Genomic DNA, 57,671 nt, shown 5'->3' with positions numbered 1-57,671 from the left:
TCTCCCGCGCGGCCGAGGAACTGAATCTCACCCAGAGCGCCGTTTCGCGGCAAATCCAGCAGCTTGAGGATTCGCTCGGCGTTTCTCTTTTCAGCCGCTCCCGCCAGCGCGTGGTGCTTACCGATGTGGGCCGCCTTTACGCCTCGCAGGTGCGCGGAACCCTGACGGAGCTGTCGGACGCCACCCATCAGGCGATAGCCCTGTCGGGCACAAGCGGCGTCCTGAACCTCGCGACCCTGCCGACGTTCGGCACCCGCTGGCTCATTCCGCGCATTCCGCATTTCATGACCAGGCATCCCGGCGCGACGGTGAATTTCGGCGTTCGCCTCGTCCCCTTCGATTTCACCGCCGAGCCTTTCGATGCTGCGATCCATTTCGGCGAGCCGCATTGGCCCGGCGCGATCTGTGAATTGCTGCGGCGGGAAGAGGCCGTGCCTGTGTGCAGTCCGGCCTATCGTGAGCGCGAAAAGATCAAGGCGCCGGAAGATCTCGCTCGCGCCACCCTGCTCCAGCAGAGCACGCGCCCGACCGCCTGGGCGGAATGGTTCGCGACCGTGAACGTGGATGCCGGAAACCCCATGCGCGGCCCGCGCTTCGAGCAATTCGCCATGGTGGCGCAGGCCGCCGCCGCAGGCCTCGGCGTTGGCCTCATTCCGCACTTCCTGATTGCGGACGAGCTCGCCACGGGGCGCCTGGAGATCCTTTTCCCGCACAGCATCCTGAGTGTTGGCGCCTATTACCTCGTCTATCCCGAGCACAAGGCGGAAGCGCCTCTGGTGCGCTCATTCCGCGATTGGATTCTGGCCGAGTCCCATCAGGGATAGACACGTCTCGCCTTCAAGGTCCGCATGCTCAAGGCGAAGGCCATCCAGCCGCAGAACATGATGCAGCCGACCATCGACAGGGACGTTCCGTTGTAGAGCACGCTCGTCAGCGCAATCATCACGGCGCCCGTGCTGAGCTGCAGCGTGCCCATGAGCGCGGAAGCCGTACCGGCAATCGTTCCATGCTCCTCCAATGCCAGCACGGCTGTCGAGGGGATGACATAGCCGAGGCAGCCGAAGGAGAGGAACAGAAGCCCCCAGAGAAGGTAGGCGTTATCGACCCCTGCGAGGGTCAGGATGAACAACAGACTGACAAGGGCGACGAAGCCGGAAATAGCCGTGCGCACGAGTTTCTCCGCACCGAAGCGTCGCATGAAGACGCTGTTGAACTGCGCGCTGCCGATGAAGGCGATCGCGTTCGACGCGAAGATCATGCTGTAATGCGACGGCGACAGTCCGTAATGTTCGATGAAGATCACGGACGAGCCCGCCAGATAGGCAAAGAAGCTCGCCTGGCTAAAACCGCCGGTGAAGGTGACTCCAAGAAAACGGCGATCCTTCAGAAGCGTTCTGTAGGTGGAGAAAGCCTGGAGAATGCCCCTCTTACCCGCCTCCTCTGGCCGCGTCTCGGGCAGCAGAAACAGAAGCACGGCCAAGCCGCCGATGCCGATGGCCGCAATGGTCCAGAAGATGACACGCCAGCTGAAGAATTCGGTGAGCGTGCTGCCTGCGAGCGGCGCCAGAATGGGCGAGACGCTGAAGACCAGCATCATGGTCGCCATGAGGCGCGCGGCCTCGTGGCCCGTATGCAGATCGCGAATGATGGCCCTGGGAATGACCATGGCCGCACAGGAGCCTACGCCCTGCAGGAAGCGGAAAGCGATGAGCGCCTCCACATTCGGGGCATAGCTGCAGCCGATGCTGCCGAGGACGAACAGCGTGAGGCCCGCATAGAGGGGCGGCTTGCGGCCATAGCGGTCCGACAACGGTCCATAGGCCAGCTGGCAGATGGCCACCGCCAGGAAGAAGCTCATCAGACTCATCTGCACCGCGCTCACATCAACCCGGAACTCGCGGGCGATGGCCGGGAAAGCCGGCAGGTACATGTCGATGGCGAACGGCCCGATGGCGGACAGCATTCCAAGGACGAGCGCGTTGCGCAAAAAGGCGGACTTCATGAAAAAGACTTTCGAAAAGGCGTCTTTGGTCCCACTCCAGCAAGTGGGATGGATAAAACGTCCGGCACGGCAATGTCGGGCGATGGCAGCGACTGGAAGGCGAGCCTGGGCCGGCGGTCAGAGGCCGCGCGGCGGAGGACGCGAGCCCTGCTTTTATGCTCCATAGCCCCTGCGTCAAGCACGGCCGTTCAAGTTTGAAGGGACAATAATCCCTAATCGGGGCCGATGGTTACCCTTCGTTAACTATGTTTGGCCATGTCTGGTTAAAGATTCACCGGATGCGTCGGCCCTTGGGCACTTGCCCCTTCGGGACGTCCCTCATCCCAGCGGACCCGCCGGCCGCAGGAGTTGACCCTGCCCATGCTGTTTTCCTTCTCTCCCAATCGGACCGGATTCGGCGCCTCGGCGCCCGAGACGCGCTCTGATTCGAGGGGGCGGCTCGGCAAACCCGCCACGGCAGCGCTTCTTGCGGTGTCGCTCCTGACCACGGCCTGCACGACGAGATCCGAGCTGGGTTTTGCCACGCTCATGAACGAGGTTCCGGCAACCCGGGCGATCATCGTGCCGCCGCCGGGCGGCCCCTCCATCGTGGCCGTGCTGGAGCGCAAGTACCAGAACGGGGTCTCTCAGGAGATTGCCCTCTCGACAGCCTCACTCACCCCTGGCCAGAACGCCTTCTATGTAAGCCTGGCCACCGGGGGAGCGCCGCCGCAATCCCAGGTGGACGATGTGCTGAGCCTCCCCTCCTCGGTCATGATGCAGGAACGCGTCCAGGAGGAGATGGAGGAGCGCCTCCCCGGCATCGACATGCAGACCTCGCTCGTCTACGTGCAGAACAAGTACGGGCCCTTCGGTTTCGCCACGGGCCGCTCTGCGAGCGGCGACGTCTGCCTTTACGCCTGGCAGCGGATCGAGCCCAACAAACCGGCCGTGTTCGTGCCGGGCGGGGTAATCTCCATCCGCCTGCGTCTGTGCGATGCGGCTGCGACACAGCAGCAACTCCTGCGCACCATGTATGCCTTCACAATCTCGGCCTATTACATGTCCGGGTCCTGGAATCCCTATGGGGATCCGCCCCGGGTGCCCGCCCATCTGGGCGAGATCGATGCGCCGATCTATCCGCTCGGCATCAATGATGCCCCCGCGACCGTTGTGCGTGAGCGCCGCGTCCGGGTGCAGGCCGAGCCTTCCACCCGCCTCATCGACAAGGATACGGTCATTCCAGCGGCTCCCGTCCAGCCGACGACCCCAACATATCAGCAGCCGACCGCTTCTCCGCAAACCGGCTATCCAGTCGTTCCTCCGCCACCTTCGCAGTAAACCTCAAGAAACGGTCTCGATATTAGATAACATTACAACATGTATTGTTTACTAGAGCGACAAAAAATCCCAACACGCCAGGAACAATATTGTATCCAGCCCGATAGACCTCAAGCAACTCTTAGCTTATGCGTGAGGTTTAACGTATAACAACCTTGACTGAGAACATTCGCCGATGCGTAGGGGTGCACTCGTAGCCTTATGGGCGGTGGCGGCGATGCTCATCGTCCTGCTGGTCGCCCTTCCCATTAGCCTTCAGACTCACTTGGTGGCCGGCCTCGTCGTTGTGGCCTGCATGATTGTGCTGAAGTTTTTCCGCGCGCAAGGGGTATGGCGGATCATTGCCCTCTCGCTCGGCACGGCCATCGTTCTGCGCTACGTGTTCTGGCGTACCACGAGCACAATTCCCCCGATCACGGAGATCGCGAGCTTTATCCCTGCCATCTTGTTGTACATCGCCGAGATGTACAGCGTGATGATGCTCTTCTTGAGCCTCTTCGTGGTGTCGAGCCCGATGCCGTCGCGCAAGCCGCCCAAAATCGACCCGCATAACCTGCCGACCGTCGACGTGTTCGTGCCGAGCTACAACGAAGACGCGAGCCTTCTGGCCACCACTCTCGCGGCGGCCAAGGCCATGAACTATCCGGACGGCAAGTTTACAGTCTGGCTGCTCGACGACGGCGGAACAGATGAGAAATGCAACTCGGCGAATCCGCACGCGGCCGAAGCGGCCCGCGCCCGCCGCGCCGAACTTCAGACCCTCTGCGCGGCACTCGACGTCAAGTATCTCACCCGCGCCCGCAACCTGCATGCCAAGGCCGGCAACCTCAACAACGGGCTTGAAAATTCAACCGGCGATCTCGTGGCCGTGTTCGACGCAGACCACGCGCCAACACGCAGCTTCCTGGAAGAAACCGTGGGCTTCTTCAGCGCAGACAAGAACCTGTTTCTTGTCCAGACGCCCCATTTCTTCATCAATCCCGACCCGCTCGAGCGCAATCTCGGAACCTTCCAGACGATGCCGTCGGAGAACGAGATGTTCTACGGCGTCATTCAGCGCGGTCTCGACAAGTGGGATGCCGCGTTCTTCTGCGGTTCGGCTGCCGTGCTCCGGCGCGAAGCCTTGCAGGAAACGAATGGGTTCAGCGGCCTGAGCATTACAGAGGATTGCGAAACGGCGCTTGAGCTTCACTCCCGCGGGTGGAGCAGCGTGTACGTGGACAAGCCGCTGATCGCAGGCCTTCAGCCCGATACCTTCGCGAGCTTCATCGGCCAGCGCTCGCGCTGGGCGCAGGGCATGATGCAGATCCTGAGCTTCCGCTTTCCTCCCTTGAAACGCGGGCTGAAGCTCACCCAGCGCCTGGCCTACATGTCGAGCACCCTGTTCTGGCTCTTCCCGTTCTCGCGCTTCGCCTTCCTGCTCTCGCCGCTCTGCTATCTGTTCTTCTCGCTGGAGATCTTTACCGCATCGGGCGGCGAGTTCCTGGCCTATACGTTCACTTATATGATGGTGAACTTCATGATGCAGAACTATCTGTACGGCCGTTACCGCTGGCCTTGGATCTCGGATCTCTACGAGTACATTCAGACGATCTATCTGCTTCCCGCCATCATATCGGTGATCGCCAATCCCAGGAAGCCGACCTTCAAGGTCACGTCCAAGGGCGAATCCATGCTCGAGAGCCGGGTCTCGGAACTCGGAATGCCCTATTTCATCATTTTCGGCATCCTGCTCCTGGGCGTTGTCGCCACCGGCGTGCGCGTATGGCTGGAGCCCTACAAGGCCGATCTGACGCTGGTGACGGGCGCATGGAACGTGCTCAACCTCATCATCGCAGGCTGCGCGCTGGGCGTCGTATCAGAGCGCGCCTCGCGACGCATGAGCCATCGCGTGCGCACGGATCGCGTCTGCCGCTTCCTGTTTGGCGATGAAGTCATCGAGGCTTCGGTGCGCGACATCTCGGTAGGCGGCGCGAGGTTGCATGTGGCGCCCTCCAACGAGCCCACTCTCAAGAAGGGCGCGCTCGGCACCCTTGAGTTCATGCCCCACGCCGATCTGCCTGTGCAGACGATGCCGGTCGAGATCCGCAAGGTGGGCATGGATGACAATGGACTGCTCCTGGGTTGCCGCTTCCTGATCGACAAGCCTGAACACCACAGGCTCGTGGCCGATCTCGTGTTCGCAGATGCCGATCAGTGGAGCGCATTCCAGAAGCGCCGCCATCAAGATATCGGCGTGCTGCGCGGCACATTGTGGTTCTTCATGGTCTCCCTCTACCAGACGGGACGAGGCCTTTCCTATCTCTTCGGCCTGCAACGGATCGGCACGTCCAAATCGCCGGTTCCGTCGATTGCATCGGCTGCTAAATAGAGGCCTGCCGTGCGCTCCCTTCTGATCCCCTTCCTCATCGCTTTCGAACTGCTGGGAGCACGGATGGCAGCGGCGCAACCCGCGCCATTCAACATGGGAACGACCCCGGACGCACCGCCTGCAGGCGCACGACCGTCGGTGCAGCCTCAGCCCTCGCAGCCTGATGCTGCGCCTCCCGCAGCCTTCGACATGCGCGGGAGTTCCCCTGCAGGGCCCCAGAGCGCACCACGCCCAGCTCCTTCCCCTGGCAATGCGCAGGCGCCTGCCGCGCCGTTCCAGATCACGCCGGGCGGCACTCCGAGTCCCGCGCCGCGGACGGCTCCCAGGCCTGCCGTTGTCACGACACCGAACCGTCCGGTTCTTGCACGCATCGAACGGCCGGTTTTGCCTTTCGAGACCATGCGCCTCTCCGGCGAGACGGACGCGCAATCCTGGACCTTCCATCTGACGCAGGATGAGGCATCGAGCGGCGCCTCCATCTCTGTTGGATACAAGAACGCCGTCGTGGTGATGCCGGAGGCCTCCCGCCTCAGGATCGTGATCAACGGCGAGACAGTGACCGACACGCCGATCCAATCGTCCGAGAACATCAAGAGCGTAACCGCTTCGATCCGCCCCGGCCTTCTTCGCGCGGGATCGAACTTCATCCGCATGGAAGCCTTCCAGCGCCATCGTACGGATTGCACCATCAACGCTACCTATGAGCTCTGGACCGATGTGGATTCGGCTTCCACGAAGCTCGTCTTCGCGGAAGGCGCTACCAAGACCCTGCGCAGCCTTGAGGACCTTCCCGCTATCGGCGTGGACTTCAAAGGCGTTACGACGATCCGTGTCGTTGCCCCGAAGGTCTATCGTCCCGAGATCCGGGATCGTCTGCTGCGTCTTGTGCAGTTGATCGCCCTGCGCGGGCGCTTTGCCCGCCCCGTGATCCAGGTGGTGGAATCCGATCCGGGCCCCTCCCCCGTCGGCACGATCAAGGTGGTCATGGGCCTTGCCGGAGAATTGCGCGGGCTTCTTCCGGGCGTGCCCGATTCCGCTCTGACACAGCCGCTCACCATGATGATGCAGGAAGTCGGCTCCACCGGCTCGACGCTCGTCGTGTCCGGTCCGGGCTGGAACGATCTCGACACTGCCATCGCCCTTATCGGCTCGCAGGTCACGAATTCCGCGAGCGTGGAGCGCGGCGTCGTCGATACGGCATCCTGGCACTGGCCGGAGGTGAACACAGCCTTCGGACGTCACTCGTTCCGCTTTGCGGATCTCGGCATCACGACGCAGGAATTCTCGGGCCGCCGCTTGAGAACCCGCTTCATGCTGAATCTCCCGCCTGATTTCTATGCGACGGAATACGGCGAAGCGCTGGTCTATCTCGATGCGGCCTATACCACAGCGGTGAAGCCCGGTAGCCATGTGAACATCTTCGTCAATGACAAGATCAGCACGCAGCTCGTGATCACCGCGCAAGGCGACGTCGTGAGGCGTCACACGATCCGGCTGCCATTGAAGAACTTCAAGTCCGGCTTGAATACCGTCTCGGTGGAAATCGGCCTCCTGACCGATGCGGACGATCGCTGTGCACCGGGAGAGACGCTCTCGGAAACCAATCGCTTCGTTCTGTTCGATACGAGCAGCCTCGAATTTCCGCAATTTGGACGCATCGGGCGGGAACCCGATCTCGGTGTGCTCAGCGCGGGCCATTTCCCGAACGAGGACATGCCCACGACGGTGGTGCTCGCCCGTCCCAATCCGCTGAACATATCCGCCGCCGGCACGTTTCTGGCCCGCATGGCGCGCAGCGCCGGCAGGCCGATGCGCACGCAATTCTCCAACGCCGCCTCAGCCGACGACGCATCCGTTGTGTTCATCGGCGCCGTCGATCAGATTCCTGCGGGTCTTCTCAACCGCGTGCGCGTTTCCGAGCATCTGCGCATGGTCTGGCCCGCAACGCCGCTCCAACCCGATCCGTCGTCTCAGCAGGTTGCCAGCACGGATTTCAGCATGAACGTGCAGCAGAACGCGGCGGACCGCAACGGCACGGCATCCACGGACGAGGTGCGCAAGCGCTGGTCGGAGTCCTTCCGCAGGCAAGGCATCCTGCAACAGACATTCGGCTCGATCCAGGACTGGATGGAAGAGACCTTCAGCCTGTCCGTCTCCTCTCTGTCGCTGAAGCAGCGCATGGATAGCCCTTACGAGCCGCCGCAGCGCTCGACCCTTCTCATCGCTCAGAACCGCACTCCCGAAGCAGGCGTCTGGACTCTCGTGACGGCCCGTACGGAAGAGGCTCTGGCCGAAGAAATGGCCCGCCTCGCGGATCCGCTCCTGTGGGCGCGGGTTTCGGGCCGAGCCGTCGCGCTCGATCCGCGTGAGTTCAAGCTCCAGGTCGAGCCGATCCAGGATTACGACTTCGTTCAGACGCAGCCTTTCTCGATCTGGAATCTGCGTCTCGTCGCAGCCAACTGGATGTCCGCCAACATTCTCCAATATGCCCTCATCATGGTGGTGCTCTGTCTCTTCCTCGGGACGGGAACATACCTGCTCCTGAAACACTTGGGGCGCCCTTCATGAGGATCTTCGCGAAACGCGGCTTACTGCTGCCTTGTCTTCTCGCAGGTCTGCTCTCGATCGCATCGTCGATGTCGTCAGCCCAGAATTTGAGCGTGCAGCCCTTGAACGTGGCTGGAACCCTCTCCTCCGGCGAATGGGAGGCCTACCGCTCCAAGTTCATTGAGGACAATGGCCGTGTCGTCGACAACGCCAACGGCAATATCAGCCACAGCGAAGGACAGGGCTATGGCCTTCTCCTGGCACTGGCTGCCAATGACCGCGCCAGTTTCGAAAAGATCTGGAACTTTGTTTTTACCGAACTTCTGATCCGGGACGATGGGCTCATCGCCTGGAAATGGGACCCCGGCGCCAAACCGCGGGTCTCCGATCGCAACAACGCGACCGACGGCGACATCCTCATCGCCTATGCGCTGGCAAAGGCAGGCACTGCCTGGAACGAGCCCCGCTATACGACAGCCGCCCAGAAGCTCGCGGCTTCCATCGGCAAGCACACTTTCGGCCGCAACGGCGGCATCGTCTTTCTCCTGCCGGGTGCGGAGGGTTTCAATGCCGGAGACCGCCCGGACGGCCCGGTCATCAATATCTCCTATTGGGTGTTCGAGGCCTTTCCGGTCCTCGCAGGCCTCGCACCGCAATACGAGTGGAACCGTGTCTGGAAGGAGGGGGTCACTCTGCTTCAGCAGGCCACCTCGGGCCGGGTCCGCCTCCCCGCGGACTGGCTTTCTATCCAGAGCAGAATGCAGACCAAGCCCGCCGACGGATTCCCTCCGGAATTCGGTTACAACTCCTTAAGGATACCGCTTTACCTTCTCAGGGCAGGAATGACCGATTTGGAGTGGTTGCGAGCGCTGAAGCTGCGCTGGTCTGCCGAGAATGAAGGGGTTGCCGTCGTCAATGTCGTGACCGGAAACGTCCGGGAGCGCCTCACCGATCAAGGCTATGCCATCCTCTCGGCCGCACTGGCCTGTGCGTTGGACGGAACGCCCGTTCCGGACACGCTGAAAACCTTCGACCCGCAGCTCTATTATCCGTCGACCCTGTATCTGATGACGAAGTCTTGGCTCGGTGAAAAACATCCGCAATGCGTCTAGCTAGCAGCGCCATAACGATTGCGGTCCTGGTACTGGGCTTCGCGGCAATCGCGCAACAAGTTGGGCCCGGCAGCGACCAGCCTCCCTCTTCTGCGCCCAATCCGCCTCCGAGCACGCCCCCATCCGCCAATCAGCCTCAGGTGGATGAATCGGCCCTGCGCTATTTCGCGTCGCAGGGCGACACGCGCCGCGTGAACGCCGAGATCGCCCGGTTGCGCGCGCTCTATCCCAACTGGACCCCTCCGAGCGACCTGTCGCAGTTGTCGTCCGGCCCGGCCGTCGCGGTCGATCCCATCATCGAGCGGCTGTGGAATCTCTACAAGGAAGACCGGATCGCCGAAGTGCGCGCGGCCATCGCGGAGCGCCAGTCCACGGATCCGAACTGGAAGCCGCCGGAGGAGCTGGTCACGGCGCTCGACACCGTCGAGGCCCGCCGCCGGCTGACCAACGCATCCGATTCCAGCCAGTGGCGCACGGTTCTCACCGTCGCCACGGAGAACCCGAATCTTCTGACCTGCGTGAATGTGGACGTGCTCTGGCGTGTGGCCGAGGCTTTCGCCAAGACCGATCAGACCAGCCGCTCGCGGGACGTTTATACCTATCTCCTCACCAATTGCGGCAATCCGGGCGAGCGCCTTGCGACCTTGCAGAAGGCGCTGACGATACTTCCCGAAAACCAAGTCGCGGATCTTCTCCAGTTCGAGCGCAAGACAGGCGAGACGCCCGACAATTTCGACTCGATCCGCGAGGAACTGGCGCGCCGCCGCGTGGAGCGCGCCTCGAACGACGACAAGACGACCGCGACCGCGGAAGACCTTGCCGTTGTCGAGCGCATGATCCGCAACACGAACGAGCCCGGTCCGGTGCTGGTTCTGGCCTGGTACAACTATCACCACGGCAATCCAGCGCGGGGGCTCGAGTTGTTCAAGACCGCCCTTGACCGCAATGGCGGCAACAAGGCTGCGGAAGGATATGCCATGTCCCTGCGCGCTCTGGAGCGCATCGCAGAGGCTGAGGCCTTCGCCTATGACTGGCGCGATAAGGCCCCGGAGAACATGAAGGTCTACCTCGACGTGGCGACCGCCCTGCTGACCCAGGACCCGCCGCCTCGTCTCGAAACCCGCGTCGTATCGCGGATCGTTCCCGTGGTGTCGAGCCAGCGCTTCCCGGACGGTGCGCAGGCTCTCGGCTGGTACTCCTACAACACGAGCCAGTTCCAGACGGCACGGGAGTGGTTCCGCCTGGCTTTGGAATGGAGGCCTGAGGACGAGCCTTCGGCCTACGGCCTTGCCCTTTCCACTCAACGCCTGAACGATCGGGCCGGCTTCAACGCCGTCGTCGCGCAGTGGCGGGATCGCTCCGAGCGCATCGCGGATCTTGCCGACGGCGCCACTCCTGCCCGGCCGGGCCAGCCCCGTGCCCAGGTGGTGCAGCCCGCGCAAACCGTTCCGCAGGCTCCCATGCGCTCCGTCCCTGTCCAGGCTGAAGCGCCTCGCGTGGTGGTCGAGCGCAGCGCCGTTGAGGTGGAGCCGACAATGCGCGTCGCAACCGCTGCGACCGGCAGTACGAGCGGACGCCGCAACTGCATCATGACCCGAAGCGCGGACGGCATGGCTCCCGATGCGGCGCTGACTCTCGGCTGGTGCCTGATGGACGCCAACCGCCCCATGGAAGCCGTGAATGCCTTCGATCAGGCTATCCGGCGCGGCAGCAGCCGCATCCGGGAGGAGGCTGCCTACGGCAAATCCCTCGCCTATCTGCGCAAGAACCTGACTTCTGAGGCCGCCGTCGCCGCCGCGCAGGCCCCGCAGACGAGCCAACGCCGGGTCGAATTGAGCGCCTCCATTCTCGGCCAGCGGGCGCTGGCTGCCTATCGCGACGGCCGCTATGTGGAGACGATCCTCGCCTTGAGCGAACGCGCCCGGATCGTGCCGGAACAGAACGACCTCATGCTGATCCGCGGCTGGTCGTACTATAAACTCGGCCGCTATAAGGACGCCGAGCGGATTTTCCGCGCCGTTCAGCGCACCGGTTTTTCAGAGGAAGCCTCTGTTGGTCTGAATGCCGTTCTGGAAGCCAGCATTCCCAACCGTCAGTAACGACAGCCTCGATCTGAACCGTTTTGGAATCGCAGCTCTGCGGCAATCTTGACCTTGCCGGAAGGGCAATTTCGTCGGAAATGACGTCGTTCCGGGCCGGCTGTGGATGGATTGTGGCGATGCTGCCGCCAAACCCCATGAAATCTCGGAAAATTGAAACGGCCCAGTTTTTGAAAAAAACTGCGCGAAACGACACGAAATGGTAAATTTCTTCTAAAAATTAGCCAAGGTTGTCGGGACAGATTGACATTATTGAGGCTTCGCACCTTAACTTCGTCACAGAACGGCCATGTAGGCCGTCTCAGAGGACCTAGATAAATGAAGAAATCAGCCCTTTTCGCAGCCATCTGCGTTCCGGCTTTCCTGGCCGCCGCCCCGCTGGCTGCCAAAACCCTCGTGTACTGCTCCGAGGGCAGCCCCGAGAACTTCTATCCCGGCATCAACACCACCGGCACCTCGTTCGACGTGGCCGAGCACATCTACGACAACATCGTGGACTTCGAGCGCGGCGGCACGCAGGTCACTCCCGGCCTCGCCGAGAAGTGGGACATCTCCGCTGACGGCCTCACCTACACCTTCCACATCCGCAAGGGCGTGAAGTTCCACTCCACCAACAAGAACTTCAAGCCGACCCGCGACCTGAACGCCGACGACATCATGTTCATGATCGAGCGTCAGTGGAAGAAGGACCATCCGTACTTCAACGTGACCAGCGCCGACCACTCCTACTTCGACAGCATGGGCATGCCTGCCCTGTTGAAGTCGGTCGAGAAGGTTGACGACTACACCGTCCGCTTCACGCTCAACAAGCCGGAAGCTCCGTTCCTGTCGAACCTCGCCATGCAGTGGGCTGGCGTCCAGTCGAAGGAATACGCCGACGCCATGCTGAAGGCCGGCACCCCTGAGAAGATCGACCAAGAGCCGATTGGCTCGGGCCCGTTCTACCTCGTCCAGTACCAGAAGGACGCCATCGTCCGCTTCAAGGCTTTCCCCGAGTACTGGGGCGGCAAGGCCAAGATCGACGATCTCGTGTTCGCCATCACCCCTGACGCTTCCGTCCGCTGGGCGAAGCTGCAGAAGGGCGAGTGCCACGTGATGCCGTATCCGAACCCGGCAGACCTCGACGCCATGAAGAAGGATCCGAACGTCACGATCCTGGAGCAGCCCGGTCTGAACGTCGGCTACCTCTCGTACAACACCGAGAAGAAGCCCTTCAACGACGTTCGCGTCCGTAAGGCGCTGAACATGGCCATCAACAAGAAGGCCATCGTCGACACCGTGTACCTCTCCACCGGCGTCCCGGCTACGAACCCGATCCCGCCGACCATGTGGTCGTACAACAACAGCGTGAAGGACGACGCTTACGACGTGGAAGCTGCCAAGAAGCTCCTCGCCGAGGCTGGCTACCCGAACGGCTTCGAGACGGATCTGTGGGCCATGCCGGTTCAGCGTCCGTATAACCCGAACGCAAAGCGCATCGCCGAGCTCATGCAGGCCGATCTCGCCAAGGTTGGCGTGAAGGCCGAGATCAAGAGCTACGAGTGGGGTGAATACCGCAAGCGCATGCAGGCTGGCGATCACCAGATGGGCATGCTCGGCTGGACGGGCGACAACGGCGACCCGGACAACTTCCTCCACACGCTTCTCGGCTGCGACGCCGTGAAGAGCGGCTCGAACAACGCCCGCTGGTGCCACAAGCCGTTCGACGACCTCGTCGTGAAGGCGAAGGCCGTGTCGGATCAGAAGCAGCGTTCCGAGCTCTACTCGCAGGCTCAGGTGATCTTCAAGGAGCAGGCTCCCTGGTTCACGATCGCCCACGCCGTGCAGCTGAAGCCGGTCCGCAAGGAAGTCGTTGACTTCAAGCTCTCGCCGTTCGGTCGCCATAGCTTCTATGGCGTGGACATCAAGGGCAAGTAAGTCTCTCTCCCATTAACCTGGCGGAGCGGCCTTTCCCGGCCGCTCCGCCTTTTTTCCATTCTGGGCCATGCTTAGATTTTTCCTCACACGCGTCAGCCTCGTGATCCCGACCTTCATCGGCATCACCCTGCTGGTCTTCTGTCTGATCCGGCTCGTTCCGGGCGACCCCATCGAAACCATGGCTGGCGAGCGCGGCATCGATCCCGCGCGCCACGCGGAACTGCGCGCGCAATACGGCTTCGACAAGCCGGTTATGGTGCAGTACGGCCTCTACATATGGCGCGTTCTGCAAGGCGATCTCGGGCAATCCGTGGTCACGCGCGAATCGGTTCTGACAGAATTCCTCACCCTTTTCCCCGCGACGATCGAGCTGGCTCTTTGCGCCATCATTTTCGCGCTCGTCATCGGCATCCCGGCTGGCATCATTGCTGCCGTCCGGCGAAACTCCGTGTTCGATCATGGCGTCATGGGCATCTCGCTGACGGGATATTCCATGCCGATCTTCTGGTGGGGCCTGATCCTCATCCTGCTGTGCTCGGTTCAGCTAGGTCTCACCCCCGTCTCGGGCCGCATCGACGTGCTCTATTACATCGAGCCGGTTACAGGCTTCCTCCTGATCGACTCGCTGCTGTCGGACGATGAAGGCGCCTTCTGGTCCACCGTTCGGCACTTGATCCTCCCGACCATCGTGCTCGGCACCGTGCCGCTCGCGGTGATCGCCCGCATGACCCGCTCGGCCATGCTGGAGGTTCTGGGCGAGGATTACATCCGCACCGCCAAGGCCAAGGGCCTGCCCCGGTTCCGGATCATCGCGCTCCACGCCCTGCGCAACGCCCTGATCCCGGTTGTCACCGTGATCGGCCTGCAGGTCGGCGTGCTCTTCACCGGCGCGATCATGACGGAAACCATCTTCTCCTGGCCCGGCGTCGGCAAGTGGCTCATCGAGGCGATCTTCCGCCGCGATTACCCGGTACTACAGGGCGGCGCACTGCTGCTCGGCATCCTCGTGATGACCGTGAACCTTCTCGTCGATCTTGCCTACGGCCTCATCAATCCTCGCATCAGGCACACGCGATGACCGCAGAAACCATGGAAACTCCCGCCGTCGCCGCGTCGACGGCAACCCCGCCCCATCGATTCAAGGAATTCTGGGGCTATTTCAGCGCCAACCACGGCGCTGTCGCCGGATTGTTCATCATCCTCGGCGTGGTGCTGGTTGCATTGCTGGCTGATGTGCTCGCGCCCCATTCGCCGTATCTGACCAACCCGTCCAACGCCCTGAAGCCTCCATTCTGGCAGGAGGGCGGCTCGATCGCCTATCCGCTCGGTACGGACCCGATCGGCCGCGACATGCTCTCGCGTCTCATTTTCGGCGCGCGGCTGTCGCTCCTCATCGGCATCGTGGTCGTGACGATCTCCATCGTCATCGGCACGGTTCTCGGCCTCGTCGCCGGGTTCTTCCGCGGCCTGACCGAGATCTTCATCATGCGTCTGATGGACATCATCCTGACGATGCCGAGCCTTCTGCTCGCCATCGTGATCGTGGCCGTGCTCGGCCCCGGTATGATGAACTCCATGCTGGCCGTGGCTCTGGTCATCCTGCCCCATTACGTGCGCCTCGCCCGTGCCGCGGTGATCACGGAGACCTCCAAGGACTACGTGATGGCGGCCCGCGTGAGCGGCGCCGGCACCGCTCGCCTGATGTTCAAGGAAGTGCTGCCGAACTGCACTGCCCCGCTCATCGTGCAGGCCTCGCTCGGCATCTCGACCGCCATCCTCGACGCCGCTGCGCTCGGGTTCCTGGGCCTCGGCGCGCAACCGCCGTCGCCGGAATGGGGCACCATGCTGGCCGATGCCCGTGAGTTCGTGCTCCGCGCCTGGTGGGTCGTGACCTTCCCCGGCCTGGCGATCCTCATCACGGTGCTGGCGTTCAACCTTCTGGGCGACGGTCTTCGTGACGCCCTCGATCCCAAGCTGAAGAGGTCCTGATATGGCACTTCTTGAAATCGAGAATCTCGTCGTCGAGTTCCAGACCACCACCGGCATGTTCCGGGCGGTCGACGGCGTGTCTCTGAAAGTTCACGAGCGCGAGGTTCTCGCCATCGTGGGTGAATCCGGCTCGGGCAAGTCCGTGTCGATGCTCGCCGTGATGGGCCTTCTGCCGTGGACTGCGAAGGTGACCGCCGACAAGATGACCTTCAACGGCCGCGATCTTCTCAAATTGTCCGATGCCGAGCGCCGCAAGATCGTCGGCAAGGACATCGCGATGATCTTCCAGGAGCCGATCGCGAGCCTCAACCCGTGCTACACGGTCGGTTTTCAGATCGAGGAAGTTCTGCGCTTCCACCTGGGCATGGGTCGTTCGCAGCGGCGCGCACGCGCCATCGAGCTTCTGAAAGCGGTCGGCATCCCCAACCCCGCCGAGCGCCTGGATTCGTTCCCGCATCAGATGTCCGGCGGTCAGTGCCAGCGCGTGATGATCGCCATGGCCATCGCCTGCAACCCGAAGCTCCTGATCGCCGACGAGCCGACGACCGCTCTCGACGTCACGATCCAGAAGCAGATCCTCGATCTTCTCGTGAAGCTCCAGGATGAGCACGGGATGGGCATGATCATGATCACCCACAACATGGGCGTGGTCGCTGAAACCGCCGACCGTGTGGTGGTTCAGTACAAGGGCCGCAAGATGGAGGAGGCCGACGTCCTGTCGCTGTTCGAAAATCCGCGCAGCAACTACACGAAGGCCCTCCTCTCCGCGCTGCCCGACAATGCGACGGGTGACCGCCTGCCTACCATCGCGGATTATTTCAAGGACGGAAGCGAGATCGCGGGAGCCGCCGTATCATGAGTGTTGTTCTCGAAGCCAGAAACATCGTCCGGGACTACCACCTGCCCGGCGGCCTCTTTTCCAAAGGCGGCGTCGTTCATGCCGTGAAAGGCGTGAGCTTCTCGGTCGAGCGGGGAAAGACCCTTGCCATCGTCGGCGAGAGCGGCTGCGGCAAGTCCACGCTCGCACGCATTCTCACGCTGATCGACCCTGCTACCTCGGGCGACCTCTTCATCCGGGGAAAGAAGGTCGACATCGCGAAGGGCGACCTCACGAAGGAACTGCGTCGCGAGGTGCAGATCGTTTTCCAGAATCCTTACGGCTCGCTCAACCCGCGCCAGAAGATCGGCGATGCGCTCACCGCGCCGCTGGTGATTCAGGGCAATGTGCCTGCAGACGAGCGCCGCGAGCGCGCCATGTCGATGCTGAAGAAGGTCGGCCTCGGCGAGGAGCACTACAACCGCTATCCGCATATGTTCTCCGGCGGCCAGCGCCAGCGCATCGCCATCGCCCGCGCTCTGATGCTCAATCCGAGCCTGCTGGTTCTCGACGAGCCTGTATCCGCGCTCGATCTGTCGGTCCAGGCTCAGGTCCTGAACCTGCTGGCGGACCTGCAGGACGAGTTCAACCTCACCTACGTCTTCATCAGCCACGACCTGTCGGTGGTGCGCTACATCGCCGACGAGGTGATGGTGATGTATTTTGGCGAGGCGGTGGAATACGGCACCCGCGACGAGGTGTTCTCCGATCCGAAGCACGACTACACCAAGACGCTCTTCGCAGCGACGCCGCGTGCGGACCCCGAGAGCATCAAGGCGCGTCTGGCCCGCAAGAAAGCAGCCTGACAGCGCTCCTGAACAGGCATCCCGGACTGCGCAACAGAACCCGGGATCGCTCGAAGAACTCTTCACATCATGGCCGGGCTTGTCCCGGCCATTTTTATTGTGAAATCCTCTTCCCTCATCATGAAGAGACGTATGCCCGTCTCGGGATGAGGCGAGAGTAAATCGAAACGGACACCTTTATGCCGGCAGCGGCAGGCGCTTTCCTGCTTCAGACTCGTTGGCAGCCTGCTTCGTGGTGACCGTCTGCGGCAAATCCTCTTCGCCGGTGGCGACCTTCAGGCACTGCACCACCGCGTCGCGCATGGATGAGACGTAGTAATCCGCACCCAGGGTCGACCGCATCGTCTCGCTTTTCAGCACCGCATCTTCCGCTGGCCAAAGGCCAACCACGATGGGGGCCTTGGGTGCCTGTTTTCTCAGACGTCGCAGCAGATAGCGCAGATGGGCGGGCGTGCCGCTGATCTCCAGATAGCTGATGCAGATCATCTGCACGCCGCTCATGTCGAGATTGAAGATCGCCGAGCGCGAGACCGCCTCATGGGGAACGAGGCGGCTTCCAAGTCCATGCTTGTTCAGCAACTGCGCCAGCATCTCGGAAGCGGCCTCGTCCAGGGGGCCGCGCCCCGCGATGCACATGACGGCGCCGTCCGTCCTCCATGCTTCCGAAATCTTGTCCTCGTGCGGCATCTCTCCGACGACCGCAGGTTCCTTGATGTCCGGCTTCTCGCTTTTCGGAGGCGCTACGGGATCATCTTTCGTCTCATGAGGCGGCGGCTCCACATCGTCATGCGAGCCGAGATCCGCCACGAGCGCCTTAATCACGTCACGCACCTGATCGAGTTGGCGATGGGTGAGCACGCCGCGGGTGGCGTCGTTGGCGGCCAGCTGCAGGCCCTTGAGCGCGACCTCGTCATAATAGGAGGTGAGCGAGCGCTCCTTCAGCAGAACCTCCGCCGAGTCCAAAGCTTCGTCCGGATCACCGGCCAGCATGCGCTGATAGAGATTTTCCGCCGGCGTCAGCGCGGGTCTGTCGCCAAGCAGCACGTCGAGAAATTCGAGCCGCTCCACATGGCGCCCGAGCACCACAAGGCAGAGCGTGAGCGGCGTGGCGATGAGCAGGCCCACCGGTCCCCAGATCCATGTCCAAAAGATGGCCGAGATCACGACGGCGAAGGGCGACAGGCCCGTGCTCTGTCCATACACGATGGGCTCGACCACATGGCCCATCAACGGCTCGCCGATAGCGAACAGGGCAAAAGCCATGAGGGCCATGGACCAGCCGGGATCCACCGCCGCGGCCAGCAGGATGGGCGGAGCAGCGGCGAGGAAAGAGCCGATATAGGGAACGAAGCGCATGAGCGCCGCGAAGACGCCCCACAGGGCCGGACTCGGCACCCCGATAGCCCATAGACCGATGCCGGCCACAAGGCCGAACGAGGCGTTCAGCGCAAGCTGAGTGAGGAAGTAGCGGCTCAGCCGCCGCGCCGCATCGTCCATGGCCGCGGTCGTGCGATGCAGATCGCTGGAGCCGAACAGGCGGATCATGCGGTCCCGCAGATCCTCCCGCTGCATGAGGATGAAGATGAGCACCACAAAGACGATACCCATGGTTGCCAAGGGCTCGAGCAGCGGGAGCAGGAAATTGCGCGCAACCTGAGCCGGGGTAGGCTCGGGCTCGTGAACCTCGACAGGCAGGGGCTTCGGCTCTTCGGGCGCGGGAGGCTCGGCCACCGCGGAAGCAGGCGGCGCAGCCTCCTCCGACGGCTTCTCCGCCACCGCCTGATCGAAGCGGCGGCCAAAATCCCGCAGGAGGCTCGGCAGCTTGCCCAGCGCGCCTTCACGAATGGTGCCGACCTTTGTCTCGATCGTCGTCTGGTAGCGCGGCATGTCCGAGGCGAGGCCAGCCACCTGGAACCCGATCAGCCCGCCGAGGGAAACGATAATTCCCAGCGCCAGGAGCACCGCGATGATGACCGCAGGGACCCGCCCCAGATGCCATCTGCGCATCACGTCGACGAAGGGCGCTAGCACGAAGGCAAGCAGGATGGCGAGCACGACGGGCAGGAACACCTCCCGGCCTACATAGAGCCCTGCCAGGACGACGACGCCCACGGCCAGGGTCAGCAGGCCGGACAGGCCTGGAACGCCGGGAGGCTGGATCTCCGTCTCTGGGGGCGGCGCCGGGGTCAGCGGTGATGGCATCGGTTCAGGATCTCTGCTGTGCCGGGAGAACATCTCGCCGGTCAGCAAACAACGTGCAGAACCCTCAAAACGATCCTTGGCCGTTAAGATCAAAGGAAACTTGAGACCTTTTGCCATCTGGGACCAGGGCTGGCGGCCCCCATCTCAAGGATATTCCTCATTCAATTCCCGCGAACCCAGCTTCCATGTCGCTCACGAGACGCAGCCTTCTGGTCGGTGCGGCCCTCGCCGCCTCCCCTTCCATCGTTCAAGCCCAACAGGATCAAGCCCAGCCCATGCCGGTTCAGGAAAAGCGCAACCGCTTCACGAGCGGCGGCAAGACCATTGCCGTCGAGACATTTCAGCCTTCCGGATCGGCCCCACAACCTGCCGTGCTCATGCTGCATGGCGCGGATGGCTTGAGCTACAACAACCAATACCGCAAAGGCGCCCGCGACGTAGCCGCCGCGGGCTATCAGGTGCATCTCGTCCATTACTTGGACCGGACAGGTGAGAGGCGCGCCTCTTTCTCCACCCTGTTCCAGAACTTCATGCCCTGGATGAACACGGTTGAGGATGCGCTCTCCTTCGCGTCCGAGTATCCTGGAGCGGATGCAAGCCGCATCGGCATCATCGGCATTTCGCTGGGCGCTGCCCTCGGCCTGGCGGTTTCCTCGACCGACCGTCGGGTGAGGACGCTGGTCAATTATTTCGGTCCCCTGCCCCAGGGTGCCATCGCCACCACCTCGCGCTTGCCGCCGACCCTGGTGCTGCACGGCTCGGCCGATCACATCGTACCCGTGGCGAACGCCTATGCGGTGGAAGCCCTGCTGCGCCAGCAGAACGTGCCGCATGAGGTGAAGGTCTATCCGGGCCAGGGGCACGGTTTCCGCGGTCCCGCAGAAAAGGACGCGACCCAGAGGGCGCTTGCTTTCCTGCGCCGTCATCTCGTGGGGAATGACGCCGCGCCTCTTCCGATGGGCGGCTGAGGCCGCTACAACGGCAACAACGAACGATCAGTGGAGCATGCTGGCAATGGCATCGAGCGCGAATCTCTCAAGCAATCCTCTTCTTGTGGCTTGGAACACACCCTTCGGCCTTCCGCCCTTCGAGAGTGTGCTTCCTGAGCATTACAGGCCCGCCTTCGACCAGGCGCTCGCAGAGCAGCAGGCGGAGATCACGGCGATTGCCGAAAGCGTTGAGGAGCCGAGTTTCGCCAATACCATCGAGGCATTGGAACGCAGCGGCGCCAGCATGAAGCGCGTGGGCGGCGTGTTCTTCAATCTCGCGGGCTCGCACACCAACGATGCGATCCAGGCGGTCGAGCGCGAGATGGCGCCGATCCTCGCCAAGCATCGCAACAGCATCTTCATGAACGAGGCGCTCTACAAGCGCGTCGCCGCTCTCTATGATACGCGTGACAGCCTTGGCCTGAGCGCGGAGCAGGCCCGTGTTCTCGATCGCTACCACACCATCTTCGTGCGCGCGGGCGCAAAGCTCGGGCCGGACGAGAAGAAGCGGCTTGCCGCCATAACGGAACGGCTTGCAAGCCTCGGCACGCAGTTTTCGCAGAACGTGCTGGCCGATGAGAAATCTTATCAGCTCGTGCTGGAATCCGAAGACGATCTTGCAGGCCTGCCTTCCTTCTTGCGCGAAGCGGCGCAGCAGGCTGCGGAAGAGCGAGGGCTCAAGGGCAAATACGTCATCACCCTGTCGCGCTCCAGCATCGAGCCGTTCCTGCAATTCTCCAAGCGCCGCGATCTGCGCGAGCAGGCTTTCAAGGCCTGGGCCTCGCGCGGCGACAACAACAACGAGACCGACAACAAGGCGATCATCGCCGAGATGGCGGCGCTTCGCGTCGAGCGCGCCAAGCTGCTGGGCTACGAAACCTTCGCCGATTTCAAGCTCTCCGACACCATGGCGAAAACGCCGGATGCGGTGCTGAAGCTCCTCAACGACGTCTGGGCGCCCGCCCGCGCGCGGGCACAAGAAGAGCGCGACGATCTTCAGGCGCTTGCCCAATCGCAGGGCGACAACATCGTCATCGAGCCCTGGGACTGGCGTTTCTATTCGGATCAGGTGCGCCTCGCACGCCACAATCTCGACGAGGCGACGATCAAGCCTTACTTCCAGCTCGACAGGATCATCGAAGCCTCCTTCGAGACAGCGCACCGGCTCTTTGGCCTCAGCTTCCAGGAACTGAAGGATTTCCCGAAATATCATCCCGACATCCGCGCCTGGCAGGTTCTGGATGCATCGGGCAACCATGTCGGCACCTTCATCGGCGATTACTTCGCCCGCTCCTCGAAGCGCAGCGGCGCATGGATGAGCGCCTTCCGTTCGCAGGAGAAACTCACCGGCGATGTGCGCCCGATCATCGTCAATGTGATGAACTTTGCGAAAGGCAGCCCGGGCGAGCCTTCGCTGTTGAGCTTTGACGACGCACGCACGCTCTTCCACGAATTCGGCCACGGTCTGCATGGCCTTCTCTCCAACGTGACCTACCCGCTGCTCGCGGGCACCGCCGTCTCGACGGACTTCGTGGAGCTCCCCTCGCAGCTCTACGAGCACTGGCTGTCGCAGCCCGAGATCCTGCGCCGCTACGCCACTCATTACCGGACGGGCGCGCCGATTCCGGAGGAGCTGCTCGAGCGTCTCATGGGCGCGCGCAATTTCAACCAGGGCTTTTCCACGGTGGAATATCTGGCCTCGGCCTTCGTCGACCTCGAGCTTCACCGCCGCAAGGACGTGTCCGACCTCGACGTCTCCGCTTTCGAGAAGGAAACGCTGGAGAAGATCGGCATGCCGCGCCAGATCATCATGCGCCATCGCACGCCGCATTTCCTGCACGTGTTCTCGGGCGACGGTTACTCGTCAGGCTATTACAGCTACTTGTGGTCGGAGGTATTGGATGCGGACGCTTTCGTAGCGTTCGAGGAAACGGGCGATGCCTTCAACAAGGATATGGCGGAGAAGCTGAAGCGCTTCATCTATTCCGCGGGCAACCTGCGCGATCCGGCGGAAGCCTATACGGCATTCCGGGGACGTCTGCCCACGGCGGACGCGCTTCTGGCCAAGCGTGGACTGGCCGCGTGAGAAACAGGCAGGCGCGAGAGCGCCTGCTTTTTAAGCCAAATGAGGTAGAAGCTGTTTCAAGTGCCTTGCCAACCGCAGCTGCATGTTCGCTTTCCTGGCTGAGCCCTTCAACTGGGCTACCTCGTGAGGCTGAGAGAAGCCGGCATCCGAGTGCGGACGCAACACGCTCTTGAGGAATGCCACCCCCTTGGGATCCACCTCCAGGGCTTTTGCATCGAGCACGGGCATCGGGTGCATTCCTTTCATCGTTTGTGTTTTTACGGAACGCAACGCTTGCAGGAAAAACGGCCAACTTGTGGCAAGGTTCCCCGCCTAGCCGGAGAACCTGAACTCGCTGACCTGCTTCGAAACCTGCCCCGGATCGAGAATGGACGACGGAAAATGGGCATTATTGGGGCTATCCGGAAACCGTTGCGGCTCCAGGCACAGGCCCGCATGACGACCGTATTTCGCGCCGTTCAACCCTGATACGGGGATATCGATGAGGTGCCCGGCATAGAACTGGACGCCGGGCTCCGTTGTCCAAAGCTCCATCGTCATACCGTTCTTCTGCGATTCCAGGAATGCCGCCTGACGGAGTACTCCATAGGGACCGCGCAGCACGAAATTCGTGTCGTAGAGCGTATCGTCGTTGATCAACTCCGCGCCGATGGGCATCGGCTTCCTGAAATCATAAGCCGAACCCTCCACCCGCACGATCTCGCCGGTGGGGATGAGATCGGGATGCGTGGGCGTGATGTAATCGCCTGCGATCATCAGGCGATGCGAGAGAATGTCCGCGCTGCCATCGAGATTGAAATAGCCGTGCGTCGTCAGGTTGACCGGCGTTGCCTTGTCCGTCGTCGCCGTCAGCTCGACCCGTACGATGCGCGAGGGCAGCAGCGTGTAGACGCACGTGGCGATGAGCCGGCCAGGATAGCCCATGTCGCCATCATCCGAGACGAGACTCAAGGTGACGCTGGATTTGGTCTGATCGACGATGCTCCAGAGCCGCGTGCCGAAGCCCATGGTCCCGCCATGGAGCTGGTTTGCGCCCTCATTGGCATCGAGCTTGTAGGTCTCGCCGTTCAGCGTGAACCGTGCCCGACCGATGCGGTTGGCATGCCGCCCCACGATGGCGCCGAAATAGGGTGAGTGGGCAACGTAATCCTCGACGGAGTTCAACCCCAGCAGCACGCCTTGCGGGCCGCTTGCGCTGGGCACGACGAGATCGCGGATCACGGCGCCCCAAGTGAGCACGCGCATCTCGACACCATCGGGGCCGGTGAGAGTGACTTGAAAAACATCTTTTCCTTCGACAGCGCCGAAACGTTCGATGGTCATGACGTCACCCCTGAAAGATGTTGGTCTTCAGGCCGCGAATGCCGCCGGTCTCGACCTTGAAGAGATGGCCTGCCATGGGGTCCACATGCGGATCGTGCCCGATGGCGGCAGTCGTGATGTAGAGCGTGGTCAGGTCAGGCCCGGCGAAGGCGCATTTCGTCACCTGTGCGGTCGGCACCGGCACGGTGCGTTCCACCGAGCCATCCGGCGCAAAGCGCGTGATGCGCGATCCGCCCCAATGACAGACCCATACATATCCTTCCGCATCCACCGCCATGCCGTCAGGATGACCCCAGCCCTTTTCGAACTGAACGAAGCGGCGGCGCTCTCCTACCTGACCGTCCTTCACATCGAACGCATGGATCGTGCCGTTCACCGTGTCCGTGGCATAGAGAACCTGCCCATCATGGCTGAAAGCCGGTCCGTTGGTGACGATGAAGCCCGAATGGAACTGCGTGAGCTCCTTGCCGTCCCAGCGCCAGAACGATCCGCTCTCATCCGTTTCGTCATCGTGCATGGTGCCGAAATAGATCGCGCCATCGGGCCCCACATAACCGTCGTTGATGCGGTTGCCTAGCAGATCCTTTTCCGGAGCGACGATGGGCTCGGCCTCGCCCGTCTTCAGATTGAAGCGGCCGAGTCCCGACTTGAATCCGGCGATCACCACATCCGGATCGGAGGTCAGCGCAATGAAGCCGATGCGCTCCGGTGCCTCGATGCGCGAATGCTCGTTGGTCTCGGGATGATAGCGCCACACCGCCGGATTCTTGATGTCGACCCAGAACAGCGTGTTCGAGCGCTCGTCCCATACCGGCCCTTCACCAAGCATGCAGGCGCTTGCCACCGACACATGAGGCATTTGAGGGTGGACGATTGGATTAGTCATGATGTCCCCTTCTTCATCGGCAGCCCGCCGCCATCCGCACCTGCCGGTAACGAGGACGGGGCTGACCCGGTTCAATCACGCATCGGCTCCATCCGCGATCCGGCGCGCGAGGGAAACCAGGCTCAGGTCGGAGCCTGCGGGCCCCATGAGCGACAGCCCCAGCGGCGCACCCTGCCGCGACGCGAGCGGAATCGACACCTGCGGCAGGCCGGAGAGCACCGACAGGCAAAGCAGGTTCAGAGCATTGTTGCGGTAATCGTTGAGCGCGTCATCGCTTTCGGAGAGCAAGGGCGCCACATCGGGCATGGTGGGGAGGACCAGCACCGTGTCTTGCTCCAGCAGGTCGCTGAACCGGGCGCGGAAGGCGCTGCGAATCACCTGAGCCTCCGCCACCTGCGAATCGGTGACGGCGCGGGAGAACTCGAACCGATCCGCCACGCCCGGGCCCAGGGGCGGATGGTAGCGCTCGATCATCGGGCCATCGACGCCCCAGGCCTCCCGGCTCTGGATGTAGCGCATGGCCCAGTAGAGGGCGGTGAAGCCTTCCGTGGCGACGGTCGCATTCTCGCATGCCCCGAGCAGGGCCTCGACCTGACGGACCGCAGGCGCAAGCGCCTCCCTCACCTCCTGGCTCAAGATGCCGAACGCATCCTTCGCCAGAAGGAGACGAGGCTTGGACGAGAGCGGGTTGCTGTCTGCCCCGAGCAGGACCTCACCCACCCGCACGAAGGTCGCGCCGTCCCGGGTGAAGTAGCCACAGGTGTCGAAGGAGGGCGCGAGATCGTGACAGAGTTCCAAACTCACGCGACCATGGGTCGGGCGAATGCCGAACAGGCCGCAATGACTGGCAGGCGCGCGCACAGAGCCGCCTGTGTCGGTGCCCAGCGCGAAGTCGCAAAGCCTGTTGGAAACGGCGGCCGCCGAACCGGAAGAGGAGCCGCCCGGAATGCGATCGGGAGCGCCGCCATTCACCGGCGTGCCGAAATGGGCATTCTTGCCGCTCATGGAAAAGGCCAACTCGTCGGTGATCGTCTTGCCCACAAGCCGTGCCCCGGCATCGAGGAGCCGCTGCACAATGGGGGCCGTGCGTGTCTTGATGCCGGACATGGCCAGCATGTGGGGCGACCCGCAACTCGTGGGATAGCCCGCTACGTCGAACAGATCCTTGGCGGCGAAGGTCAACCCTGCGAGCGGACCCTGCTCCGCTTGTGGCACGGCAACGGCCGGGTAGGGCATGAAGGCGCGGGCGGGATCGGCATCGAGAAGCATGGAACCATGGGGGTATGAGGGAACGAGGTCCGAGAATGTGTCATTCCTTCCTTGAAGCAGGCAAGGCAGGAATCCGCGAACCTTGGCAGTTTAGGCTTCCTTCGGAGAGAAATTAGCCCTACATCCACGCCGATCCTCGAAACGGGAACCGCATCATGACGAAGGCATCCATGACTCGCTGGCTGGCTCTGGGACTGGCTTTGGCGTTCGCAGCTCCGTCTGCACAGGCGCAGCAGGCCCCGATCAAACTCGGCGAGCTCAATTCCTATGCCCGTTGGGCCGCCTTCACCGTGCCCTATCGCAGCGGCTGGCAGATGGCTCTCGACGAGATCAACGCCAAGGGCGGCGTGCTCGGCCGCAAGCTCGAAATCGTCTCACGAGACGACGGCGCGACCACCGGCGATGCCACGCGCGTGGCGGACGAGTTGGTCAATCGCGAGGGCGTATCCCTGCTCTTCGGTTCGTTCCAGTCGAATGTCGGCGTGGCCATGGCGGATTACGCCAACCAGAAGAAGATCCTCTACATCGCTGCGGAACCGCTCACCGACGCCATCACCATGGCGCAGGGCAACCGCTACACCTTCCGCATCCGCCCCAGCAACTTCATGCAGGTGGGCATGCTGGTGGATCAGGCGAAAGCCTCCGGCGCGAAGCGCTGGGCCATCGTGGCCCCCAACTATGAATATGGCCAGTCGGCAGCCGAAGTGTTCAAGCGTCTCATCAAGGAGCGTGTGCCCGGAGCCGAGATCGTCGCCGAGCAGTATCCGGCTCTCGGCAAGATCGAGGCCGGCGCCACTGTCTCCGCGCTGGAACAGGCCAAGCCCGACGGCATCTTCAACGTGCTCTTCGGCCCCGATCTCACGCAGTTCGTGCGCGAGGGCAACACGCGCGGCCTCTTCGAGGATGCGACGGTTCTCTCGCTTCTCACCGGCGAGCCCGAATGGCTTCTGCCGCTGAAGGACGAGGTGCCGGAAGGCTGGACCGTGACCGGCTATCCATGGGACGAGATCAAGGAGCCGAAGCATAAGGCCTTCGTCGACGCCTACCGTGCGAAGTTCAACGAGACCCCGCGCCTCGGCTCGCTGCTCGGCTACATGGTCGTCTACATGATCCGCGACGCCATCGAGCTCGCAGGCTCGGTTGAGACCGAAGCGATGATCAAGGCGCTGGAGGACACGAAGTTCGACACCGTCATCGGTCCGGTCACCATGCGCGGCATCGACAATCAGGCCACCATGGGCGCATGGGTCGGTAAGCTCGTCTTGAAAGGCGCTAATGGCGGCATGACGGATTGGTCCTACATGGACGGCACACCGTTCATGCCGACGGAGGCCGAGGTGAAGGCGGTTCGGAAGGATTGATGAAGTGAGAGGTAAGCGAGAGACCAGCGCCGGCTGAGAGGACAGGATATGGATCTCTCCTTCCTCGCCATTCAGGCTCTCAACGGGCTCTCCAGCGCCTCGTCGCTCTTCATCACCGCCTGCGGCCTTACGCTCGTTTTCGGCGTCACGCGGATCGTGAACTTCGCACACGGCTCGCTCTACATGATCGGTGCCTACACGGCAGCGACCCTCGTGCCGCGGCTGCTCGAACTTCACTTCGGCCCCGTCACGTTCTGGGCCGGCATTCTCGCCTCCGCCATCATCGTCGGTCTCATCGGCGTGCTGATCGAGGTCCTGCTCCTGCGCCGCATCTATGGCGCGCCTGAACTCTTCCAACTGCTCGCCACCTTCGGCGTGGTGCTCGTCGTGCAGGATCTCGCGATCCTCGTGTTCGGTCCCGAAGACATCCTCGGCCCGCGAGCACCGGGTCTTCGCGCACCTGTCGAAATCCTTGGACGCCGTTTCCCCTCCTACGAACTCGTTCTGATCGCGGCAGGTCCCATCGTACTCGGCCTCGTGTGGCTCCTGCTGCGCAAGACGCGGTTCGGCGTTCTCGTGCGCGCTGCAACGCAGGACCGTGAGATGATCGCAGCGCTCGGCGTCAATCAGGCTCTGCTTTTCACCGGCACGCTCTTCCTCGGCGCGTTTCTCGCGGGCCTCGGCGGCGCGCTGCAGATCCCGCGCGTGTCGGCCCATGCGGGCATGGATCTCTCGATCATCGCCGAGGCTTTTGTCGTCACCGTCGTCGGCGGCATGGGGAGCGTGCCCGGCGCATTTCTGGCGGCGCTCATCATCGGCCAGTTGCAGGCGTTCGGCATCCTCATCTTCCCGAAAAGCACGCTCGTCGTGGTCTTTCTGCTCATGGCCGTGGTGCTGGCCATCCGCCCTTACGGTTTCTTCGGACGTCCTGAAGCAGTTGGCGGAACCCACGCGGTCGGCATCGCAAGCAGCAAGCGCTCGCCCTATGCCGGCCTGATCGCGCTAGCCGTCATCGGCACCGGCCTGAGCTTGCCGCTCATCGGCGATGCCTACATGCTGAAGGTGGCGACGGAGATCCTCATCTTCGCGCTCTTCGCCTTCAGCCTTCAGCTTCTCATCGGCGTCAGCGGCGTCGTCAGCTTCGGCCATGCCGCCTTCTTCGGGCTTGGCGCCTATGGAGCGGCGCTGAGCCTGAAGTGGTTCGCGCTGCCGATGGAAGCCGCACTCCCCGCGGGCCTCCTGCTTGCCGCGGCCGGTGCCTTGCTCATCGGCGGTTTCGTCGTGCGGCTCTCAGGCATCTATCTTGCCATGATGACGCTTGCCGCTGCGCAGATCATCTACGCCGTCGCATTCCAATGGGTGGATGTCACCGGTGGCGACAACGGCATTGTCGGCGTATGGCCGTCCGCATGGGCCAGCGGACAGGTTCCCTTCTATCTCTTCACCCTCGCGCTCGTCACGATCGCGGTCCTCCTGCTGATGCGCATCATCAACGCGCCCTTCGGCTACGCGCTGCGCGCCGCGCGCGATTCCGAGGCTCGCGCTGAAGCCATCGGCTTGACGATCCGCCGTCACCGCTGGCTTGCCTTCACCATCTCCGGGGCGGCGGCAGGGCTGGCAGGCGGCCTATATGCCTTCTCGCGCGGCTCCGTGGATCCATCCCTGCTCGGCATTCCCACCTCGGTCGACGCGCTGACCATGCTGCTCATCGGCGGCATCCAGACCGTTACGGGACCGCTCGTCGGCGCTGGCTTCCTGCATGTGTTGCGCGATCAGATCATGCCGCTCACATCGCTCTGGCGCCTGCTGCTGGGCCTCATCATCATCGCCATCGTGCTCGTCTTCCCACGCGGTCTCGTGGGCACGGTTCGCGGATGGGGAGAGGAACGCTCATGACGCTTCTCTCGGTTCAGGGATTAAGCAAATCCTTCGGCGGCGTGGCCGCGGCGCGGGATGTGAGCTTTCTGCTCGAACGCGGCGAGTTGCTCGCCATCATCGGTCCGAACGGCGCAGGCAAATCCACGGTATTCAACATGGTAGGCGGTCAGCTGCGCCCCGATCACGGCGCCGTTCTTCTGGACGGGCAGAACATCACCGCCGCATCGCCGCAGAAGCGTTTCCGCCTCGGCGTAGGGCGCACCTTCCAGGTAGCCCAGACGTTCCTGTCCATGAGCGTCGTCGAGAACGTTCAAATGGCGCTTGTCAGCTGCAACGGCGAGAGCAGCGCCTTGTGGGCACCCGCCCGCACGCGGCATCGGGAGGAAGCGCTTGCCCTCCTGGAGCAGGTCGGCATGGCCGATGTGGCCGACCGTCCCTGCTCGGCTCTCGCCTATGGCGATGTAAAGCGCGTGGAGCTGGCGATCGCGCTCGCGGGGCAGCCGAAGCTCCTGCTCATGGATGAGCCTACCGCCGGAATGGCCGCTCGGGAGCGGGCCGACCTCATGGATCTCACGGCGCGAATCGCGGATGCCAAGAGCATCGGCGTTCTCTTCACCGAGCACGACATGGATGTGGTGTTCGGCCACGCGGAGCGGGTGATCGTGCTTGTGCGCGGGCGGATCATCGCCGCAGGCTCCCCCGAGGAAATTCGCCAGAACGAGGAGGTGCGCCGCGCGTATCTCGGCGACGAGCACGCACTGGAGAAGCCGAAAGGGTTGAGTCCGGCATGAGCACTCCCCCGCTCCTCGAGATTTGGAACCTCACGGCTTCCTACGGCCGCGCCCAGGTGCTGTTCGGCCTCACCTTCGGTCTTCATGCCGGTGAGGTTCTAGCCCTTGTGGGTCGCAACGGCGCTGGCAAGACAACGACCCTGAAAGCCATCATGGGCCTCGTGCCCGCGACCGCCCAGAAGGCTACTTTCAAGGGCCATTCCCTCGGGCGTCTTCCCACCTACAGGATCGCCCGCATGGGCCTCGGCTACGTGCCGGAGGACCGGCGCATCTTCACGGACCTGACCGTGGAGGAAAACCTGGAGGCAGGTCGCAAGGCCGCAAGCGGCGGCCGCTCCCCCTGGACGCCGGAGCGGCTGTTCAAGCTCTTCCCCAACCTCGCCGAGATGCGCGGGCGGCGCGGGAACCAGATGTCGGGCGGCGAGCAGCAGATGCTCGCCATCGCCCGCACCCTGATGGGCAACCCGGATGCCATCCTGCTGGACGAGCCCTCCGAGGGCATCGCCCCCGTGATCGTGCAGATGATGGCTGAGGCCATCCGCGCCATGAAGGCCGAAGGCGTGGCCGTGCTTCTCTCCGAGCAGAACTGGGCCTTCGCCGCGGGCATCAGCGACCGTGCCATCGTGATCGAGCGGGGCGAAATGCGTTTCCACGGCACAATGGCCGAGCTGATGGCCGACGAGCCTCTCAGAGCCGAGACCCTGGGGGTATAGAAGGCTTAAGCCTCCGGAAACAAACGGAGCCGTTAAACCATTGACGCGACGGGCCGAAAGGTCGATATGCACCCCAAAGGCGCGGGCTCCCGCGCCATTTCTCTGTGTTCACGCGAAGGAATTCCCGCTTCATGGGCGTCATCCATGTGACCGATCGGGCCGGCCAGCGCCACACTCTCGAGGCCATCGAGGGCTGGCGGGTGATGGAGATCATCCGGGACTGGGGCCTGCCCATCGAGGGCCTGTGCGGCGGAGCCTGCGAATGCGCCACCTGCCACGTTTTCGTGGATGGGGAATGGCTGGACAAGCTCTATCCGCCCACCGAGGAGGAGGAGGACCAGCTCGACACGGTGGTGACGAAGCCTAATTCCCGCCTCTCCTGCCAGATCATCTGGACCCCCGAACTCGACGGCCTGGAGGTCACGTTAGCCCCAACGGGCGGCTGAACCGTCATACCTGCCGCATTGCCAATATCCCGAGACCGTGCTTTTCGAAAGCGGTCTCTCGAAGGAGCCTGTTCATGACCGACCATATCGAAACGGACGTCGTCATCATCGGTGCCGGGCCTGTGGGCCTGTTCGCCGTGTTCGAGCTGGGCCTCCTCGATATCAAATGCCATCTCGTCGACATCCTGCCGAAGGTGGGCGGCCAGTGCGCCGAGCTCTATCCGGAAAAGCCGATCTACGACATTCCGGGGTTTCCGATGATCACGGGTCAGGGGCTCGTGGATAACCTTATGGCGCAGATCGACCCGTTCCATCCCACCTTCCATTTCAACGAGATGGTGGAGAGCTTGGAATCCATCGGCACGCCCGAGGCGCCCCGCTTCCGCGTGAAGACATCGGAGAACGGCACGACGTTCGAATGCAAGGCTGTGGTGATCGCGGCCGGCGGCGGCTCTTTCCTGCCCAAGAAACCCCCGATCGACAACATCGAGGCCTATGAGGGCACGAGCGTCTTCTACGCGGTCCGCAAGATGGAAATGTTCCGCGACAAGAAGATCCTCATCGTCGGCGGCGGCGATTCCGCCCTCGACTGGACCGTGAACCTGCAGCCCATCGCCAAGCGCCTCACCCTCCTCCACCGTCGCGACGCCTTCCGCGCCGCCCCGCACACGGTGGAGAAGATGCGCTCCCTCGTGGCCGCCGGCGACATGGACCTGCATCTCGGCCAGGTGTCCTCGCTCAAGGGCGAAAACCACGTGCTCCACGGGGCCGTGATCCGCAAGGACGACGGCTCGGAGTTCACGGTGGATTGCGACGTGATGCTGCCCTTCTTCGGGCTGACCATGAAGCTCGGACCCATCGCCGATTGGGGCCTGAACCTCCATGAGAACCTGATTCCTGTCGATACCGAGAAGTTCGAGACCAATGTTCCCGGCATCTTCGCCATCGGCGACATCAACACCTATCCGGGCAAGCTGAAGCTGATCCTCTCCGGCTTCCACGAGGGTGCGCTAGCGGCCCAGAAGATCCACCGCTACGTCTACCCCGAGAAGAAGCTGCTGTTCCAATACACGACGTCCTCCTCCAGCCTGCAGAAGAAGCTGGGCGTCGCGGCCTGATCGGGGCTCACGGTTCCGGGCCTGCTCGCCCCTTGCGAAGCGGGCCCGTTCCTGAAACTCTGTCTCCATGATGAACGACACCGATCTCACCCTCGGACGCCGCGTGATGGCGATGATCGAGGACCTTGCCCGGCATACGGACGAGTACGGGCGCCTGACGCGGCTCTATCTTTCGCCCGCCCATCGCGCCGCGGCGGACTCGACGCTGGAACTCATGCGCGAGGCCGGGCTCTCGGCCCATATCGATGCCCTCGGCTCGGTGGTGGGACGCATGGAAGGTGCCGACCCCGCCGCTCCCGCCCTTCTCATCGGCTCCCATATCGACAGTGTCGTGGATGCCGGCCGGTATGACGGCAATCTCGGCGTCGTGCTCGGCATCGTCGTCGCCGAGGCGCTGAAGGCGGAAGGCATCGTGCCCTCCTGTGCGGTCGAGATCGTGGCGTTCGGGGATGAAGAGAATGTGCGCTTCCCCACCAATCTCTCCACATCCTACGCGTTTGCAGGCCGCTACGATCCCGCCTGGCTCGACGGCAGGGATGCGGACGGCATCGCGCTGCGCGACGCCCTGATCGAATTCGGCGGCGATCCGCTCGGCGTTGCTGCGCTTGCGCGCGATCCCGCACGCTATCGCGGCTATCTCGAAGTGCATATCGAGCAGGGTCCGCAGCTCGAAGCGAGCGATCTTCCCATCGGCATCGTATCGGCCATCAACGGCATTACCCGCGCCCGCGCGCATGTGATCGGCGAAGCCGGACATGCTGGCACCGTGCCCATGAACATGCGCCGCGATGCGCTGGCCGCCGTTGCCGAGATGATCGGCATCGTGGAGCGTGCAAGCTCCGCGCGCACCGACACGGTAGCGACGGTGGGCGTGGCTCAGGTGCAGCCCGGCGCGATCAACGTCATTCCAGCCCGTGTCGATTTCACGCTCGACGCACGCTCACCGGATGACGCCGTGCGCCTTGCCATGGTGCAGGACATCGTGACCGAATGCGAAGCGGCAGCGCAGCGCCGCGGCGTTTCATTCACCATCGAGCCCTTCATGGAATCGCCTGCGACGCCCATGGACAAGGATCTGATGGCGCAGTTGGAAGAAGCGGTGGAAAGCACCGGCTTCGAGCCGATGCGCCTGGCATCCGGCGCAGGTCACGATGCGGTGGCCATCGCCAATCTCTGCCCGTCCGCCATGCTGTTCGTGCGCTGCAAGGGCGGCATCAGCCATAATCCGGCCGAGTCGATCACAGCCGAGGATGCAGACGTTGCGGCCCGCGTGTTGCTGGAGGCCGTTAAAAGGATTGTTGCTTGAACTTCTATCTCGAGCCTCTGCCGAAGCCGCATAGCATCGTCCGCCAGATCATCGCCAATGGGCTGACCGATTTCAACCGCGCCACACTCATGCCGGATCTGCACATCGAAGATCTGGCCGTGGTCATCCGTGCCGTCGATTCAAAAACCATCGTCGGCGGATTGTGGGGACGTACGGGTTGGGAATGGCTGACGATCGAGCTGATCTTCGTGCCCGAGAGCCTGCGCGGACAGGGCATTGCGCGCAGCCTGATCGGCATGGCGGAAGAAGAGGCGATCGATCGCGGCTGTCATTCCGCTTGGCTCGACACGTTGAATCCCGAAGCGCTGTCCCTTTATGAGCGCCTGGGCTATGAGCGTTTCGGCGAGCTGAAGAATTTTCCGAAGGGCGGAAGCCGCACCTTTCTCCAGAAGAAACTTGTGGCCGCATAATTTTTCAGGTCTGCCAATCCTCTGAGAGGATGGCCCAGCGCTCGTGATCGCGCCACTCGCCGTTGATCTTCAGATAGCGCGGCGAGTAACCTTCCTGGCGAAAGCCGAGACGTTTCACTAATGCGCGCGACGGCTCGTTGTCGGGCTGGATGTTCGCCTCGATGCGATGGAGTCCCAGTTCCGTGAAGGCATGGGTGACGACGAGGCCCACGGCCTCACTCATCAGGCCTCGGCCATTCATTCCGGCAACGGCGTAATAGCCCATATACGTGCTCTGGAAGAAGCCGCGCACGATCTCGCTCAAGTTGACGACGCCGACAATCCTGCCGCTGTCGCGCTCGCGCACGACGAACCCGATGGAACGGTCGCCGTCGCACCGCGCAATGTATCCCTGAAAGGTCACCATATCACGGCAGGGAGAAACCCACGGCTCATGCAGCGCGATACTGGCGAGATTGGCTGCAACCAGCTCGGGGCCGTCCTGAACTTGCACGCGGTTAATCGTAACCCGAGGCAACATGCGGTTCATCCCTTTTTCAGGAACCATGCTCTAGACACTGAAGTTGTCGTCAGTCCCAAGTAACAAAGGATAAGACCATGCGAGCTCTCCTCATCCCCGCCATCGCAGTCGTCTTCGGCGCCGGCTTCTTCGGTTCCGCACAAGAGGCACAGGCCCGCTTCAGCCCACAGCGGCTTGAGGCCCCCTCCCTCGTCGACAACGTCGCCTGCTCGACGCAGCGCGTGCGCACGGTGAGACCCAATGGCCGCGTCGTCTATCGCACCGTTCGCCGCTGCACTCCTCCCGTCGTGGAGCGCCGCAGGGATCGCTGCCGTATCGTGCAGGAACGTGTCTATCGTCCGAACGGCTCCGTGGTCGTGCGCAACGTGCGCCGCTGCCGCTAACTCACAGGCAGTTCCAGCTGCGAGGGCTCGGGTCATTCCGAGCCCTTTCTTATTCCAAAGCTCCAATGGCACTCTCGACCGCCTCCACCACTGCGCCGGAACGCACGAGGTCGAGCGCCTGGCGCATCTCGGTGGCGTACCAGCGGTCGCCGTCGAGCGCCGGCGGAATGACCGCGCGAATGGCTTCCATAGCCGCGCGCGAGCCCTTGCCGAGGGGATAATCCTGCGTCAGCGGCTCCACGAGCGTGAGAGCCTGCGCCGCCATCAGCAATTCGCCGGCTACGATCTGCTGCACGTTCTCCACGATGGTGCGCGCTTTGCGCCCGCACCATGTGGAGTTGGAGACGTGATCTTCCGCATTGGACTTGCCTGGGATGGAATCGACGGAGCCAGGCGTCGCCAACCCGCGGTTCTCCATGACGAGCGCCGACATGGAGCATTGCACCGTGGCAAAGCCGGTGTTCAATCCACGCTTGCCGGCAAGCAGATTGCGCGGCAACCCATAGGACATGGTGGGATCGATGAGGCGCGCGAGGCGGCGCTCGGAGATGGAGCCGAGATCGGCCATGGCGATGGCAAGGAAATCCATGGCCTGCGCCATGTACTGCCCATGGAAGTGACCGCCTGAGATCGATACGTAGCCACCCTGCCCGTCATCGAAGATCAGCGGGTTGTCGGTCGCGGAATTCATCTCCGTGCCGACGACCCGCTCCACATATTCCAGCGCTTCGACGGCAGGCCCATGAACCTGCGGGGTGCAGCGCAGGGAATAGACATCCTGCACGCGAGGGCTCGCCGGCGTTCCTGGCTGGCGCGGCTCGTCCGGGAAGACAATGTTGCGCGCATCCTGCGAGCAGCGCTTCGAACCATCGAGGATGCGCAGAAGATTGCGCGCCACACGTGCCTGCCCAGGATGCGGGCGGGCCTTGTGCACGCGGGGATCGAAAGCAGCCAGTTCGCCGCGCATGGCCTCAAGCGACAGGCACATGGCGATGTCTGCATGTTTCAGGATGCGGCGTGCATCGCTGGTCGCGAGGGCAGCAAGGGCAAGCGATGTGGTCGAGCCGTTGATGAGAGCGGACGCATCCTTCGCGCCGAGTTCGAAATCGGGATCGAAACCCGCTGCACGAATCGCCTCGCGCGCCGGCATCAGGCGACCCTGATAGACCATATGCGCCTCTTCGAAGCCGCACACGGCGCCTGCCATGTGGGCGAGGGGCGCGAGGTCGCCGGAAGCGCCGACCGAACCCTTTTGCGGAATGACCGGATGCAGGCCCGCGTTGAGGAAGGCGAGCAGGCGCTCGACGAGTTCGACGCGCGGGCCGGAATAGTTCGACGCGAAGGCGTTGGCACGCAGAAGCATCATGGCTCGCGTCACGTCCTCGGCGAAGGGCTCGCCGACGCCGGTGGCGTGGGCATAGACACTCTTCTGCTGATAGGCCGCCATGTCGGCGATCAGCACGCGCTGGTCCTTGAACAGGCCGACGCCGGTATTGAAGGCGTACATGAGCGGCGCGTCGTCATGCATCCAGGTACGATCGATATAGGCCCGGGTCGCCGCAATCCGCTCCCGCGCCTCGGGGGCGAGCTGGGCTTGCGCAAAGCCCCCTTTTGCATCCGGGCGCGCCACGCGCACCACATCCTCAATCCCAAGTGTCGCCCCGTCGAGCTTGACCGTCATCGCTGTTCCTCACGTTCCTTCTACAAGGGATAATGGGGCTGCCCTGAACGCGCAACAGCCGCCCCGGGGGAACCCGGGGCGGCTGTTGCCGGATAAGCCTGACGATAAAGTCTTAGACGCGGCCCAGACGCTTTGTGGTCTGCGGGTCGAAGAGGTGAACGTTGGCCGGGTCGATGGAGAGCGTCAGCTTGCGGCTGTCCGCCGGGATCTGGCCCGTGGAGGCCTGCACCACGAACTCGGTGCCTCCCACCTTGCCATGGAAGAGCTGGGTCGCGCCGAGTTCCTCGACGAAGTCCACGTCCATGGACAGGCTCGAAGCGCCGGCGGAGCCGCCTGCCTGCACGTCCTCAGGACGCAGGCCCACTTCGATGGCCGAGCCGGGGGTGAGGCCTTCGCGCATATCCGTGACGGCAATGGTCTGGCCGCCCACCGACACGCGGCCGGGGCCTTCCACCTTGCCGGGCAGGATGTTCATGGGCGGGGAGCCGATGAAGGTGGCGACGAAACGGGTCTCAGGACGGCGATAGACCTCGGCCGGGGAGCCGACCTGCTCGATCTGGCCGCCGGACATCACCACGAGCTTGTCGGAGAGCGTCATGGCCTCGACCTGATCGTGGGTCACGTAGATCGACGTCACGCCAAGGGCCTTCTGAAGGCGCTTGATCTCCACGCGCATCTGCACACGCAGCTTGGCGTCGAGGTTGGAGAGGGGCTCGTCGAAGAGGAACACCTGCGGCTTGCGCACGATGGCGCGGCCCATGGCGACACGCTGGCGCTGGCCACCGGAGAGCTGGCGCGGCTTGCGCTCGAGGAACGACTCGATGGCGAGGATGCGGGCTGCTTCCTTCACGCGCTTCTCGATCTCGTCCTTGGGCGTCTTACGGTTCTTCAGGCCATAGGCCATGTTGTCGTAAACGCTCATGTGCGGATAGAGCGCATAGTTCTGGAACACCATCGCGATATCGCGATCGGCGGGCTCCACCTTGTTGACGACGCGGTCGCCGATCTTGATCTCGCCGCCAGAGATCGTCTCCAGGCCCGCGATCATGCGAAGAAGCGTGGACTTGCCGCAGCCCGATGGGCCGACAAGCACGCAGAACGAACCGTCTTCGATGCCGAGAGAGACGCCTTTGACGGCCTCCACGTTGCCCGCGTAGATCTTGCGGACGGTATCCAGAGTTACCCCTGCCATTGCCTTGTTCCTTTTAACCTCGACCCGTTCTGCCTCGAAGGCGCCGGGCTCAAAAATTCCGATATTCCGTTGAAGGCCTCCCCCGCCGCAGCGGGAGAGGCGGTGCACGAGAAACGCGCGTTACTTTTCCGTCTCGACGAGGCCCTTCACGAAGAGCCGCTGCATGAAGATCACCACCAGCACCGGCGGCACCATCGCGAGCACGGCCGTCGTCATGGCGATCTGCCATTCGGTGAGCGCGTCGGTCGTCGTGATCATCTTCTTGATGCCGATGACGATGGTCTGCATGGAGCTCTGCGTCGTGATCAGCAGCGGCCAGAGATACTGGTTCCAGCCGTAGATGAACTGGATCACGAAGAGCGCGGCGATCGTCGTGATGGACAGCGGAAGCAGCGTGTCCTTGAAGAAGCGGAAGGCGCCTGCGCCGTCGATCTTCGAGGCCTCCAGAAGTTCGTCCGGGATCGTCATGAAGAACTGACGGAAGAGCAGCGTGCCGGTGGCCGATGCGATCAGCGGCAGGATGAGGCCCGTATAGGTATCGAGCAGACCGAGATCGGCGACGATCTTGTAGGTCGGGTAGATACGCACTTCGACGGGCAGCATCAGGGTGATGAAGATCACCCAGAACGCGGTCTTGCGGAACGGGAACTTGAAGTACACGATCGCATAGGCCGACAAGATGGAGATCAGGATCTTACCGAACGCGATGCCGAGGGCCATGATCATGGAATTCACCATCATCATCGCAACCGGCTCACGGGCCTGCTTGCCGCCGTAGAACAGCGTGCGGGTGTAGTTCTCGACGGCCTGATCGCCCGGGATCAACGGCATGTTGCCGTTGATGATCGTAGCGGCATCGAAGGTCGATGCCATGATCGCGAGATAGACCGGGAAGGCGACCACGAGAACGCCGATGGCCAGCGTCAGGTAAGCCATGAATTGGGCAAAGGGACGATTCTCGACCATCAGTACTGTACCTTGCGTTCGACATAGCGGAACTGGATGGCTGTGAGCGCGATCACGATGACCATGAGTATCACCGACTGGGCAGCCGAGCCGCCGAGATCGCCGCCGAGACGGCCGTCCGCATAAACTTTATAGACCAGAGTAGTCGTCTGACCGGCCGGGCCACCGCCCGTCACGGCATCGATGATGCCGAACGTCTCGAAGAACACGTAAACGACCGTGACGACGAGAAGGAAGAAGGTGGTGGGCGACAGAAGCGGGAAGATGATAGTCCAGAAGCGGCGCATGGGGCCGGCGCCGTCGATGGCACCCGCCTCGATCACGCTCTTCGGAATCGCCTGAAGGCCCGCGAGGAAGAAGAGGAAGTTGTAGCTGATGTGCTTCCAGGTGGCGGAGAGCACCAGCAGGATCATGGCATGGTTGCCGTTGAGCATCGGGTTCCAGTCGATCCCGGCGGCGCGGATGGGGCGCGCCAAGGTGCCGAGCGTCGGATGGAACATGAAGATCCACAGCACGCCCGCGATGGCGGGAGCCACCGCGTAGGGCCAGATCAGCAGGGTCTTGAAGGCATGACCTCCGCGAATGTTCTTGTCGGCCTGCGAGGCGAGAAGAAGCGCGACCGACATCGAGAAGAAGGCCACCAGCGTCGAGAAGATCACCGTGGTGACCATCGCCCGGTAATATTCGGGCTGCTCGAAGAGGCCGATGTAATTCTCAAAGCCGACGAATTCGGAAGCCAAGCCAAAGGCATCTTCCCGCAGGAAGGACTGCCAGATTGCCTGCGAGGCGGGCCAGTAGAAGAAAATGACGGTGATCGCCATCTGCGGAAGGATCAGCAGCAGTGGCAGCGTCCACCCTGAAAAATGAGCTCGTTTTTCCATCGGCTTACGGTGGTCCGGTGATGGGCAGATGACGGCATCGACCGGTCTGCGAGGTTTCCTATAAGATCATCCCGGGAAGCCGTTCGGCTTCCCGGGATGAAAAGTTACTTTAGTCGATTAGACTTAGCGAACGGTACGTTCAAACTGACGCAGGATCTGGTTGCTGCGCGAAACAGCAGCATCGAGTGCGTCCTTGGCAGGCTTCTGACCGGCGAGAGCAGCCTCGATCTCTTCCGAGATCACGTCGCGGATCTGAACCATGTTGCCGAAGCGCAGGCCGCGGGAGTTCTCGGTCGGCTCCTTGTTGGTCAGCTCCTTCAGAGGAGTCTCGAGGACCGGGTTCTTCTCGTAGAAGCCGGAAGCCTTGGTCTTATCGTAAGCAGCCTTCGTGATCGGGAGGTAGCCCGATTCCTGGTGCAGCTTGGCCTGACGGTCGGTGTCCGAGAGGAAGGCGAAGAACTTCGCGACGCCCTTGTACTCCTCAGCCTTCTTGCCGCCCATGACCCACAGGGAGGCGCCGCCGATGATCGAGTTCTGCGGAGCGCCCTGGACGTCCGGGTAGTACGGCATCAGGGTCGAGGTGTAGTCGAACTTCGCGTTGGCCTTCACGTTGCCGTAGAAGCCGGACGAGGTGAGGAAGATCGCGCATTCGCCGGAGGTGAAGCGGCCCTCGGACTTCGAGTCGCGGCCCGAGTAGTCGTAGGTCTTGTCCTTCTGCAGGTCGATGAGGTTCTGCAGGTGCTTCACGTGGAGCGGCGAGTTGAACTTCATCTCCGTGTCGAAGCCGTCGAGACCGTTGGCCTTCGTGGCCATCGGCACGTTGTGCCATGCGGAGAACTGCTCGATGTGAGCCCAGGAAGCCCAGGCGTTCGAGAAGCCGCAGGTGTCGTGGCCGGCAGCCTTCAGCTTCTTGGCGGCCTCGAACACGTCAGGCCAGGTCTTCGGGATATCGTTGACGCCAGCCTTCTTCAGCTCGTCCTTGTTGATCCACATGACCATCGAGGAGGAGTTGAAGGGGAAGGAGAGCATCTCGCCCTTCGCCGTGGAGTAGTAGCCGGTGATCGCGGGCAGGTAAGCCTTGGGATCGAACTTCTCGCCGGCTTCGGCCATCAGCTGGTAGACCGGCTTCACGGCGCCCTTCGCGCCCATCATGGTCGCGGTGCCGACTTCGAAGACCTGCAGGATGTGGGGAGCGTTGCCCGCACGGAACGCGGCGATACCGGCGTTCAGGGTGTCGGCGTACTGGCCCTTGTAGCTGACGACGACCTTGTAGTCTTTCTGCGAGTTGTTGAACTCTTCGGCGAGACGGTTAACGACCTCGTTGTTGGCACCCGTCATAGCGTGCCACCACTGGATCTCCGTCTGAGCGAAGGCGGAGGTGCTCGACACGAGGCCAAGGGCCAGGGCGCCGAGGAAGGACTTCTTCATCATAATCTAGTCTCTCCCGTATCGTCCCCCTCAGGGACGTTCTTGTCGTTCATCATGCCGGCACGAAAGCCGGATGACGTTTTAATGACACATCCATGACAATCATAGCCGGCTTCAAAATGGAAGCCCTTTTCCTTGAAAAGACTTAACAACTGGGGATGGGAACAGGCCTAAAGCGCTCTTCGTTGAGGGAGTATCCATAGGTAAGAAAGCCATGCCCCAGATGATCGCAGCCCTATTCAGGGACCCCGCTCAGGCCCGCCAAGCGCTTCAAGCGCTTATGGAAATGGGAATCGCCCAACACCGGATCGTTGCGGCGAGCACAGAGGACGCCCGCGAAATTTCCTCGATCTCCGGTTTTCGTGCCCTTTCGGCTCGAGACGATTCCATGGAGGCGCTCCACGACCTGAATCTTCCCGCCGAGGACCTGCATATCTTCCAACATGGCCTTCGTAGCGGCTGCACCCTGATCGCCGCCCGCGTCGACCGTGACGATATGGAAGAGGCAAGCCGGGTCCTGGAGATGTTCGACCCCGTGGACCTCGACAGCAGCAGCCGGGAATGGCTCGGCGCCGACGGCGGGCGCGATGAGGGCGCCGATCTCGGCGCTCCCCTGGCGGCAGGCATCACCGGCGGCACTCAGGCGGGCCAGACCAATACGGGTTCGCTGCCCGGCATGGGCCAGATGGCGGAGGCCACGGACGATCTCGGCTCCGCCGATCTGCGCGCGGGCGAAGGCCAGCCGAACGCCGGAGCGCAAACCACGACGGGAACGGGTGCGCGCCGCAGCGATGAGCGGGCGGACCGGGAAGGCGTGAACGAGCTTGCCGCCGCCTCCCAGCCTTCTCCGGATCAGCCCGGCCTGATGCAGCGGCACATGAACCGCGGCGGCAGGATCTGGGCCTACCGGACCTCCGACGAGAGAGGCCTTTAGATCACGTTGCGCTCGAGAAGCGGACGGTTCGCCAGCACGCGCTCGTAGCCGAGCTCGGACAGGTCGAGCGTGCGGTAGCCGCCGTGCACGATGAGCTCCGAAAGACCCCGGCCGACAGCGGCGGCCTGCTGCAGGCCGTGCCCCGAGAAGCCGTTGCAGAGATAGAAATTCTCGATCTCGTTCGTCTTGCCGATGATCGCGTTATGGTCGAGCAGGCTCATGTCGTAGGGCCCCGACCAGGCGCGGCCCGGCCTGATCGCCTCGAAAGCCGGGATGCGATGCGCAAGCGACGGCCAGATGAACTCCTCGAAGAAGGAATGATCGATCTCCTGGCTCGACGGGTCGTCGTCATGCCAGTCGGGATCCATGTCCGCTTCGGGCGAGGCACCGCAGATGAAATGTCCCTCGCCCTCGGGGCGCACATAGGCTCCTGACGTGTCGATGAGCAACGGCAGGTTCTCCACCGGCTCCTTGCAGGAGAAGGTGAACACATAGCGGCGCTTTGCCTGCACCGGTATCGTGAGGCCGGCCATTTCCGCAACCGCACGGCCACCCGAGCCCGCGCAGTTGATGAGCGTGCCGCAAGCGATGCGTGTGCCATCCTTGAGGCGCACGGCGGTGACGCGATTGCCCTCGCGCTCGATCTCCGCGACCTCGCCCTTCACATATTCGGCGCCGAGCGAACGCGCCTTCTTGCGGAACGCCTGCAGCAGGCCCCAGCCGTCGAACCAGCCTTCGCCCGAGCGGCCCCAGGTGCCGGCTGCGAGGTCTTCCACATTGAGCCAGGGGAAACGCTGTTTCAGCTCATCGGGCTTCAGGAACAGAATGTCCGCGCCTTCCGCGGCCTGCAGCGCCTGGTTCTCGCGCAGCACCTGCTCGCCCGCATCCGTCGCGCAATAGAGATAGCCGCCTTCCTTCAATCCAAGCTCCGGCTTGTCATCGTCGACGGTGAGGTAATCGGCGATGTTGCGCAGGAAGTGGATTCCATAAAGCGAGATGCGGATGTTGACCGCGCTCGAATATTGCTGGCGGATCGACGCCGCGGACAGCGCGGATGCCGAGAGCTGATAGGTGGGATCCTTCTCGATGACGACGACGCGCCCCTTGAAGCCGGTGTCGGCGAGGAGATGGTACGCGGTGGAGGAGCCCATGACGGCGCCGCCCACAATCACGACATCGGCAATCTGAGAAGCAGAAGTTGTCATCGTTCGAATTTCGTTGAGAGGATGATGGAGGATTGCGTGCGCTCCACGCCCTCCAGCGCGCCGATCTTGTCGATGGCGGCGTCGAGGGTTGGAACGTCTTGTGCCTCTACCACCGCCAGAAGATCAAAGACACCGGCGACGGAATGAAGCGCGCGCAACTCTGGCATGCGCTGCAGCGCCGTGGCAACGGCGGCGGACGCTTTTGGCGCCACGACGATCGTCACATGCGCGCGCACCATGCGCCGGCTGACCTCCTCCGCGAGCCTCAAGGTGTAGCCGACGATGACCCCGCGCCGCTCCAGGCTTTCCACCCGCGCCTGCACGGTGGTGCGGGAGAGTTTCAGGCGGCGGGCTGCCTCCGCATGGCCGATGCGGGCGTTTTCGCGCAGCAGCGCAATCAGGGCACGATCCGTGTCGTCTAACATCACATTGACCAGTCTTAACGGCGTTATGCCGAAATCTACTCGGCTTTCCGTCAGCTTGTCTATGGCGCTTTGCAGGGTTTTGCCGTTTTCTCCCTCTATTCCCAGGGAGGTCCAAGTACCATGAAATCCATTCTCGTCATCGGCGCCGGCAAGATCGGCTCCACCATCGTCGATATGCTCAACGACACCGGCGATTACGCCGTCACCGTGGCCGACGCTTCCGCCGAAGCCCTCGCGGCCGCCGGCAAGAACGGCATCAAGACGGTCCAGCTCGACTTCAATGACGCGGTCGCCCTGCAGAACGCCCTGAAGGGCCATTACGCCGTGCTCAGCGCCGCGCCCTATCACCTGACCGGCCATGTGGCCCAGGCGGCGCGCCTTGCCGACGTGAACTATTTCGATCTCACCGAAGACGTCGCCACCACCCGCATGGTGAAGGAGCTGTCGGAGGGCGCCACCACCGCCTTCATCCCGCAATGCGGCCTGGCTCCGGGCTTCATCTCCATCGTCGCCCATGACATCGCAAGCCGTTTCGACAAGCTCGACACCGTGCGCCTGCGCGTCGGCGCGCTGCCGCAATATCCGTCGAACGCCCTGTCCTACAACCTCACCTGGAGCACGGACGGCGTCATCAACGAGTATATCGAGCGCTGTGAAGCGGTGGTCGACGGCAAGCTCCGCGAAGTCCCCGCCATGGAAGAACTCGAGGAATTCTCCCTCGACGGCACGCGCTACGAGGCCTTCAACACCTCGGGCGGCCTCGGCACCCTGTGCGAGACGCTCGAAGGCAAGGTGCGCAACCTCAACTACAAGACCATCCGTTATCCGGGCCATTGCGCTCTGATGCGCGTACTCCTCAACGACCTGGGCTTACGCAACCGCCGCGAGGTCCTGAAGGACATCCTGGAGAACGCCGTTCCGGCCACCATGCAGGACATGGTGATCGTGTTCGTGACCGTGACCGGCGAACGCGACGGACGCTACGTGCAGGAAACCTATGCCCGCTCCATCTACGGTCAGAAGGTCGCAGGCACCCAGCGCACCGCAATCCAGGTGACCACGGCTGCCGGCATCTGCGCGATGCTTGACCTGCTGGCCGAAGGCAAGCTGCCGAAGGAAGGTTTCGTCCGCCAGGAAGAGATCGGCCTCGACGCGTTCCTCGCCAACCGCTTTGGCCGCGTTTACGCGGGCGTGCGTCTGGACCAAGCCAGCGAACCGGCTGTGAAGGATATCCGTCTCGACGCCGTCGCCTGACGTCATGGCATGACGATTCGGAACAGGTTCCTGCCCTGCACAGGCAGGAATCTGTCCAGCTTCTTTCCGAAATCGCATGATCCTATTCGGGAAAAGAAGTTCCCACTTTTCCCGATCATGCTTTAAGACGGTGGCCATAAAGGCTGCCGTCGTCTTGTTTTCAGAACACGCGACGGTGGCGGGCTCCACTCACAGCCCGATGCCCCGTTTCCATGGGAGAATGACAATGTCCGCCCTGCAATCCGTTTCCACCTCGACCGCCAGCGTGGCGGAAGAAGCCCGCGCCATTCTTGCTCGTCTCGGCGTGCCGGACAGCGCTTTCGCCTCCACGGGCCGCCCCGCCACCTCCCCGATCACCGGTGAAGTGATTGCCCACGTCCGCGAGACCACGCCGGACGAGGCCAAGGCTGCGATCGCCCGGGCCGATGCCGCCTTCAAGGCATGGCGCAAGATCCCCGCTCCGAAGCGCGGTGAGTTCATCCGCCTCCTCGGCGAAGAGCTGCGCGCCACGAAGGAAGACCTCGGCCGTCTTGTGACGCTGGAAGCCGGCAAGATCGTTTCCGAGGGCCTCGGCGAGGTTCAGGAGATGATCGACATCTGCGATTTCGCCGTTGGTCTCTCCCGCCAGCTCTACGGCCTCACCATCGCTACCGAGCGCGCCGATCACCGCATGATGGAAACCTGGCATCCGCTGGGCGTCTGCGGCGTCATCTCCGCCTTCAACTTCCCTGTGGCCGTGTGGTCGTGGAATGCCGCTCTCGCCATCGTGTGCGGCGACAGCGTCGTGTGGAAGCCCTCCGAGAAGACCCTGCTGACCGCGCTTGCCACGCATGCCATCGCAGAGCGCGCCGCCAAGCGCTTCGGCGGCGTACCGGAAGGCTTGTTCGAAGTGATCCTCGGTGGTCGTGAGATCGGTGAGATCCTCGTCGAGGACCACCGCGTTCCGGTTCTCTCCGCCACCGGCTCCACGGCCATGGGCCGTCAGGTCGGCCCGAAGCTCGCCGAGCGTTTCGCCCGCGCGATCCTCGAGCTCGGCGGCAACAACGCCGCCATCGTCGCGCCCTCCGCGGATCTCGATCTCGCACTGCGCGGCATCGCGTTCGCAGCCATGGGCACCGCCGGTCAGCGCTGCACCACGCTTCGCCGTCTCTTCGTTCACGACAGCGTCTACGACCAGCTCGTTCCGCGCCTCGTGAAGGTCTACGGCAGCGTGAAGATCGGCGATCCGCGCACGGAAGGCACGCTCGTCGGCCCGCTGATCGACAAGGCCGCTTTCGAAGGCATGGAACGCGCCCTCGATGAAGCCCGCAATGCCGGCGGCAAGGTCCATGGCGGCGGCCGCTACACGGACGTGGCAGGCGACGGCGTCTATGTGCGCCCCGCTCTCGTCGAGATGCCGAGCCAGACGGGCCCGGTTCTGCGAGAGACCTTCGCTCCGATCCTCTACGTGATGCGCTACACCGATTTCGATCAGGTGATCGAGCAGCACAATGCAGTCGGCGCGGGTCTCTCCTCCTCGATCTTCACGCTCAACGTGCGTGAGGCGGAAACCTTCGTCTCGGCAGTGGGCTCCGATTGCGGCATCGCCAACGTCAATATCGGCCCCTCGGGCGCCGAGATCGGCGGCGCGTTCGGCGGCGAGAAGGAAACGGGCGGCGGACGCGAGTCCGGCTCCGATGCCTGGAAGGCGTACATGCGCCGCGCCACGAACACGATCAACTATGGCAACACCCTTCCGCTCGCACAGGGCGTGAAGTTCGACGTGGACGCCTGATCGTCTTGAAACCATCCGACGGAGGGCAGGAATGCCCTCCGTTTTTCTTATAGTTCTCTCTTACAACGCGAGCCTTCCATGACAGCGACCTCCCGCACCGGCGGCCAGATTCTTGTCGATCAGCTTCTTGTTCACGGAGTCGATCACATCTTCTGCGTACCGGGCGAGAGTTATCTCGCCGCTCTGGACGCGCTCCATGATGCGAGCATCAACGTCACCATCTGCCGCCAGGAAGGCGGCGCGGCGATGATGGCCGAGGCTTATGGCAAGCTCACGGGCCGCCCCGGCATCTGCTTCGTCACCCGCGGTCCCGGCGCGACCAATGCTTCGCCCGGCATTCACATCGCCAAGCAGGATTCCACGCCGATGATCCTGTTCGTCGGCCAGATCGAACGCGGCATGCGCGAGCGTGAAGCCTTCCAGGAACTCGATTATCGCGCGGCCTTCGGCCATCTCGCGAAGTGGGCGACGGAAGTGGACGATCCGGCGCGCTTTCCCGAAATCATCTCCCGCGCCTTCCATGTCGCGACCTCGGGCCGCCCCGGCCCTGTCGTGATCGCCCTGCCGGAAGACGTGCTCACCGACATGGCAGCTGTGGCCGACGCGCCGCGCTATCAGGTGATCGAGAGCCATCCTTCCGCCGATCAGGTGGCCGAACTCGAGAAGCTGCTGCAGGGCGCGAAGAAGCCTGTCGCGCTTCTCGGCGGCAGCCGCTGGACGGAAGAGGCTGTGCAGCGCTTCGTGCGTTTTGCCGAGCGCTTCGAGCTGCCGGTTTCCTGCACCTTCCGCCGCCAGATGCTCTTTCCTGCCGACCACGCCTCCTATATCGGCGATCTCGGCCTCGGCGTGAATCCGAAGCTGCTCGCGCGCATCAAGGAAGCCGATCTGGTGCTGCTCGTCGGCGGCCGCCTCTCCGAGGTGCCGAGCCAGGCCTATACGGTTCTCGACATTCCGGCTCCGCAGCAGAAGCTCGTTCACATCCATCCGGACTCGAGCGAACTCGGCCGCGTCTACTCTCCGCATCTCGCGATCAACGCCTCGCCCGTCGCTTTCACGGCGGCGCTGGAAGGCGTGAATCCGCCTGCATCGCTTCCCTGGTCCGAGAGCACCAAGACTGGGCATGCTGATTATCTTGCCTGGAGCAACCCGGCCCAGATCCGCATTCCCGGCAACCTGCAGATGGGCGAAGTGATGGCGCACCTGCGCGAAGTGATGCCCTCCGACACGATCTACTGCAACGGCGCGGGCAACTTCGCCACCTGGGTTCACCGCTTCTGGCCCTTCAAGCATTTCGGCACGCAGCTTGCGCCCACCTCCGGCTCCATGGGTTACGGCGTGCCCGCCGCTGTCGGCGCCAAGCGCGTGCAGCCCGACAGCACGGTGGTGGTGTTTGCCGGCGACGGCGACTTCCTGATGAACGGCCAGGAATTCGCAACCGCTGTGCAATATGACCTGCCGATCCTCGTGATCCTGCTCGACAACGGCATGTATGGCACCATCCGCATGCATCAGGAGCGCGACTATCCGGGCCGCGTCTCGGCCACGATGCTGAAGAATCCGGATTTCGCGGCCTACGCCAAGGCTTTCGGCGGTTATGGCGAGCGGGTCGAGAATACGGAAGAATTCCCCGCCGCGCTCCAGCGCGCTCTGACTTCGAGCAAGCCCGCGATCCTGCACTGCATGCTCGATCCCGAGGCGATCACACCCGCCATGTCGCTCTCCGCAATTCGCGAGAAGGCGCTTGAGAGCAAGAAGTAAGCAGACCGCCCTGCCCGTCATCCCGGACGGCGAAAGCCGATCCGGGATCGTTTCCAGAACGATGCGGAGAGTCTTGACGTGCCGTCCCCGCGCAGGCAGGGATCCATAACCACAGCAGACAAATGAAAAGGCGCTACGATTGCCGTAGCGCCTTTCTTGTTCTCGTCGCGGTTATGGATTCCGGGCTCGCCTGCGGCGCCCGGAATGACGCGAATGGACTTAAGCCGCCTTCGCCTCGTCGAGACGCTTCGCCACGAGCGAGCGCAGCGAACGCAGATCCTTCACGAAGGAGCGGATGCCCTCGGACAGCTTTTCCGTCGCCATCGCATCCTCGTTCATCGCGAAGCGGAACGTCTTCTCATCCATGCGCGGCAGGGGCGCGATCTTTTCCACGTTGTCCGCCGAGAGCTTGCGCGGCAGCTCGCCTTGCGCGTTGGCCAGCTCGTCGAGAAGCGCAGGCGAGATGGTGAGGCGGTCGCAGCCGGCGAGCGCTTCGATCTCGCCGATGTTGCGGAAGGATGCGCCCATCACCACGGTCTTGATGCCCTGCGCCTTGTACGACGCATAGATGTTGCGCACGGAGATCACACCGGGATCGGTCTCGCCGGTGTAGGGTCCGCCGCCCGCCTTCACGTGCCAGTCGAGGATGCGGCCGACGAAGGGCGAGATGAGGAACACGCCCGCTTCCGCGCAGGCCTGAGCCTGAGCCTGTGCGAACAGCAGCGTGAGATTGCAGTCGATGCCTTCCTTCTGGAGAATCTCCGCCGCGCGGATGCCCTCCCAGGTGGAGGCGATCTTGATCAGGATACGGTCGCGTCCGATGCCGCGCTCCTCGTAGGCCTTGATGATGGCGCGCGCCTTGGCGACCGTCGCTTCGGTGTCGAAGGAGAGATCGGCGTCCACTTCCGTGGAGACGCGGCCCGGCACGATGCCCGCAAGCTCGGCGCCGAAGGCCACCGCCAGCCGGTCGCAGATCGCAGCCACCACGCCGTCGCGGGATCCGCTTTGCTTACGGCCCCAGGCCAGCGCCTCCTCGACGATATGGCCATAGGCCGGGGTCTCGACTGCTTTCAAGAGCAGGGTCGGGTTGGTGGTGCAGTCCTGAGGCTTCAGGCGGCGCACCGCGTCGAGATCGCCGGTATCGGCGACAACCACCGTCATGGCGCGCAATTGGTCGAGCTTGGAGGGCATTCCGGTCTCCGTAGGTTTTCTTAAGGCCAGACTTAGTGGCTTAAGGGGCCTGAGTGAAGGGAAAATGCGTCACATGAAGAGGCTGCGGTTGGCCTTCACCCTCTCCAGCATGAAGGCATGAACCTCGGCAATGCGGTGGAGGCTGCGCACCTCCGCATGGGTGACGATCCAATAGGTTCGGGTGAAGGCGATGTCCGACAGCACCACCTTCAGCTCCGGATATTGCCGGGCGGCGTAATCGTGCAGGATGCCGATGCCGACCCCGGCCCTCACCGCCTCCATCTGAGCCACCACGCTGGCGCATTCGAAGCGCCGGGGGCCATATTTTTCGAGGCCGGCGAAATATTCGAGAGCGGGACTGTAGATGAGATCAGCCACATAGGTGACGAGCAGGCGGCCCGACAGGTCCTCCGGCGCGGCAGGTATTCCATGCCGGTCGATGTAGCTTTGCGAGGCATACATCCGCAGGCGGTAATCCGTGAGCTTGCGCGAGACGAGCTTCCCTTCCGTCGGTTGCTCGACCGTCACCGCAATATCCGCCTCGCGCTTGGAGAGCGAGAAGGTGCGTGGAAGCGCCACGAGCTGAATGGTGAGGTCGGGATGCCGCTCGGCGAGCGTGCCGAGTTCCGCCGCCAGAAAATAGGTGCCGAGCCCGTCCGGTGCTCCCACGCGTACAGTGCCGGACAAAGCCAGGTCGGAACCGCCGACCTCGCTTGCCACAGCAAGCGCCTGGCTTTCCATGCTCTCGGCCTTCGTCAGCAACCGCTCACCCTGCTCGGTCAGCGTGTACCCTTGCGGCTTGCGCTCGAAGAGCTTGGCCTGCAACGCCTTCTCGAGAGACGAGATGCGGCGGGAAACCGTGGTATGATCCGCCTCCAGGCGGCGGGCGGCGACCGTGAGGCGGCCAGCCCTTGCCACGGCAAGGAAAAAGCGGAGATCGTCCCAATCGAAAGCGCTCATGGGAGAGCTTTAGCATATTGGGATTTTTGCACAACGGAAGCGACACGCTCGCCCATAGTCGTGCAGTTTCAACAATGCTAGAACGCGGCATCTAAAATCAGGAGAGAACGCCATGCGCGAAGTCGGACATTTCATCGGCGGCAAGCAGGTCTCGGGCCAATCGGGACGCACTACGGAATTCTTCCAGCCCATGACCGGCGAGGTGATCGGCCGCGTTGCGCTGGCCTCCAAGGACGAGCTGCGCCAGGCCGTCGAGAACGCCAAGGCCGCCCAGCCTGCCTGGGCCGCCACCAATCCGCAGCGCCGCGCCCGCGTGATGATGAAGTTCCTCGAGCTCATCGCCCAGGAGACCGACTCGCTGGCCGAGATGCTCGCCCGCGAGCACGGCAAGACCATTCCCGACGCCAAGGGCGACATTCAGCGCGGCGTCGAGGTGGCGGAATTCGCCTGCGGTATCCCGCATCTGCTGAAGGGCGAGTTCACCGAAGGCGCAGGCCCCGGCATCGACATGTATTCGATCCGCCAGCCGCTCGGCGTGGTGGCGGGCATTACGCCGTTCAACTTCCCGGCCATGATCCCGCTGTGGAAGCTCTCCCCCGCGATCGCCTGCGGCAACGCCTTCATCCTCAAGCCGTCCGAGCGCGATCCGGGCGTGCCGATGCGCTTGGCCGAGCTGATGATGGAAGCAGGCCTTCCTGCCGGCATCCTCAACGTGGTCAACGGCGACAAGGAAGTGGTGGACGCGATCCTCGACGATCCGGACATCAAAGCCGTGGGCTTCGTCGGCTCCTCGCCGATCGCGCAGTACGTTTATTCCCGCGCCACCACCAACGGCAAGCGCGCCCAGTGCTTCGGCGGCGCGAAGAACCACATGATCATCATGCCCGACGCGGATCTCGATCAGGCCGCCGATGCGCTCATCGGCGCAGGCTACGGCTCGGCGGGCGAGCGCTGCATGGCGGTCTCCGTTGCCGTGCCGGTCGGCAAGGCCACCGCCGATGCGCTCATGGACAAGCTGATCCCGCGCGTGGAAAGCCTTAAGGTCGGCCCCTCGACCGATCCTTCCGCCGATTTCGGCCCGCTGGTCACGAAGGCGCACATGGAGAAGGTGCGCTCCTATGTCGATCTCGGCGTGCAGGAAGGCGCGAAGCTCGTGGTCGACGGCCGTAACTTCAAGATGCAGGGCTACGAGAACGGCTTCTACATGGGTGGCTGCCTCTTCGACGAGGTGACGCCTGAGATGCGCATCTACAAGGAAGAGATCTTCGGTCCCGTTCTCTCGGTGGTGCGCGCCAAGAACTACGACGAGGCCCTGCGCCTGCCGTCCGATCACGAGTACGGCAACGGCGTTGCGATCTACACCCGCGACGGCGACGCCGCCCGTGACTTCGCCTCCAAGGTGAACGTGGGCATGGTCGGCATCAACGTGCCGATCCCGGTTCCGCTGGCCTACTACACCTTCGGCGGCTGGAAGGCCTCCGGCTTCGGCGATCTCAACCAGCATGGCCCGGATGCGATCCGCTTCTACACCAAGACCAAGACGGTCACCTCGCGCTGGCCGTCCGGCATCAAGGAAGGCGCGGAATTCTCCATTCCGACGATGAAGTAAGACACGAAGGCCGGGCGATGCCCGGCCTTTTTCGTTATGATCCGTGCTGGAGTGGACGACCGAGAACCCTTTTCGGAGCTTTTGCCGATGCCCATACGCCAGACCGCTTTCCTCTTCGATCTCGATGGCACCCTCGTCGACAGCGTCTACCAGCACGTCCTTGCCTGGCATGAAGCCTTGGTCGCGGAGGGGATCGAACTCTCCGTCTGGCGCATCCATCGACGGATCGGCATGTCGGGCGGCCTGTTCACCAACATGCTCCTGCGCGAGACGGGGCTGACCATCGAGCCGGACCGGATCGAGCGCCTGCGCCAGCTCCATGCGGAGGCTTATAACAAACGTTCCGAATCGATCCGCCCGCTCCCGGGCGCCCGCGAGCTTCTGGCGTATCTGTCGGAGGCCGGCATGCCCTGGGCCATCGCCACCAGCGGACGGATGGAAACGGCAGGTCCGGTCATCCGCAATCTCGGCGTCGACCCCGAAAAGGTTCCCGTCATCACGCGCGACAAGGTGCGCTACGCCAAGCCCGATCCGGACCTGTTCATCGCCGCCGCCGAGGCGCTGGGCCATCCCATCGAGAACACCTGCGTGGTGGGCGACAGCATCTGGGACATGCTGGCCGCGCGCCGTGCGGGAGCTTTGGGCGTGGGGCTGCTCTCCGGCGGCTACGGCGAGGACGAACTTGTCCGCGCAAGCGCCTATCGGGTCTACCAGGACCCGGCCGATCTCCTGAACCATATCGACGAGGTGGGCAGGAAGCTTTGAGCGGGTTTCACTGCTCTGACGATGAAGTGAGGATGATTTGATAGCTGTTGCACGAAACGCTTCCGTTGCTGCGCTTATCATAGGAGCGGTGGTCTTTGCTTGGCCGGCGCAGGCCGCTATCGCACAGTGCCCGCGTCCGCTGTTCTGGCGCAACAACATGCCGATCAATGAAGCCTATGAGCGTATGATCCAGTTTGCTGCTAAGAAAGTCGCTGAGGCGCCGTCCATCTTCAAGGGCCATGCCATTAATGCCGAATTCATAGGCTTTGAACGCGACTTCCACACTTTCATCGTGACCTTCAAAGTCACCAAATGGATAAAGGGGAGCGGACAACCCTTTGCGAGAATAGTTTATGCAGCCTCCTGCGATGAATGCTCAAGTATTCCGGATATGGCAGATGAAATACTTCAGATGCATGAAGAAGCAATTTATGTTTCCGACTCTATTGATACTGCTTTCATGAAAGGAAATGCGCCTACCAAGAACATAGATGGCGTATTCTTCCCTTGCAGTCACTATGGAAGGAGGGTCGAGGTCGTGGGCCAACAGACACTAGCTCCTCATATTGAGCATAAATCGTTTCTTCTTGACCTCGTCATAAGCAGTGAAATTGAAGAGCTTTCACTCCCGCATCATTCAACTCCTTGAGCGTCAAGCTTGGTCGCTCTGGCTTGTGCCCTAGATCGAAAGTCATGCTTGCCCCGTGCCCCCAAGCTATGACGATTTAGCCGCATGACACAGTTCTCCTTGACCGAAGACCAGATCGCCGTCCGCGACATGGCCCTTGCCTTCGCGGCGGACAACCTCGCGCCCCATGCCCTCGAATGGGACGAGACGAAGCATTTTCCCGTAGACGTGCTGCGGGAGGCGGCCTCCCTCGGCATGGCCGGAATCTATACCCGGGACGATGTCGGCGGATCGGGCATGACGCGGCTCGACGCGGCGCTGATCTTCGAGGCGCTCGCCACCGGCTGCCCCGCCATCTCGGCGTTCCTGTCGATCCACAACATGGTCGCGTGGATGATCGACCGCTACGGCTCGGAGGAGCAGCGCCAACGCTATCTGCCGCGTCTGTGCACCATGGAGCTGATCGGCAGCTATTGCCTCACCGAGCCGGGTTCGGGCTCGGACGCGGCGGCGTTGAAGACGAAGGCCGTGCGCGACGGCGACCATTACGTCGTCAACGGCGTGAAGCAGTTCATCTCGGGCGCGGGCACGTCGGACATCTATGTCACCATGGTGCGCACGGGCGAGGACGGGCCTTCCGGCATCTCGACGCTGATCATCGAGAAGGACATGAAAGGCGTGTCCTTCGGCGCGCAGGAAAAGAAGATGGGCTGGAATGCGCAGCCCACCGCCGCCGTGATCCTCGAAGATGTGCGCGTGCCGGTCGCCAATCTTTTGTCGGATGAAGGCATGGGCTTCAAGATCGCCATGTCGGGCCTCGACGGCGGGCGCCTCAATATCGGCGCGTGCTCGCTCGGCGGCGCGCAGGCAGCCCTCGACAAGGCTCTCGCCTATGTCAACGACCGCAAGGCTTTCGGCAAGCGCATTGCCGATTTCCAGGCGCTGCAGTTCAAGCTCGCCGACATGGCGACGGAACTCGAAGCGGCACGCACCTTCCTGTGGCGCGCAGCCTCCGCGCTCGATGCCAAGGCGATGGATGCCACGAAGCTCTGCGCCATGGCCAAGCGCATCGCCACCGACACCGGCTTCGACGTGGCGAATGCAGCACTGCAGCTCCATGGCGGCTACGGCTATCTTGCCGATTACGGCGTGGAGAAGATCGTGCGCGATCTGCGCGTGCATCAGATTCTGGAGGGCACCAACGAGATCATGCGCCTGATCGTGGCGCGCGATCTTGTGGGACGCGGGAACCGATGAGCGCGCAAGACTGGCTCAGCAAGCGTCGGAAACCCTCCTCCCCCTTGTGGGGAGGAGTTGGAGGTGGGGGTGTCAGCAATAGCCTATCTCGATCCGGCGCCAACACCCCCGCCCTGGCCCTCCCCACAAGGGGGAGGGAAACAAGCGCCATGTCTTTTTGGTCCGAACTTTCACAATGCAGTCGGATGTCATGCCCCTGACATTGAAATCGCTCGCTCTCGGCTTCGGCCTTACCGCAGCAATCTTCGTGCTGTTCTCTTTCGCAGGGCATCTGTTCTTTCTGGAAGGCAGGCGGCCTTTTCAGCTGAATTTCACAGGCGGTGCTGCGCTGGGGCTTCTTCTTGGCCTACTCAATCACCGCATCCTGCGCGCCCCCAAAAGCAAGGCCGTCACGGCCATGGCGCTCACAGCCGTTCCCGGCATGCTGATCATGGCGGCGGTGGGTTCGCACTTCGCCGTGTTCTTTCCGGATCTGAACCCGTCTCTCGACAAGGTGTTCGGCTCCCTCATGCTCTGGTTCTACGGCTTCGCCCTCGTGGGAGCCTTGTGGAGCGCGCGCAGCTCATGATTGCGGGTCGGGCCACGCGAGGTTTGCCGTTGAGTGCGCCGAGCACGTGGCTCGTTTGGTGTCTCGGCATCGCCTTCGTCGGATTGGGGCTTCTTTTTCTTCTCGCGCCGCGAGCAGGCGCATCCTTGTTCGGCTTGTCCGCACCGGAAGGAGAAGGCTTCGGGTACCTGCCCGCCATTGGTCTGCGCGACCTCGCCTTCGGTCTTTATCTCTTGATCCTGTCCTTCACCTCAACGCCGCGCGTGATCGGGCTGATTTTTGCCGCGACGCTTGTGATCCCCATCGGCGACGTGATCATCGTCGCAGTTGCGCGAGGAACGGACGCCATTCTCAATCTGCTGCTGCATGGAGCGAGCGCCGCCGTGATGGCCGCAGGCTCCATCTGGTTTTTGCGCTTATCGACGAACAACAACACGGGAGGACAACCATGACCAACATCGCCTTCATCGGACTCGGCAACATGGGCGGCCCCATGGCCGCCAATCTCGTCAAGGCTGGTCATAGCGTCACCGGCTTCGATCTCTCCCCCGCCTCCTGCGATCAGGCGCGCAGTGACGGCGTGAGCGTCGCGGGCTCCACCGCTGACGCGGTGCGCGAGGCGGAAGTCGTGATCACCATGCTGCCTGCTGGCAAGCACGTGCTCTCCGTGTGGTCCGACATCCTTTCCTCCCTGAAGGAGGGAACGCTCGTGATCGACTGCTCCACCATCGATGTGAGCAGCGCGCGCAAGGCGCACGGCATGGCGCAGGAACGCGGACTGATGAGCCTCGATGCGCCGGTCTCCGGCGGCGTCGGCGGCGCGAAGGGCGCGACGCTCACCTTCATGGCGGGCGGCGCGAAGGAAGCTTTCGACCGGGCTGAGCCCATTCTCTCGAAGATGGGCAAGAAGGTCGTGCATTGCGGCGATGCGGGCGCCGGCCAAGCGGCGAAGATCTGCAACAACATGATCCTCGGCATCTCGATGATCGGCGTTGCGGAAGCCTTCGTGCTTGGCGAGAAGCTCGGTCTCTCGCATCAGGCCCTGTTCGACGTGGCCTCCACCTCCTCGGGCCAGTGCTGGTCGCTGACCACCTATTGCCCCGTGCCGGGTCCGGTGCCGACCTCGCCCGCGAACAACGATTACAAGCCGGGCTTCGCGGCAGCGCTCATGCTGAAGGATCTGAAACTCGCGCAGGAAGCCGCTCTCGCCTCTGGCGCATCGACGCCGCTCGGCGCGGAAGCCGCCCAGCTCTATGCGCTCTTCAACGGCGCAGGCCATGAGGAAGACGACTTCTCCGGCATCATAAACTTCCTGCGCGGCGGGAAGGAGTGAAAGCATCTCCAGGCGGATTGCCTGAGCGCGCTTCCCTCCCCCTTGCGGGGAGGGGTAGGGGTGGGGGTCGCAAAGTCTGAGCGATGCGCATCGTTCATTCAGCGCAACAGCCCTACCGTGTCATGGCCGGGCTTGTCCCGGCCATCCCGATATCTTCCCCTCTGTCCTCATCCTGAGGAGCAGCGCAGCTGCGTCTCGAAGGAGGCCTCCCGTGCGCTCTGGACCCGCCTTCGAGACGGTCGCTGACGCGACCTCCTCAGGATGAGGATGGAGCCTTTCATCATCGGGATCACCGGCACAAGGCCGGTGATGACGGGGTGGGAGCTGGTTCGATCATTCACTTGGTCGTTCGCTCCCCTGCCCCTCCCCACAAGAGGGAGGGAAACACGCTCCATCACGGCCATGAAGATTACCTCCTCCGCAAAGCGTCGGCATGTGTTGCATTGCACCTACAGCTTTTGTGCAATCGGTCCATTAGCTTAGCCTTTCCCGATCGCTCTCCCGACGAGTGTCTGCTCGCATGGTCCGCTCTGCTCTTCCCATGGCCGATCCTTCCGCCGATGCCGCGGCTTTGCTGCGCCGTCTCGGCTTCGCCATTTTGCTGTTCGCCATTCCGCTCGCCGCGCTTTTCACCCGCCGCGCCCTGGTGGTGATGGCCCCCCTTGCGGTGGCTCTCATCGTTCTGGCGGCCTTTCTGGACGGCAGCGCGAGAAGCCCCCGGCAGAAGGCGATGAGCTTTCTGACCTCGCGGGCCGGGCTTGCCGGAGCCGTTCTGCTCTTGTGGGCGGCCCTGTCGCTGATCTGGACGCCCTTCGTGATGCAGGCCTCCGAGCGGCTTCTCAACATCGTGGCCATGGGCCTGATGGCCGTCGCAGGATATCTCGCCCTGCCGGAGCGGATGCGTTCGGCCAATCTTTACCTGCTGCCCGTCGGCGTCGGCTTTGCTGCCTTGGTCGGCATTGCCATGCTGCTGCGGGGCGGCGGCCATCTCGATCCCGATGGACTGGGCGTGGAACGCGGCATGGTCGTGCTCGTCCTGCTGCTCTGGCCTGCGGTGACGTGGCTCCATTCCCGCGGACGCAATCTGGAGGCCGTCGCTCTGGCGCTGGCGGTTGGGATCGGAACCCTTCTCACCTCCGAT

At 62.9% G+C, this 57,671-nt stretch carries 49 protein-coding genes (2 of these 49 cut by a window edge); 34 read left to right on the top strand and 15 right to left on the bottom strand.

Annotated elements, in window-relative coordinates:
* Positions 1–824, top strand: partial view of a LysR family transcriptional regulator gene (locus BLP10_RS08310; RefSeq protein ID WP_091133239.1) — the 3' portion only. Its footprint begins 73 nt before the window's first position; only the last 824 of its 897 coding nucleotides appear in the window; its start codon lies beyond the left edge, outside the window; the stop codon is at positions 822–824.
* Here BLP10_RS08310 and BLP10_RS08305 read toward each other — a convergent pair.
* Positions 815–2,002, bottom strand: a complete 1,188-nt coding sequence (locus tag BLP10_RS08305; protein WP_091133237.1) for a multidrug effflux MFS transporter — start codon at positions 2,000–2,002, stop codon at positions 815–817. The two genes, BLP10_RS08310 and BLP10_RS08305, sit on opposite strands and share 10 nt — an antisense overlap.
* 360 nt (positions 2,003–2,362) lie before the next feature.
* Here BLP10_RS08305 and bcsN point away from each other — a divergent pair, with 360 nt between their 5' ends.
* The 10 genes from bcsN to BLP10_RS08255 all read left to right on the top strand — a co-directional run bounded on the left by bcsN (position 2,363) and on the right by BLP10_RS08255 (position 17,040).
* Positions 2,363–3,322, top strand: a complete 960-nt coding sequence (gene bcsN / locus BLP10_RS08300) for a cellulose biosynthesis protein BcsN (RefSeq protein ID WP_091133235.1) — start codon at positions 2,363–2,365, stop codon at positions 3,320–3,322.
* Between the two features lie 175 nt (positions 3,323–3,497).
* A complete protein-coding gene (bcsA, locus tag BLP10_RS08295) occupies positions 3,498–5,693 on the top strand; it encodes a UDP-forming cellulose synthase catalytic subunit (protein ID WP_091133233.1) in 2,196 nt (731 codons plus the stop codon).
* 9 nt (positions 5,694–5,702) lie between these two features.
* Positions 5,703–8,261, top strand: coding sequence for a cellulose biosynthesis cyclic di-GMP-binding regulatory protein BcsB (locus tag BLP10_RS08290; protein ID WP_091133231.1), 2,559 nt, complete (start codon positions 5,703–5,705; stop codon positions 8,259–8,261).
* Positions 8,258–9,352 carry a family 8 glycosyl hydrolase gene (locus BLP10_RS08285; protein WP_091133229.1) on the top strand — a complete coding sequence of 365 codons (1,095 nt, stop codon included), beginning with the start codon at positions 8,258–8,260 and terminating at the stop codon, positions 9,350–9,352. Before BLP10_RS08290 ends, BLP10_RS08285 begins: the two co-directional genes overlap by 4 nt.
* Positions 9,343–11,451: a tetratricopeptide repeat protein gene (locus tag BLP10_RS08280; RefSeq protein WP_091133227.1), complete on the top strand. Its 2,109-nt coding sequence runs from the start codon at positions 9,343–9,345 to the stop codon at positions 11,449–11,451. Before BLP10_RS08285 ends, BLP10_RS08280 begins: the two co-directional genes overlap by 10 nt.
* 318 nt (positions 11,452–11,769) lie before the next feature.
* Positions 11,770–13,368 (top strand): ABC transporter substrate-binding protein, encoded by a 1,599-nt coding sequence (locus BLP10_RS08275; protein WP_091133224.1) that lies wholly within the window; start codon positions 11,770–11,772, stop codon positions 13,366–13,368.
* A gap of 67 nt (positions 13,369–13,435) precedes the next feature.
* Positions 13,436–14,446 carry an ABC transporter permease subunit gene (locus BLP10_RS08270; protein WP_091133222.1) on the top strand — a complete coding sequence of 337 codons (1,011 nt, stop codon included), beginning with the start codon at positions 13,436–13,438 and terminating at the stop codon, positions 14,444–14,446.
* Positions 14,443–15,357, top strand: coding sequence for an ABC transporter permease subunit (locus tag BLP10_RS08265; protein WP_091133220.1), 915 nt, complete (start codon positions 14,443–14,445; stop codon positions 15,355–15,357). The genes BLP10_RS08270 and BLP10_RS08265 overlap by 4 nt, the downstream gene beginning before the upstream one ends.
* A gap of 1 nt (position 15,358) precedes the next feature.
* Entirely contained in the window at positions 15,359–16,216 is an 858-nt protein-coding gene (locus BLP10_RS08260; protein ID WP_091133219.1) for an ABC transporter ATP-binding protein, read from the top strand.
* Entirely contained in the window at positions 16,213–17,040 is an 828-nt protein-coding gene (locus BLP10_RS08255) for an ABC transporter ATP-binding protein (protein ID WP_091133217.1), read from the top strand. The genes BLP10_RS08260 and BLP10_RS08255 overlap by 4 nt, the downstream gene beginning before the upstream one ends.
* A gap of 177 nt (positions 17,041–17,217) precedes the next feature.
* Here the strand turns inward: BLP10_RS08255 and BLP10_RS08250 are convergent, their stop codons facing one another.
* Positions 17,218–19,242 carry an AI-2E family transporter gene (locus BLP10_RS08250; protein ID WP_091133539.1) on the bottom strand — a complete coding sequence of 675 codons (2,025 nt, stop codon included), beginning with the start codon at positions 19,240–19,242 and terminating at the stop codon, positions 17,218–17,220.
* Between the two features lie 185 nt (positions 19,243–19,427).
* Between BLP10_RS08250 and BLP10_RS08245 the strand changes: the two genes are divergently transcribed.
* Complete coding sequence (locus BLP10_RS08245) at positions 19,428–20,210, top strand: dienelactone hydrolase family protein (RefSeq protein ID WP_244510448.1); 783 nt, start codon at positions 19,428–19,430, stop codon at positions 20,208–20,210.
* 46 nt (positions 20,211–20,256) lie between these two features.
* On the top strand, positions 20,257–22,317 hold the full coding sequence (locus tag BLP10_RS08240) for a M3 family metallopeptidase (protein WP_091133535.1): 2,061 nt from the start codon (positions 20,257–20,259) through the stop codon (positions 22,315–22,317).
* A gap of 312 nt (positions 22,318–22,629) precedes the next feature.
* Here BLP10_RS08240 and BLP10_RS08230 read toward each other — a convergent pair whose 3' ends face one another.
* The 3 genes from BLP10_RS08230 to BLP10_RS08220 form a co-directional block, all read right to left on the bottom strand.
* Positions 22,630–23,640, bottom strand: a complete 1,011-nt coding sequence (locus BLP10_RS08230; RefSeq protein ID WP_091133213.1) for an aldose epimerase family protein — start codon at positions 23,638–23,640, stop codon at positions 22,630–22,632.
* A gap of 4 nt (positions 23,641–23,644) precedes the next feature.
* Positions 23,645–24,526: an SMP-30/gluconolactonase/LRE family protein gene (locus BLP10_RS08225; RefSeq protein ID WP_091133211.1), complete on the bottom strand. Its 882-nt coding sequence runs from the start codon at positions 24,524–24,526 to the stop codon at positions 23,645–23,647.
* 75 nt (positions 24,527–24,601) lie between these two features.
* Positions 24,602–25,795 carry an amidase gene (locus tag BLP10_RS08220; protein ID WP_091133209.1) on the bottom strand — a complete coding sequence of 398 codons (1,194 nt, stop codon included), beginning with the start codon at positions 25,793–25,795 and terminating at the stop codon, positions 24,602–24,604.
* A gap of 155 nt (positions 25,796–25,950) precedes the next feature.
* Between BLP10_RS08220 and BLP10_RS08215 the strand changes: the two genes are divergently transcribed.
* From BLP10_RS08215 to BLP10_RS08180, 8 genes are all read left to right on the top strand, one after another.
* A complete protein-coding gene (locus BLP10_RS08215; protein WP_091133207.1) occupies positions 25,951–27,156 on the top strand; it encodes an ABC transporter substrate-binding protein in 1,206 nt (401 codons plus the stop codon).
* A 48-nt stretch (positions 27,157–27,204) separates the two neighbouring features.
* The gene (locus BLP10_RS08210) at positions 27,205–29,052 is read left to right on the top strand and encodes an ABC transporter permease (protein ID WP_091133205.1); all 1,848 of its coding nucleotides are present in this window, start codon (positions 27,205–27,207) and stop codon (positions 29,050–29,052) included.
* Positions 29,049–29,825 carry an ABC transporter ATP-binding protein gene (locus BLP10_RS08205; protein ID WP_091133203.1) on the top strand — a complete coding sequence of 259 codons (777 nt, stop codon included), beginning with the start codon at positions 29,049–29,051 and terminating at the stop codon, positions 29,823–29,825. The genes BLP10_RS08210 and BLP10_RS08205 overlap by 4 nt, the downstream gene beginning before the upstream one ends.
* A complete protein-coding gene (locus BLP10_RS08200; RefSeq protein WP_091133201.1) occupies positions 29,822–30,538 on the top strand; it encodes an ABC transporter ATP-binding protein in 717 nt (238 codons plus the stop codon). The genes BLP10_RS08205 and BLP10_RS08200 overlap by 4 nt, the downstream gene beginning before the upstream one ends.
* A gap of 131 nt (positions 30,539–30,669) precedes the next feature.
* On the top strand, positions 30,670–30,984 hold the full coding sequence (locus BLP10_RS08195) for a 2Fe-2S iron-sulfur cluster-binding protein (protein ID WP_091133199.1): 315 nt from the start codon (positions 30,670–30,672) through the stop codon (positions 30,982–30,984).
* Positions 30,985–31,058: 74 nt separating this feature from the next.
* Entirely contained in the window at positions 31,059–32,102 is a 1,044-nt protein-coding gene (locus tag BLP10_RS08190; protein WP_091133197.1) for an NAD(P)/FAD-dependent oxidoreductase, read from the top strand.
* Positions 32,103–32,169: 67 nt separating this feature from the next.
* Positions 32,170–33,408 carry an allantoate amidohydrolase gene (locus BLP10_RS08185; RefSeq protein WP_091133195.1) on the top strand — a complete coding sequence of 413 codons (1,239 nt, stop codon included), beginning with the start codon at positions 32,170–32,172 and terminating at the stop codon, positions 33,406–33,408.
* Complete coding sequence (locus BLP10_RS08180) at positions 33,405–33,839, top strand: GNAT family N-acetyltransferase (RefSeq protein WP_244510447.1); 435 nt, start codon at positions 33,405–33,407, stop codon at positions 33,837–33,839. Before BLP10_RS08185 ends, BLP10_RS08180 begins: the two co-directional genes overlap by 4 nt.
* A gap of 4 nt (positions 33,840–33,843) precedes the next feature.
* Here the strand turns inward: BLP10_RS08180 and BLP10_RS08175 are convergent, their stop codons facing one another.
* Positions 33,844–34,359 carry a GNAT family N-acetyltransferase gene (locus BLP10_RS08175; protein ID WP_091133531.1) on the bottom strand — a complete coding sequence of 172 codons (516 nt, stop codon included), beginning with the start codon at positions 34,357–34,359 and terminating at the stop codon, positions 33,844–33,846.
* A 77-nt stretch (positions 34,360–34,436) separates the two neighbouring features.
* Between BLP10_RS08175 and BLP10_RS08170 the strand changes: the two genes are divergently transcribed.
* Entirely contained in the window at positions 34,437–34,742 is a 306-nt protein-coding gene (locus BLP10_RS08170) for a hypothetical protein (RefSeq protein WP_091133193.1), read from the top strand.
* Positions 34,743–34,791: 49 nt separating this feature from the next.
* On the opposite strand, the gene BLP10_RS08165 is transcribed toward BLP10_RS08170, so the two are convergent.
* The 5 genes from BLP10_RS08165 to ugpB all read right to left on the bottom strand — a co-directional run bounded on the left by BLP10_RS08165 (position 34,792) and on the right by ugpB (position 40,893).
* Positions 34,792–36,423 carry an HAL/PAL/TAL family ammonia-lyase gene (locus BLP10_RS08165; RefSeq protein ID WP_091133191.1) on the bottom strand — a complete coding sequence of 544 codons (1,632 nt, stop codon included), beginning with the start codon at positions 36,421–36,423 and terminating at the stop codon, positions 34,792–34,794.
* Positions 36,424–36,535: 112 nt separating this feature from the next.
* Entirely contained in the window at positions 36,536–37,615 is a 1,080-nt protein-coding gene (locus BLP10_RS08160) for a sn-glycerol-3-phosphate import ATP-binding protein UgpC (protein WP_091133189.1), read from the bottom strand.
* Between the two features lie 120 nt (positions 37,616–37,735).
* Entirely contained in the window at positions 37,736–38,581 is an 846-nt protein-coding gene (gene ugpE, locus BLP10_RS08155) for a sn-glycerol-3-phosphate ABC transporter permease UgpE (protein WP_091133187.1), read from the bottom strand.
* Positions 38,581–39,462 (bottom strand): sn-glycerol-3-phosphate ABC transporter permease UgpA, encoded by an 882-nt coding sequence (gene ugpA, locus BLP10_RS08150; protein WP_091133185.1) that lies wholly within the window; start codon positions 39,460–39,462, stop codon positions 38,581–38,583. The genes ugpE and ugpA overlap by 1 nt, the downstream gene beginning before the upstream one ends.
* Positions 39,463–39,585: 123 nt before the next feature.
* Complete coding sequence (gene ugpB, locus BLP10_RS08145; RefSeq protein ID WP_425286942.1) at positions 39,586–40,893, bottom strand: sn-glycerol-3-phosphate ABC transporter substrate-binding protein UgpB; 1,308 nt, start codon at positions 40,891–40,893, stop codon at positions 39,586–39,588.
* Positions 40,894–41,104: 211 nt separating this feature from the next.
* Between ugpB and BLP10_RS08140 the strand changes: the two genes are divergently transcribed.
* The gene (locus BLP10_RS08140) at positions 41,105–41,824 is read left to right on the top strand and encodes a hypothetical protein (RefSeq protein ID WP_091133183.1); all 720 of its coding nucleotides are present in this window, start codon (positions 41,105–41,107) and stop codon (positions 41,822–41,824) included.
* On the opposite strand, the gene BLP10_RS08135 is transcribed toward BLP10_RS08140, so the two are convergent.
* Both BLP10_RS08135 and BLP10_RS08130 read right to left on the bottom strand, forming a co-directional pair.
* The gene (locus BLP10_RS08135; protein ID WP_091133182.1) at positions 41,821–43,029 is read right to left on the bottom strand and encodes an NAD(P)/FAD-dependent oxidoreductase; all 1,209 of its coding nucleotides are present in this window, start codon (positions 43,027–43,029) and stop codon (positions 41,821–41,823) included. The two genes, BLP10_RS08140 and BLP10_RS08135, sit on opposite strands and share 4 nt — an antisense overlap.
* Positions 43,026–43,454 (bottom strand): Lrp/AsnC family transcriptional regulator, encoded by a 429-nt coding sequence (locus BLP10_RS08130; protein ID WP_091133180.1) that lies wholly within the window; start codon positions 43,452–43,454, stop codon positions 43,026–43,028. Before BLP10_RS08130 ends, BLP10_RS08135 begins: the two co-directional genes overlap by 4 nt.
* A 120-nt stretch (positions 43,455–43,574) precedes the next feature.
* On the opposite strand from BLP10_RS08130, the gene BLP10_RS08125 reads away from it, so the two are divergent.
* From BLP10_RS08125 to BLP10_RS08115, 3 genes are all read left to right on the top strand, one after another.
* Positions 43,575–44,708 carry a saccharopine dehydrogenase family protein gene (locus BLP10_RS08125; RefSeq protein ID WP_091133178.1) on the top strand — a complete coding sequence of 378 codons (1,134 nt, stop codon included), beginning with the start codon at positions 43,575–43,577 and terminating at the stop codon, positions 44,706–44,708.
* Positions 44,709–44,934: 226 nt separating this feature from the next.
* Positions 44,935–46,482 (top strand): L-piperidine-6-carboxylate dehydrogenase, encoded by a 1,548-nt coding sequence (gene amaB / locus BLP10_RS08120; RefSeq protein ID WP_091133176.1) that lies wholly within the window; start codon positions 44,935–44,937, stop codon positions 46,480–46,482.
* A 78-nt stretch (positions 46,483–46,560) separates the two neighbouring features.
* Positions 46,561–48,240: a thiamine pyrophosphate-binding protein gene (locus BLP10_RS08115; protein WP_091133174.1), complete on the top strand. Its 1,680-nt coding sequence runs from the start codon at positions 46,561–46,563 to the stop codon at positions 48,238–48,240.
* Between the two features lie 219 nt (positions 48,241–48,459).
* Here BLP10_RS08115 and tal read toward each other — a convergent pair whose 3' ends face one another.
* Both tal and BLP10_RS08105 read right to left on the bottom strand, forming a co-directional pair.
* Positions 48,460–49,431, bottom strand: coding sequence for a transaldolase (tal, locus tag BLP10_RS08110; protein WP_091133172.1), 972 nt, complete (start codon positions 49,429–49,431; stop codon positions 48,460–48,462).
* Positions 49,432–49,500: 69 nt separating this feature from the next.
* The gene (locus tag BLP10_RS08105) at positions 49,501–50,391 is read right to left on the bottom strand and encodes a LysR family transcriptional regulator (RefSeq protein ID WP_091133171.1); all 891 of its coding nucleotides are present in this window, start codon (positions 50,389–50,391) and stop codon (positions 49,501–49,503) included.
* A gap of 112 nt (positions 50,392–50,503) precedes the next feature.
* On the opposite strand from BLP10_RS08105, the gene BLP10_RS08100 reads away from it, so the two are divergent.
* From BLP10_RS08100 to BLP10_RS08060, 8 genes are all read left to right on the top strand, one after another.
* Complete coding sequence (locus tag BLP10_RS08100) at positions 50,504–52,000, top strand: CoA-acylating methylmalonate-semialdehyde dehydrogenase (protein WP_091133168.1); 1,497 nt, start codon at positions 50,504–50,506, stop codon at positions 51,998–52,000.
* 87 nt (positions 52,001–52,087) lie between these two features.
* Positions 52,088–52,765 carry an HAD family hydrolase gene (locus BLP10_RS08095; protein WP_091133166.1) on the top strand — a complete coding sequence of 226 codons (678 nt, stop codon included), beginning with the start codon at positions 52,088–52,090 and terminating at the stop codon, positions 52,763–52,765.
* A gap of 37 nt (positions 52,766–52,802) precedes the next feature.
* Positions 52,803–53,414: a hypothetical protein gene (locus tag BLP10_RS08090; RefSeq protein WP_091133164.1), complete on the top strand. Its 612-nt coding sequence runs from the start codon at positions 52,803–52,805 to the stop codon at positions 53,412–53,414.
* A gap of 84 nt (positions 53,415–53,498) precedes the next feature.
* Positions 53,499–54,650 (top strand): isobutyryl-CoA dehydrogenase, encoded by a 1,152-nt coding sequence (locus BLP10_RS08085; RefSeq protein WP_091133162.1) that lies wholly within the window; start codon positions 53,499–53,501, stop codon positions 54,648–54,650.
* Between the two features lie 190 nt (positions 54,651–54,840).
* Complete coding sequence (locus BLP10_RS08080) at positions 54,841–55,218, top strand: DUF5367 family protein (protein WP_139165446.1); 378 nt, start codon at positions 54,841–54,843, stop codon at positions 55,216–55,218.
* 29 nt (positions 55,219–55,247) lie between these two features.
* Positions 55,248–55,649 carry a DUF4267 domain-containing protein gene (locus BLP10_RS08075; RefSeq protein WP_175493824.1) on the top strand — a complete coding sequence of 134 codons (402 nt, stop codon included), beginning with the start codon at positions 55,248–55,250 and terminating at the stop codon, positions 55,647–55,649.
* Positions 55,646–56,530 carry a 3-hydroxyisobutyrate dehydrogenase gene (gene mmsB, locus BLP10_RS08070; protein WP_091133156.1) on the top strand — a complete coding sequence of 295 codons (885 nt, stop codon included), beginning with the start codon at positions 55,646–55,648 and terminating at the stop codon, positions 56,528–56,530. Before BLP10_RS08075 ends, mmsB begins: the two co-directional genes overlap by 4 nt.
* Positions 56,531–57,050: 520 nt before the next feature.
* On the top strand, positions 57,051–57,671 hold the 5' portion of the coding sequence (locus BLP10_RS08060) for a peptide ABC transporter permease (protein ID WP_091133152.1). The gene runs 591 nt beyond the window's last position; only the first 621 of its 1,212 coding nucleotides appear in the window; it begins with the start codon at positions 57,051–57,053; its stop codon lies off the right edge, out of view.

This window comes from Microvirga guangxiensis, assembly GCF_900102135.1.
GTDB classification, from domain to species: Bacteria; Pseudomonadota; Alphaproteobacteria; order Rhizobiales; family Beijerinckiaceae; genus Microvirga; species Microvirga guangxiensis.
Note: the sequence above shows the minus strand (reverse complement) of the source record. Positions and strands in the feature narration are given on the sequence as shown.

Excerpts from the sequence above, each read along its gene's own strand:
- BLP10_RS08305 (WP_091133237.1), bottom strand. The coding sequence starts at position 2,002 with ATGAAGTCCGCCTTTTTGCGCAACGCGCTCGTCCTTGGAATGCTGTCC.
- bcsN (WP_091133235.1), top strand. The coding sequence starts at position 2,363 with ATGCTGTTTTCCTTCTCTCCCAATCGGACCGGATTCGGCGCCTCGGCG.
- bcsA (WP_091133233.1), top strand. The coding sequence starts at position 3,498 with ATGCGTAGGGGTGCACTCGTAGCCTTATGGGCGGTGGCGGCGATGCTC.
- BLP10_RS08285 (WP_091133229.1), top strand. The coding sequence starts at position 8,258 with ATGAGGATCTTCGCGAAACGCGGCTTACTGCTGCCTTGTCTTCTCGCA.
- BLP10_RS08280 (WP_091133227.1), top strand. The coding sequence starts at position 9,343 with ATGCGTCTAGCTAGCAGCGCCATAACGATTGCGGTCCTGGTACTGGGC.
- BLP10_RS08275 (WP_091133224.1), top strand. The coding sequence starts at position 11,770 with ATGAAGAAATCAGCCCTTTTCGCAGCCATCTGCGTTCCGGCTTTCCTG.
- BLP10_RS08270 (WP_091133222.1), top strand. The coding sequence starts at position 13,436 with ATGCTTAGATTTTTCCTCACACGCGTCAGCCTCGTGATCCCGACCTTC.
- BLP10_RS08265 (WP_091133220.1), top strand. The coding sequence starts at position 14,443 with ATGACCGCAGAAACCATGGAAACTCCCGCCGTCGCCGCGTCGACGGCA.
- BLP10_RS08260 (WP_091133219.1), top strand. The coding sequence starts at position 15,359 with ATGGCACTTCTTGAAATCGAGAATCTCGTCGTCGAGTTCCAGACCACC.
- BLP10_RS08255 (WP_091133217.1), top strand. The coding sequence starts at position 16,213 with ATGAGTGTTGTTCTCGAAGCCAGAAACATCGTCCGGGACTACCACCTG.
- BLP10_RS08250 (WP_091133539.1), bottom strand. The coding sequence starts at position 19,242 with ATGCCATCACCGCTGACCCCGGCGCCGCCCCCAGAGACGGAGATCCAG.
- BLP10_RS08245 (WP_244510448.1), top strand. The coding sequence starts at position 19,428 with ATGTCGCTCACGAGACGCAGCCTTCTGGTCGGTGCGGCCCTCGCCGCC.
- BLP10_RS08240 (WP_091133535.1), top strand. The coding sequence starts at position 20,257 with ATGGCATCGAGCGCGAATCTCTCAAGCAATCCTCTTCTTGTGGCTTGG.
- BLP10_RS08230 (WP_091133213.1), bottom strand. The coding sequence starts at position 23,640 with ATGACCATCGAACGTTTCGGCGCTGTCGAAGGAAAAGATGTTTTTCAA.
- BLP10_RS08225 (WP_091133211.1), bottom strand. The coding sequence starts at position 24,526 with ATGACTAATCCAATCGTCCACCCTCAAATGCCTCATGTGTCGGTGGCA.
- BLP10_RS08220 (WP_091133209.1), bottom strand. The coding sequence starts at position 25,795 with ATGCTTCTCGATGCCGATCCCGCCCGCGCCTTCATGCCCTACCCGGCC.
- BLP10_RS08215 (WP_091133207.1), top strand. The coding sequence starts at position 25,951 with ATGACGAAGGCATCCATGACTCGCTGGCTGGCTCTGGGACTGGCTTTG.
- BLP10_RS08210 (WP_091133205.1), top strand. The coding sequence starts at position 27,205 with ATGGATCTCTCCTTCCTCGCCATTCAGGCTCTCAACGGGCTCTCCAGC.
- BLP10_RS08205 (WP_091133203.1), top strand. The coding sequence starts at position 29,049 with ATGACGCTTCTCTCGGTTCAGGGATTAAGCAAATCCTTCGGCGGCGTG.
- BLP10_RS08200 (WP_091133201.1), top strand. The coding sequence starts at position 29,822 with ATGAGCACTCCCCCGCTCCTCGAGATTTGGAACCTCACGGCTTCCTAC.
- BLP10_RS08195 (WP_091133199.1), top strand. The coding sequence starts at position 30,670 with ATGGGCGTCATCCATGTGACCGATCGGGCCGGCCAGCGCCACACTCTC.
- BLP10_RS08190 (WP_091133197.1), top strand. The coding sequence starts at position 31,059 with ATGACCGACCATATCGAAACGGACGTCGTCATCATCGGTGCCGGGCCT.
- BLP10_RS08185 (WP_091133195.1), top strand. The coding sequence starts at position 32,170 with ATGATGAACGACACCGATCTCACCCTCGGACGCCGCGTGATGGCGATG.
- BLP10_RS08175 (WP_091133531.1), bottom strand. The coding sequence starts at position 34,359 with ATGTTGCCTCGGGTTACGATTAACCGCGTGCAAGTTCAGGACGGCCCC.
- BLP10_RS08170 (WP_091133193.1), top strand. The coding sequence starts at position 34,437 with ATGCGAGCTCTCCTCATCCCCGCCATCGCAGTCGTCTTCGGCGCCGGC.
- BLP10_RS08165 (WP_091133191.1), bottom strand. The coding sequence starts at position 36,423 with ATGACGGTCAAGCTCGACGGGGCGACACTTGGGATTGAGGATGTGGTG.
- BLP10_RS08160 (WP_091133189.1), bottom strand. The coding sequence starts at position 37,615 with ATGGCAGGGGTAACTCTGGATACCGTCCGCAAGATCTACGCGGGCAAC.
- ugpE (WP_091133187.1), bottom strand. The coding sequence starts at position 38,581 with ATGGTCGAGAATCGTCCCTTTGCCCAATTCATGGCTTACCTGACGCTG.
- ugpA (WP_091133185.1), bottom strand. The coding sequence starts at position 39,462 with ATGGAAAAACGAGCTCATTTTTCAGGGTGGACGCTGCCACTGCTGCTG.
- ugpB (WP_425286942.1), bottom strand. The coding sequence starts at position 40,893 with ATGATGAAGAAGTCCTTCCTCGGCGCCCTGGCCCTTGGCCTCGTGTCG.
- BLP10_RS08140 (WP_091133183.1), top strand. The coding sequence starts at position 41,105 with ATGCCCCAGATGATCGCAGCCCTATTCAGGGACCCCGCTCAGGCCCGC.
- BLP10_RS08135 (WP_091133182.1), bottom strand. The coding sequence starts at position 43,029 with ATGACAACTTCTGCTTCTCAGATTGCCGATGTCGTGATTGTGGGCGGC.
- BLP10_RS08130 (WP_091133180.1), bottom strand. The coding sequence starts at position 43,454 with ATGTTAGACGACACGGATCGTGCCCTGATTGCGCTGCTGCGCGAAAAC.
- BLP10_RS08125 (WP_091133178.1), top strand. The coding sequence starts at position 43,575 with ATGAAATCCATTCTCGTCATCGGCGCCGGCAAGATCGGCTCCACCATC.
- amaB (WP_091133176.1), top strand. The coding sequence starts at position 44,935 with ATGTCCGCCCTGCAATCCGTTTCCACCTCGACCGCCAGCGTGGCGGAA.
- BLP10_RS08115 (WP_091133174.1), top strand. The coding sequence starts at position 46,561 with ATGACAGCGACCTCCCGCACCGGCGGCCAGATTCTTGTCGATCAGCTT.
- tal (WP_091133172.1), bottom strand. The coding sequence starts at position 49,431 with ATGCCCTCCAAGCTCGACCAATTGCGCGCCATGACGGTGGTTGTCGCC.
- BLP10_RS08105 (WP_091133171.1), bottom strand. The coding sequence starts at position 50,391 with ATGAGCGCTTTCGATTGGGACGATCTCCGCTTTTTCCTTGCCGTGGCA.
- BLP10_RS08100 (WP_091133168.1), top strand. The coding sequence starts at position 50,504 with ATGCGCGAAGTCGGACATTTCATCGGCGGCAAGCAGGTCTCGGGCCAA.
- BLP10_RS08095 (WP_091133166.1), top strand. The coding sequence starts at position 52,088 with ATGCCCATACGCCAGACCGCTTTCCTCTTCGATCTCGATGGCACCCTC.
- BLP10_RS08085 (WP_091133162.1), top strand. The coding sequence starts at position 53,499 with ATGACACAGTTCTCCTTGACCGAAGACCAGATCGCCGTCCGCGACATG.
- BLP10_RS08080 (WP_139165446.1), top strand. The coding sequence starts at position 54,841 with ATGCCCCTGACATTGAAATCGCTCGCTCTCGGCTTCGGCCTTACCGCA.
- mmsB (WP_091133156.1), top strand. The coding sequence starts at position 55,646 with ATGACCAACATCGCCTTCATCGGACTCGGCAACATGGGCGGCCCCATG.